Annotated in this window: 62 protein-coding genes and 1 riboswitch (2 of these 63 only partly in view); of the genes, 32 read left to right on the forward strand and 30 right to left on the reverse strand. The window is 73.6% G+C overall.

From position 1 onward, the window contains the following. The 3 genes from I598_RS11435 to I598_RS11445 all read left to right on the forward strand — a co-directional run. Positions 1-424: the 3' portion of a fasciclin domain-containing protein gene (locus tag I598_RS11435; protein ID WP_157557218.1), read on the forward strand. It extends 233 nt beyond the left edge of the window; only the last 424 of its 657 coding nucleotides appear in the window; the start codon falls outside the window, past its left edge; its stop codon occupies positions 422-424. Between the two features lie 127 nt (positions 425-551). After that, positions 552-1,517, forward strand: a complete 966-nt coding sequence (locus tag I598_RS11440; protein ID WP_068203068.1) for an ATP-binding cassette domain-containing protein — start codon at positions 552-554, stop codon at positions 1,515-1,517. Continuing rightward, a complete protein-coding gene (locus I598_RS11445) occupies positions 1,514-2,326 on the forward strand; it encodes an ABC transporter permease (protein WP_068203069.1) in 813 nt (270 codons plus the stop codon). The genes I598_RS11440 and I598_RS11445 overlap by 4 nt, the downstream gene beginning before the upstream one ends. A 12-nt stretch (positions 2,327-2,338) precedes the next feature. On the opposite strand, the gene I598_RS11450 is transcribed toward I598_RS11445, so the two are convergent. Further along, a complete protein-coding gene (locus I598_RS11450; protein ID WP_068203070.1) occupies positions 2,339-4,027 on the reverse strand; it encodes an NAD(P)/FAD-dependent oxidoreductase in 1,689 nt (562 codons plus the stop codon). A gap of 114 nt (positions 4,028-4,141) precedes the next feature. Here I598_RS11450 and I598_RS11455 point away from each other — a divergent pair, with 114 nt between their 5' ends. The 6 genes from I598_RS11455 to I598_RS11475 all read left to right on the forward strand — a co-directional run bounded on the left by I598_RS11455 (position 4,142) and on the right by I598_RS11475 (position 7,431). After that, entirely contained in the window at positions 4,142-4,432 is a 291-nt protein-coding gene (locus I598_RS11455; RefSeq protein ID WP_068205234.1) for a UBP-type zinc finger domain-containing protein, read from the forward strand. Positions 4,433-4,517: 85 nt separating this feature from the next. Further along, positions 4,518-6,206: an FAD-dependent oxidoreductase gene (locus I598_RS11460; protein ID WP_068203071.1), complete on the forward strand. Its 1,689-nt coding sequence runs from the start codon at positions 4,518-4,520 to the stop codon at positions 6,204-6,206. A gap of 23 nt (positions 6,207-6,229) precedes the next feature. Then, on the forward strand, positions 6,230-6,508 hold the full coding sequence (locus I598_RS11465) for a metal-sensitive transcriptional regulator (RefSeq protein ID WP_068203072.1): 279 nt from the start codon (positions 6,230-6,232) through the stop codon (positions 6,506-6,508). Positions 6,509-6,534: 26 nt separating this feature from the next. Further along, the gene (locus I598_RS17885; protein WP_198155686.1) at positions 6,535-6,699 is read left to right on the forward strand and encodes a hypothetical protein; all 165 of its coding nucleotides are present in this window, start codon (positions 6,535-6,537) and stop codon (positions 6,697-6,699) included. Positions 6,700-6,822: 123 nt separating this feature from the next. After that, positions 6,823-7,140 (forward strand): hypothetical protein, encoded by a 318-nt coding sequence (locus I598_RS11470; protein ID WP_157557219.1) that lies wholly within the window; start codon positions 6,823-6,825, stop codon positions 7,138-7,140. Between the two features lie 60 nt (positions 7,141-7,200). Continuing rightward, positions 7,201-7,431: a hypothetical protein gene (locus tag I598_RS11475; RefSeq protein ID WP_068203074.1), complete on the forward strand. Its 231-nt coding sequence runs from the start codon at positions 7,201-7,203 to the stop codon at positions 7,429-7,431. Positions 7,432-7,467: 36 nt separating this feature from the next. Here I598_RS11475 and I598_RS11480 read toward each other — a convergent pair whose 3' ends face one another. The 5 genes from I598_RS11480 to I598_RS11500 form a co-directional block, all read right to left on the reverse strand. Next, positions 7,468-7,791, reverse strand: coding sequence for a DUF5808 domain-containing protein (locus I598_RS11480; protein WP_232314138.1), 324 nt, complete (start codon positions 7,789-7,791; stop codon positions 7,468-7,470). A 195-nt stretch (positions 7,792-7,986) separates the two neighbouring features. After that, a complete protein-coding gene (locus tag I598_RS11485) occupies positions 7,987-8,997 on the reverse strand; it encodes an adenosine deaminase (RefSeq protein ID WP_068203075.1) in 1,011 nt (336 codons plus the stop codon). Further along, positions 8,994-10,259, reverse strand: a complete 1,266-nt coding sequence (locus I598_RS11490) for an MFS transporter (RefSeq protein WP_068203076.1) — start codon at positions 10,257-10,259, stop codon at positions 8,994-8,996. The genes I598_RS11485 and I598_RS11490 overlap by 4 nt, the downstream gene beginning before the upstream one ends. 22 nt (positions 10,260-10,281) lie before the next feature. Then, on the reverse strand, positions 10,282-10,824 hold the full coding sequence (locus I598_RS11495) for a TetR/AcrR family transcriptional regulator (RefSeq protein ID WP_068203077.1): 543 nt from the start codon (positions 10,822-10,824) through the stop codon (positions 10,282-10,284). Next, on the reverse strand, positions 10,821-11,438 hold the full coding sequence (locus I598_RS11500) for a sugar O-acetyltransferase (RefSeq protein ID WP_068205236.1): 618 nt from the start codon (positions 11,436-11,438) through the stop codon (positions 10,821-10,823). The genes I598_RS11495 and I598_RS11500 overlap by 4 nt, the downstream gene beginning before the upstream one ends. Positions 11,439-11,649: 211 nt before the next feature. On the opposite strand from I598_RS11500, the gene I598_RS11505 reads away from it, so the two are divergent. The 4 genes from I598_RS11505 (at position 11,650) to I598_RS11520 (ending at position 14,739) form a co-directional block, all read left to right on the forward strand. Continuing rightward, positions 11,650-12,054, forward strand: a complete 405-nt coding sequence (locus tag I598_RS11505; protein WP_068203078.1) for a TOBE domain-containing protein — start codon at positions 11,650-11,652, stop codon at positions 12,052-12,054. Beyond that, entirely contained in the window at positions 12,051-12,848 is a 798-nt protein-coding gene (modA, locus tag I598_RS11510; RefSeq protein ID WP_232314139.1) for a molybdate ABC transporter substrate-binding protein, read from the forward strand. The genes I598_RS11505 and modA overlap by 4 nt, the downstream gene beginning before the upstream one ends. Positions 12,849-12,925: 77 nt before the next feature. Continuing rightward, positions 12,926-13,690, forward strand: a complete 765-nt coding sequence (locus I598_RS11515; protein ID WP_068205238.1) for an ABC transporter permease — start codon at positions 12,926-12,928, stop codon at positions 13,688-13,690. Continuing rightward, entirely contained in the window at positions 13,687-14,739 is a 1,053-nt protein-coding gene (locus tag I598_RS11520) for a sulfate/molybdate ABC transporter ATP-binding protein (RefSeq protein ID WP_068205239.1), read from the forward strand. Before I598_RS11515 ends, I598_RS11520 begins: the two co-directional genes overlap by 4 nt. Here the strand turns inward: I598_RS11520 and I598_RS11525 are convergent. Then, positions 14,727-16,214, reverse strand: a complete 1,488-nt coding sequence (locus I598_RS11525; RefSeq protein ID WP_157557220.1) for an ATP-binding protein — start codon at positions 16,212-16,214, stop codon at positions 14,727-14,729. The two genes, I598_RS11520 and I598_RS11525, sit on opposite strands and share 13 nt — an antisense overlap. Positions 16,215-16,261: 47 nt before the next feature. Beyond that, positions 16,262-16,849, reverse strand: a complete 588-nt coding sequence (locus I598_RS11530) for a TetR/AcrR family transcriptional regulator (protein WP_068203080.1) — start codon at positions 16,847-16,849, stop codon at positions 16,262-16,264. Positions 16,850-16,948: 99 nt separating this feature from the next. Here I598_RS11530 and I598_RS11535 point away from each other — a divergent pair, with 99 nt between their 5' ends. The 7 genes from I598_RS11535 (at position 16,949) to I598_RS11565 (ending at position 24,097) form a co-directional block, all read left to right on the forward strand. Next, positions 16,949-17,332 carry a DUF1304 domain-containing protein gene (locus I598_RS11535; RefSeq protein ID WP_068203081.1) on the forward strand — a complete coding sequence of 128 codons (384 nt, stop codon included), beginning with the start codon at positions 16,949-16,951 and terminating at the stop codon, positions 17,330-17,332. Between the two features lie 23 nt (positions 17,333-17,355). Further along, positions 17,356-18,378, forward strand: a complete 1,023-nt coding sequence (locus tag I598_RS11540) for an NADP-dependent oxidoreductase (protein WP_068203082.1) — start codon at positions 17,356-17,358, stop codon at positions 18,376-18,378. Between the two features lie 66 nt (positions 18,379-18,444). Continuing rightward, positions 18,445-18,891, forward strand: a complete 447-nt coding sequence (gene arfB / locus I598_RS11545; RefSeq protein ID WP_068203083.1) for an alternative ribosome rescue aminoacyl-tRNA hydrolase ArfB — start codon at positions 18,445-18,447, stop codon at positions 18,889-18,891. Positions 18,892-19,058: 167 nt separating this feature from the next. Further along, positions 19,059-19,967, forward strand: a complete 909-nt coding sequence (locus I598_RS11550; protein ID WP_068203084.1) for an ABC transporter permease — start codon at positions 19,059-19,061, stop codon at positions 19,965-19,967. Further along, entirely contained in the window at positions 19,940-20,707 is a 768-nt protein-coding gene (locus tag I598_RS11555; protein WP_083973214.1) for an ABC transporter ATP-binding protein, read from the forward strand. The genes I598_RS11550 and I598_RS11555 overlap by 28 nt, the downstream gene beginning before the upstream one ends. Before the next feature lie 43 nt (positions 20,708-20,750). Beyond that, entirely contained in the window at positions 20,751-21,782 is a 1,032-nt protein-coding gene (locus tag I598_RS11560; RefSeq protein WP_068203085.1) for an ABC transporter substrate-binding protein, read from the forward strand. Further along, on the forward strand, positions 21,779-24,097 hold the full coding sequence (locus I598_RS11565) for an arylsulfatase (RefSeq protein ID WP_068203086.1): 2,319 nt from the start codon (positions 21,779-21,781) through the stop codon (positions 24,095-24,097). The genes I598_RS11560 and I598_RS11565 overlap by 4 nt, the downstream gene beginning before the upstream one ends. A gap of 85 nt (positions 24,098-24,182) precedes the next feature. Here the strand turns inward: I598_RS11565 and I598_RS11570 are convergent, their stop codons facing one another. Further along, positions 24,183-24,590, reverse strand: coding sequence for a VOC family protein (locus I598_RS11570; protein WP_068203087.1), 408 nt, complete (start codon positions 24,588-24,590; stop codon positions 24,183-24,185). 78 nt (positions 24,591-24,668) lie between these two features. Between I598_RS11570 and I598_RS11575 the strand changes: the two genes are divergently transcribed. Then, entirely contained in the window at positions 24,669-26,924 is a 2,256-nt protein-coding gene (locus I598_RS11575) for a SpoIIE family protein phosphatase (RefSeq protein WP_068203088.1), read from the forward strand. A gap of 23 nt (positions 26,925-26,947) precedes the next feature. Here I598_RS11575 and I598_RS11580 read toward each other — a convergent pair whose 3' ends face one another. The 9 genes from I598_RS11580 to I598_RS11620 all read right to left on the reverse strand — a co-directional run bounded on the left by I598_RS11580 (position 26,948) and on the right by I598_RS11620 (position 33,502). Further along, complete coding sequence (locus I598_RS11580) at positions 26,948-27,397, reverse strand: ATP-binding protein (RefSeq protein ID WP_068205241.1); 450 nt, start codon at positions 27,395-27,397, stop codon at positions 26,948-26,950. 16 nt (positions 27,398-27,413) lie between these two features. Beyond that, the gene (locus tag I598_RS11585; RefSeq protein WP_068203089.1) at positions 27,414-27,764 is read right to left on the reverse strand and encodes an STAS domain-containing protein; all 351 of its coding nucleotides are present in this window, start codon (positions 27,762-27,764) and stop codon (positions 27,414-27,416) included. Between the two features lie 30 nt (positions 27,765-27,794). Continuing rightward, positions 27,795-28,280 (reverse strand): PNPOx family protein, encoded by a 486-nt coding sequence (locus I598_RS11590; protein ID WP_068203090.1) that lies wholly within the window; start codon positions 28,278-28,280, stop codon positions 27,795-27,797. Between the two features lie 114 nt (positions 28,281-28,394). Then, positions 28,395-30,014: an Ig-like domain-containing protein gene (locus I598_RS11595; RefSeq protein WP_068203091.1), complete on the reverse strand. Its 1,620-nt coding sequence runs from the start codon at positions 30,012-30,014 to the stop codon at positions 28,395-28,397. 112 nt (positions 30,015-30,126) lie between these two features. Next, the gene (locus I598_RS11600; RefSeq protein WP_068203092.1) at positions 30,127-31,569 is read right to left on the reverse strand and encodes an MDR family MFS transporter; all 1,443 of its coding nucleotides are present in this window, start codon (positions 31,567-31,569) and stop codon (positions 30,127-30,129) included. 49 nt (positions 31,570-31,618) lie between these two features. Further along, positions 31,619-31,939, reverse strand: coding sequence for a DUF4235 domain-containing protein (locus I598_RS11605; protein ID WP_232314140.1), 321 nt, complete (start codon positions 31,937-31,939; stop codon positions 31,619-31,621). A 77-nt stretch (positions 31,940-32,016) separates the two neighbouring features. After that, positions 32,017-32,376 carry a DMT family transporter gene (locus I598_RS11610; protein WP_068203093.1) on the reverse strand — a complete coding sequence of 120 codons (360 nt, stop codon included), beginning with the start codon at positions 32,374-32,376 and terminating at the stop codon, positions 32,017-32,019. A gap of 2 nt (positions 32,377-32,378) precedes the next feature. Then, positions 32,379-32,693, reverse strand: a complete 315-nt coding sequence (locus I598_RS11615; RefSeq protein ID WP_068203094.1) for a DMT family transporter — start codon at positions 32,691-32,693, stop codon at positions 32,379-32,381. A 16-nt stretch (positions 32,694-32,709) separates the two neighbouring features. Beyond that, positions 32,710-32,775: riboswitch (guanidine-III (ykkC-III) riboswitch) on the reverse strand. Positions 32,776-32,842: 67 nt separating this feature from the next. Then, the gene (locus I598_RS11620; RefSeq protein ID WP_068203095.1) at positions 32,843-33,502 is read right to left on the reverse strand and encodes a GyrI-like domain-containing protein; all 660 of its coding nucleotides are present in this window, start codon (positions 33,500-33,502) and stop codon (positions 32,843-32,845) included. 103 nt (positions 33,503-33,605) lie between these two features. Here I598_RS11620 and I598_RS11625 point away from each other — a divergent pair, with 103 nt between their 5' ends. The 4 genes from I598_RS11625 (at position 33,606) to I598_RS11640 (ending at position 35,245) form a co-directional block, all read left to right on the forward strand. Further along, positions 33,606-34,292 (forward strand): DedA family protein, encoded by a 687-nt coding sequence (locus I598_RS11625; protein ID WP_068203096.1) that lies wholly within the window; start codon positions 33,606-33,608, stop codon positions 34,290-34,292. 67 nt (positions 34,293-34,359) lie between these two features. Next, on the forward strand, positions 34,360-34,623 hold the full coding sequence (locus I598_RS11630; RefSeq protein ID WP_068203097.1) for a type II toxin-antitoxin system prevent-host-death family antitoxin: 264 nt from the start codon (positions 34,360-34,362) through the stop codon (positions 34,621-34,623). Next, entirely contained in the window at positions 34,620-34,895 is a 276-nt protein-coding gene (locus I598_RS11635) for a type II toxin-antitoxin system RelE family toxin (RefSeq protein ID WP_068203098.1), read from the forward strand. Before I598_RS11630 ends, I598_RS11635 begins: the two co-directional genes overlap by 4 nt. Before the next feature lie 134 nt (positions 34,896-35,029). Beyond that, positions 35,030-35,245 (forward strand): PspC domain-containing protein, encoded by a 216-nt coding sequence (locus I598_RS11640; protein ID WP_068203099.1) that lies wholly within the window; start codon positions 35,030-35,032, stop codon positions 35,243-35,245. 58 nt (positions 35,246-35,303) lie between these two features. Here the strand turns inward: I598_RS11640 and I598_RS11645 are convergent, their stop codons facing one another. From I598_RS11645 to I598_RS11690, 10 genes are all read right to left on the reverse strand, one after another. Continuing rightward, a complete protein-coding gene (locus I598_RS11645; protein WP_083973218.1) occupies positions 35,304-36,893 on the reverse strand; it encodes a catalase in 1,590 nt (529 codons plus the stop codon). A 99-nt stretch (positions 36,894-36,992) separates the two neighbouring features. Continuing rightward, on the reverse strand, positions 36,993-37,709 hold the full coding sequence (locus tag I598_RS11650) for a phosphatase PAP2 family protein (RefSeq protein WP_068203100.1): 717 nt from the start codon (positions 37,707-37,709) through the stop codon (positions 36,993-36,995). After that, a complete protein-coding gene (locus I598_RS11655) occupies positions 37,710-38,342 on the reverse strand; it encodes a phosphatase PAP2 family protein (RefSeq protein WP_232314141.1) in 633 nt (210 codons plus the stop codon). It abuts the gene before it with no gap. A gap of 112 nt (positions 38,343-38,454) precedes the next feature. Next, positions 38,455-39,636, reverse strand: coding sequence for an RDD family protein (locus I598_RS11660; protein ID WP_157557221.1), 1,182 nt, complete (start codon positions 39,634-39,636; stop codon positions 38,455-38,457). A 91-nt stretch (positions 39,637-39,727) separates the two neighbouring features. Then, positions 39,728-41,293: a high affinity choline transporter 1 gene (locus I598_RS11665; RefSeq protein ID WP_068203103.1), complete on the reverse strand. Its 1,566-nt coding sequence runs from the start codon at positions 41,291-41,293 to the stop codon at positions 39,728-39,730. Between the two features lie 159 nt (positions 41,294-41,452). After that, complete coding sequence (locus I598_RS11670; protein ID WP_068203104.1) at positions 41,453-42,115, reverse strand: TetR/AcrR family transcriptional regulator; 663 nt, start codon at positions 42,113-42,115, stop codon at positions 41,453-41,455. Positions 42,116-42,196: 81 nt separating this feature from the next. Next, complete coding sequence (locus I598_RS11675) at positions 42,197-43,522, reverse strand: enolase C-terminal domain-like protein (RefSeq protein ID WP_068203105.1); 1,326 nt, start codon at positions 43,520-43,522, stop codon at positions 42,197-42,199. Beyond that, complete coding sequence (locus I598_RS11680; protein WP_068203106.1) at positions 43,519-45,123, reverse strand: aldehyde dehydrogenase (NADP(+)); 1,605 nt, start codon at positions 45,121-45,123, stop codon at positions 43,519-43,521. Before I598_RS11680 ends, I598_RS11675 begins: the two co-directional genes overlap by 4 nt. A gap of 23 nt (positions 45,124-45,146) precedes the next feature. Then, positions 45,147-46,091 carry a 5-dehydro-4-deoxyglucarate dehydratase gene (kdgD, locus tag I598_RS11685; protein WP_068203107.1) on the reverse strand — a complete coding sequence of 315 codons (945 nt, stop codon included), beginning with the start codon at positions 46,089-46,091 and terminating at the stop codon, positions 45,147-45,149. Between the two features lie 132 nt (positions 46,092-46,223). Next, positions 46,224-47,105, reverse strand: a complete 882-nt coding sequence (locus I598_RS11690) for a LysR family transcriptional regulator (RefSeq protein ID WP_068203108.1) — start codon at positions 47,103-47,105, stop codon at positions 46,224-46,226. 138 nt (positions 47,106-47,243) lie between these two features. On the opposite strand from I598_RS11690, the gene I598_RS11695 reads away from it, so the two are divergent. From I598_RS11695 to I598_RS11710, 4 genes are read left to right on the forward strand one after another with little or no spacing between them, the layout of a single operon-like run. Further along, a complete protein-coding gene (locus tag I598_RS11695) occupies positions 47,244-48,242 on the forward strand; it encodes a tripartite tricarboxylate transporter substrate binding protein (RefSeq protein ID WP_068203109.1) in 999 nt (332 codons plus the stop codon). A gap of 29 nt (positions 48,243-48,271) precedes the next feature. Next, positions 48,272-48,868 (forward strand): tripartite tricarboxylate transporter TctB family protein, encoded by a 597-nt coding sequence (locus I598_RS11700; RefSeq protein WP_068205244.1) that lies wholly within the window; start codon positions 48,272-48,274, stop codon positions 48,866-48,868. 21 nt (positions 48,869-48,889) lie between these two features. After that, on the forward strand, positions 48,890-50,413 hold the full coding sequence (locus I598_RS11705) for a tripartite tricarboxylate transporter permease (RefSeq protein ID WP_068203110.1): 1,524 nt from the start codon (positions 48,890-48,892) through the stop codon (positions 50,411-50,413). Continuing rightward, positions 50,410-50,805, forward strand: coding sequence for a universal stress protein (locus I598_RS11710; RefSeq protein ID WP_068203111.1), 396 nt, complete (start codon positions 50,410-50,412; stop codon positions 50,803-50,805). Before I598_RS11705 ends, I598_RS11710 begins: the two co-directional genes overlap by 4 nt. 21 nt (positions 50,806-50,826) lie before the next feature. On the opposite strand, the gene I598_RS11715 is transcribed toward I598_RS11710, so the two are convergent. Both I598_RS11715 and I598_RS11720 read right to left on the reverse strand, forming a co-directional pair. Then, entirely contained in the window at positions 50,827-51,510 is a 684-nt protein-coding gene (locus I598_RS11715) for a FadR/GntR family transcriptional regulator (RefSeq protein ID WP_068203112.1), read from the reverse strand. Positions 51,511-51,580: 70 nt separating this feature from the next. Beyond that, positions 51,581-52,714 (reverse strand): L-talarate/galactarate dehydratase, encoded by a 1,134-nt coding sequence (locus I598_RS11720; protein WP_068203113.1) that lies wholly within the window; start codon positions 52,712-52,714, stop codon positions 51,581-51,583. Positions 52,715-52,922: 208 nt separating this feature from the next. On the opposite strand from I598_RS11720, the gene I598_RS11725 reads away from it, so the two are divergent. The 3 genes in view from I598_RS11725 to uca are tightly spaced (each overlapping or abutting the next) and all read left to right on the forward strand, a layout consistent with a single transcriptional unit that may run on beyond the window. Continuing rightward, positions 52,923-53,777 (forward strand): urea amidolyase associated protein UAAP1, encoded by an 855-nt coding sequence (locus I598_RS11725; protein ID WP_068203114.1) that lies wholly within the window; start codon positions 52,923-52,925, stop codon positions 53,775-53,777. Next, positions 53,774-54,400 (forward strand): urea amidolyase associated protein UAAP2, encoded by a 627-nt coding sequence (locus I598_RS11730; RefSeq protein ID WP_068203115.1) that lies wholly within the window; start codon positions 53,774-53,776, stop codon positions 54,398-54,400. Before I598_RS11725 ends, I598_RS11730 begins: the two co-directional genes overlap by 4 nt. Then, on the forward strand, positions 54,393-54,634 hold the beginning of the coding sequence (gene uca / locus I598_RS11735; protein ID WP_068203116.1) for an urea carboxylase. Its footprint extends 3,370 nt past the window's final position; 242 of the gene's 3,612 nt are visible here — the first part of the coding sequence; its start codon is at positions 54,393-54,395; its stop codon lies off the right edge, out of view. Before I598_RS11730 ends, uca begins: the two co-directional genes overlap by 8 nt.

Below are 54,634 nucleotides of genomic sequence, written 5' to 3' on the forward strand. Positions count from 1 at the left end.
GGTCGCGGTGCTGGCGGACGGCACCGTCCCGGTGACGGCGTTCCTGCCGAACGACCGGGCGTTCCAGCTGCTCGCCCACGACCTCACCCACCGGTGGGAGCGCACCGAGCAGGGGGTGCTGAACCGGATCGCGGGCGCCGTCGGCATCGACGCCGTCGAGCAGGTGCTGCTGTACCACGTGGTCCCCGGGGCGACCATCACGTCGCGTCAGGCGCTGCGGTCCGACGACGCCGTCCTGACCACCGCGCAGGGCGCGACGTTCCGCGTGGACGTCCTCAGCCGCTCGTGGGGGCTGGTGCGGCTCGTCGACCAGGACCGCAACGACCTCAACCCGTTCCTCGTGCGGAGCAAGCTCGACCTGAACAAGGGCAACGTGCAGATCGCGCACGGCATCAGCGCCGTCCTGCGGCCGCTCGACCTCTGACCGCGCCGTCGGCGGTGACGAGGGTCCTCGGCCGCGCGCCGAGGACCCTCGCCCGCCCCACCCCGCCGTTCGCGGCGCGCGGAGCCGGATCTCTGGGGAGACTGGGCAGCGAGGCGAGGAGGACCGCATGGCACAGGCCGCGATCGTCACGCACGGCGTCGGGCGCACGTTCGGCGACAAGGTCGCCGTCGACGACGTCGACCTCACCGTCGAGACCGGCGAGGTGTACGGGTTCCTCGGACCGAACGGCGCCGGGAAGTCGACACTGACCCGGATGCTGTGCACGTTGCTCGCCCCGACCAGCGGCCGGGCGACGGTGGCCGGGCACGACGTCGTGCGCCGACCCACCGACGTCCGGCTCGACATCGGCGTCGCCCTCCAGGACGCCGCGCTCGACGAGAAGCAGACCGGTGTGGAGATGCTCCGCCTGCAGGGACGCTTCTACGGGCTGACCGCGCGGGAGACGGACCGTCGGCTGGCCGAGCTGCGGGAGCTCATCGACATCGGCGACGCGCTCGACCAGCGCGTTTCCACCTACTCGGGCGGCATGAAGCGGCGGCTGGACCTGGCGCTCGCCCTCGTGCACAACCCCCGGGTCCTGTTCCTCGACGAGCCGACCACGGGGCTCGACCCCCTCAGCCGGTCCGCCGTCTGGTCCGAGGTCCGGCGGCTCAACACCGAGCTGGGCATGACGGTCTTCCTCACCACCCAGTACCTGGAGGAGGCCGACGCGCTCGCCGACCGCGTCGGCATCATCAACCGGGGTGCGATCGTCGCCGAGGGCACCCCCGCCGACCTCAAGCGGTCGATCGGCACCGACGTGCTGGTCGTGGACGTCGGCGACCAGGTCGAGCAGGCGCGCTCGGCCCTCGCGCGGCTCGACGCCGCGGCGGGGATCGGCGGTGTCGAGACGGACGGCCGGACGATCATGGTGTCGGTCGAGCACGGGACCCGCGCCGTGAGCCCGATCGCCCTCGCCCTGGACCGGGAGGGCATCGCCGTGCGCGAGCTCGCGCTGCGCCGCCCGACCCTGGACGACGTGTTCTTCCGTGTGACGGGGCAACGGATCCAGGACGACGAGGGGCCGGCATGAGCGAGGACGTCACCGCCCGACACCAGGACGCACCCGTCACGGCGCGGCCCGCCGGGTTCCGGCGGGACCTGACGTCGGTCGCGCTGCGCGCTCTGCGGCAGATCCCCCGGGAACCCGAGGCGATCGTCCCCGCCCTGGTCATCCCGCTGTTCTTCTTCGTCGTCAACGTAGGAGCGCTCGGTGACGTCGCGACCCTCACCGGGGTCGAGGACTTCAAGGCGTTCCAGATCCCCGTGGCGATCATCTTCGCCGTCACGGGCGTCTCCCGGGCGAGCGCGCTCGTGACCGACATCACGGGCGGCTACTTCGACCGGCTGCTGGTCACCCCCGTGCACCGCACCGCCCTGCTGCTCGGCCTCATGGTCGCCGACCTCGCGCTCGTCGTGGCGCTCTCGGTGCCGGTGCTCGTCCTCGGCTTCGTGCTGGGGGTGCAGTTCGTGACGGGGGTCGCGGGCGTCCTCGTGTTCCTCCTCCTCGCCGGCCTGTGGGGGCTGGCCTTCACCGGCTTCCCCTACGCCATCGCCCTGCGCACCGGAAACCCCGCAGCGGTCAACTCGAGCTTCCTGCTCTTCTTCCCCTTCGCGTTCCTCACCACCACGTTCCTGCCCCTGGAGGCGATGACGGGGTGGCTCGCCACGATCGCGGAGCTCAACCCCGTCACCTACCTGCTCGCCGCGTTGCGCTCGCTCATCACGGACGGCTGGGACGTCACCGCGCTGTGGCAGGGCGTCGCCGCGATCCTCGTGGTGGGCACCCTCAGCTTCGTCCTCGCGTTCCGGGCGTTGCAGGGCCGGACGGCACGCAGCTGACCGACGCCGGGGTCAGGTCCCGTACTCCTGCTCGCGCAGCAGCGCGAGGTGGGCGTGCACGAGCGGCATGACGGACGCGCCCTCGCCGGACGCGGAGGCGACCCGCTTCATGGACCCGGCGCGCACGTCACCGACCGCGAAGACGCCGCGCAGGGTGGTCTCCAGGCTGGCGGGCGGCACGCCGTCCGGCCAGAGGTCGCGGGGGACGTCGCGGCCGGTGAGCACGAACCCGTGGTCGTCGAGGGCGAGCCCGTCGGGCAGCCACGCGCAGTCGGGTTCGGCACCCAGCAGGCAGAACAGCCCGTCGGCGTGGGTCTTGGTGCGCTCCCCGGTGTCCAGGTCCTGGGTCCACAGGTACTGGAGGCGGCCGTCGCCTCCGCCGTCGACGACCGCCGTGCGCGTGGACACGCTGATGGTGGGGGTCGCGGCGATCTCGCGGACCAGGTAGTCGGACATCGTCTCGGCCAGGCTCGCCCGGCGCACGAGCATCGTGACGGACCCGGCGAACTTCGCGAGGTGCACGGCCGCCTGCCCCGCCGAGTTCCCGCCGCCGACGACGTAGACGTCGAGGTCCGTCATCTCCCGCGCCATGGACGTCGCCGCACCGTAGTGGACGCCCGCGCCCACGAGGTCGTCGATGGCGGGCACGCCGAGGCGCCGGTAGGTGACGCCGGTGGCGAGGACGACGGTGCGGGCGCACATCTGCACGCCGTCGACGTGCACGTGGTGGTGCTCGGGCTCGTCGGCGGGGCCGGGCTCGATCCTCCGGGCGGGCCGGCCGGTGTAGAACCGGGCGCCGAACCGGCCGGCCTGGACGCGGGACCGCTGCGCGAGCCGCATCCCGGAGATGCCGCGCGGGAACCCCAGGTAGTTGCGGATCATCGAGCTGGACCCCGCCTGCCCGCCGATGGCCTCCCGTTCGAGCACCACGGTGGACAGCCCCTCGGACGCCGCGTAGACGGCGGCGGCGAGCCCGGCCGGCCCGGCGCCGACCACCACGACGTCCGCGATCTGGCCGGGCGGGATGGAGTCGTACCCGCCGTACATCGCCTCGGCGACGGCGGCGGGCGTCGCGGCGGCCAGCACCCGGCCGTTGAAGGCCCGCACGACGGGCAGCTCGGCGTCGGGGCCGACCGACTCCACGAGCGCCCGGCCCTCGTCGTCGCGGGGGTCGAGGGTGCGGTTCGGGATGCCGAGGCGGTCGAGGAGGTCGTGGATCGCGGTGGCCGTGCGGTCGCCGGGCAGCGCCACGACGTCGGTCGCCGTGACGGTGGGGCGCGCCACGGACCAGCCCCACTCGGACAGCAGCTCGATGAGCGCGACGTGGAACTCCTCGTCGCGGGCGCCGCGCGGGATGCCCACGAACGTGTCCATGTCGCGGCGCAGCAGCGCGGCCCGCATCTCGTCGAGGGCGTCGGCGTACTCCTCGCCGGGCACGAGGGCGACCCGCCGGGCGGTCGACGTCACCGCGGGCACCTGGTGCAGCAGCTCGACGGCGGGGGCGTCGGGCAGCCGCCGCTCGGCGGCGACCATGGCGACCTGGACGCCGTCGGCGACGTGGGTGCGCAGCCGGTCGAGCGCGGCGGCGCTGCCACCGACGAGCTCGATGCGGTAGTCGCGGTCGTACCGGGCACGGAACTCGCCCTCGACGAGGTCGGCGTGCTCGTGCGCGACGAGCAGGATCACGGGACGGTCACCCATGCGGGCCAGCGTAGGAGGACGGCCGGGGTTCGGCGCGTCCGCGCCGCGCCCGGGCCGCGCCCGGCCGCCGTGCCTACACTCGAGGCCACCTGGACCGAGCGGAGGGCGGAAGCCATGACCGTCGACTGTTCCCACCTGGCCGGGGTCGTCCCGGTCGCCCCGGAGGCGCAGGGCGTGTGCCCGGAGTGCGTGGCGGCGGGGGGCACCTGGGTGCACCTGCGGGCGTGCCTGGGGTGCGGCCACGTCGGCTGCTGCGACTCGTCGCCGAGCCGGCACGCCACGCAGCACTTCCGGACGACGGACCACCCGTTGGTCCGGTCGCTGGAGCCGGGCGAGCACTGGGGGTGGTGCTACGCGGACGAGGTGCTGGTCCCCGGCCGGGAGATGCCGCCCGAGGTGTCCTGAGCGGCACGCCGGGCCGACCTGCACGGACGTCCTGACCTGGCGGAGGCGTTTGGAGCGGATACCCCCTGGGGTATACAATCGAGGCATGAAGATCGTGATCGTGGGTGGGGTCGGCGGCGGCATGAGCGCCGCCGCGCGCGCCCGCCGCCTGTCCGAGGACGCCGAGATCGTCGTCCTCGACCGCGGCGAGCACGTGTCGTTCGCGGGCTGCGGCCTGCCGTACCACGTGGGCGGGGAGGTGCCCGAGGACGACCTGCTCGTCCAGACCCCGGCGTCGCTCCAGGCGTCGCTCGCCCTCGACGTCCGCCCCCGGCATGACGTCGTCGGCCTCGACCCGGCGACCCGCACCCTCACCGTCCGCACGGCGTCCGGCGAGGAGCGGATCGCCTACGACGCCCTGCTGCTGTCACCCGGCGCCCGGGCCGTCCGGCCGCCCGTCCCCGGCCTCGACTCGCCGCGCGTGCGCACCCTGCGCACCGTCGCCGACGCCACCGCCCTGCGGTCCGCCGTCGACGCCGGGGCCCGCCGCGCCGTCGTCCTCGGCGCCGGTTTCATCGGCCTGGAGGCCGCCGAGGCGCTCGCCTCCCAGGGCCTCGACGTCACGGTGGTCGAGACGGCCGGGCACCCGCTGCCCCCGCTGGAGCCCGAGCTCGGCGCCCTGGTCGCCGACGAGCTCCGCCGCCTCGGCGTCACCGTCCGCACCGGCGTCGCCGCGACCGCCGTCGCGCACGGCGCGGACCACGACGTCGTCGCCCTCGCCGACGGCACCCGCGTGGACGCCGACGTCGTCGTGCTCGCCGTCGGGGTCCGCCCCGACACCGACGTGGTCGCCGCCGCCGGGATCCGCGTCGAGCGCGGCGCCATCGTCGTGGACGAGCGCGGCCGCACCAGCGCCGAGGGCATCTGGGCCGTCGGTGACGCCACCGTCGCCACGGATGCGGTGACGGGCGAACGACGACCCGTCGCCCTCGCCGGGCCGGCGGCGCGCGCGGGCCGGCTCGTCGCCGACCAGATCCTGCGCCCCGCCACCGCCCGGCCGCTGCCGACCGCGCTCGCGACCGCCGTCGTGCGGGTCGGCGACCTCACCGCCGCGACCACCGGGGCGAACCGCGCCGCCCTCACCCGGGCCGGCGTCGACCACCGCACCGTGCACCTGCACCCCGCCCACCACGTCGGCTGGTTCCCGGGCGCCGAGCAGATCCACCTGGTCGTGCACGTCGCCGCCGCGGACGGTCGCGTCCTCGGCGCGCAGGCCGTCGGCCGGGCCGGGGTCGACAAGCGGATCGACGTGCTCGCCACGGCGATCCGGGCAGGCTTCACCGCCGACGACCTCGTCGACCTCGACCTCGCCTACGCCCCGCCGTTCGGCGCCGCGAAGGACCCGGTGAACCTCGCCGGGATGGTCGCCGCGAACGTCCTCGACGGCACCCTGCGCCTCTGGTACCCCGAGGACGTCGACGACGCCCTGGCGACCGCGCTCGTCCTCGACGTGCGCAGCGGGGCCGAGTTCGCCGCCGGGCACTTGCCGGGATCGCTGCTCGTGCCGCACACCGAGCTGCGCGATCGCCTCGACGAGGTGGTCGCCGCCGCCGCGGGCCGCCCCGTGCGCGTCCTGTGCGGGTCGGGCGTGCGCTCGCACATCGCCCACCGCGTGCTGGAGCAGGCGGGGCTGGACTCCGCGTCGCTGTCGGGCGGCATGCTGACCCTGCGGGCCGCGCTCGACGCCCGCGGCTCCGACCTGATCGTCACCGCCGAGCCGGCGCTCGCCCGCTGAGGCCCCACCGAGAGGAGACCCCCGTGGTCGTCAACGACCCCGACGCGCAGCGTCGCGTGCTCAACCGTCTCAAGCGTGCCCGCGGGCAGCTCGACGCCGTCATCGCGTCCGTCGAGTCCGGCGGCCGCTGCCGCGACGTCGTCACCCAGCTGTCCGCCGTGTCCAGCGCGCTGGACCGGGCGGGTTTCGCGATCATCGCGACCGCGATGAAGGACTGCGTCACCGACCCTGAGCAGGCCGCCGCCGACGAGGACGGCCTGACCACCGCCGAGCTCGAGAAGCTCTTCCTCAGCCTCGCCTGAGGCGAACCGACGAAGGAGAACCACCCATGTGCCAGCCCGTCACCTGCCGCACCTGCGGCAAGACCACCTGGACCGGCTGCGGGATGCACGTCGACGACGTCCGCCGCGCCGTCCCCGCCGCGCAGTGGTGCGACGGCCACGACGAGCCCGCCCGCGGCGGGTTTCTGTCGCGCCTGTTCGGCGGCCGCTGAGCCACCGGTAGCTGACGCCGGTCGAGGTGGAACCTGCCCGGCCGGGAGATGCTTCTCGGGTCGCGGCGTCCCAGCTGACGATCACGACGTGAATGTTCCGGCGGCACCCGGGACGATTGCCCGGTGCACACGAGACGGACCGGACGAAGAACCCCCGAGGGCGCGATCCGGACCGTCCGCTTCTGGCTTCCCGTCGTGGCGACCGTGTCCTTCCTCCTCGCCGGCGCGCTGCTCGTCGGACTGCTCACCGACGCGTGGGGCGACGAGCCCAAGAACGTCGCGCGGTGGTTCGGTGTCGTCATGACCACGGGTCTGGGCGTCACCGCGACGTGGGTGCGCGTGCTGGCCATGCGCGAGATCCGCAGCGGCCGGTACCCGCGTGCGCCCGGGCCGTCGGGCACCGGCCCGGACGCACGCCGGCAGGAGCCGATGACCCGATGACCGGTGCGCGGCGCGTACCGTCCATCCCGGTCGCCGCGGCCGGGCGGGTAGGTTGACCGCATGACACGCTCGACCCGCCGTCCTTGGCTCGCGCTCCTGGGGGCGCTGCTGTTCTGGGGCGGGACCGTCATGACGGTCCTGTTCGTCGCCGCGGCCGTGTGGCTGCTGGCTGACGACGGTCAGCCCGCCTGGGTGGTGCTGCTCGCGTCCGTCCTGGTCGCCGCACTCGGTGCAGGCGTCGTCCGGCTCAGCCGGGTGCCGTTCTCGGACGCGCTCAACGTCGGGTTCTAGGGCCGGCGGGGTTGCTCCCGGTCGACGACGCCCGCGTCAGTCGGTGACCTCGGCCGCGGAGCGCCCGTCGATCCAGCCCCGGACGACGGCGACGATGCGGCCGAGATTGACCGCCCAGCCGACGCCGAACACCTTGGGGCCGACGATCTTCGGGTTGTCCGGCGACCACCACCGCTCCTTGACCCGTTCCAGGGTGGGGAAGCGGAGCTCGTAGGGCACGAACCCGAGCTTTCCGTGCCACGTCCGGTCCTCGGGGTCCTGGCGGAGCTCCTTGACGACCGCCGCCGCGAGCAGGGCGAGGGTCACCACCCGCACCGCCGCGTTGAACCCGCTCTTCTTCTTCATGCCGCCGGCCGTCATCGGTGTCCTCCGTCGTCGTCGGGTGTCCCGCCACCCATCGTGCCCCCTGCGGGGCTCCACGGCCATGGCGTCGGTGCTGCGGATCCTCACGGATCGGCTCGCGATCCGTGAGGATCCGCAGCGTGGCGCCTGCCGACGCCGTGGACTCTCCGGCATCAGCGGGTCATGCGCCAGGAAGCGCGGCGCCGTCGACGGTCAGGAGGCAGCCGCGATCTCGGCCAGCAGCGCGTCCCGGCGGTCCGCGGGCAGGAACGACGACCGCACGGAGTTCGCCGCGAGCGTCGCCCGCTGCTCGGCGGTGAGACCGTGGGCGCCCTCCAGCGCGGCGAGGTTGTCGTCGAGGTGGCCGCCGAAGTAGGCAGGGTCGTCCGAGTGGACGGACACGTTGAGTCCGCGGTCCAGCATCTCCAGCAGCGGGTGCTCGTGGATCGAGCCGACGGCGCGCAGCGCCACGTTCGACAGCGGGCACACCGTCAGCGGCACCTGCTCGGCCACCAGGCGCTCGACGAGGGCGTCGTCGTCGAGGCAGCGGATGCCGTGGTCGATGCGCTCGGCGCCGAGCAGGTCCAGGGCGTCGGCGACGTACGACGCCGGGCCCTCCTCCCCCGCGTGCGCCACGCGCCGCAGCCCGGCCTCGCGGGCGCGGGCGTACAGCCGGACGAACTTCGACGGCGGGTTGCCGACCTCGGCGGAGTCGAGGCCGATGCCGACGATCGGCGCGTCCATCGCCAGCAGCCGCTCCAGGACGTCGAGCGCCTCGTCCTCGTCGCGGTCGCGCAGGAACGCGGCGATCAGCAGCGTCGAGACGCCGAACTCCTCCTCGCTGGTGGCCAGGACCGACGCGATGCCGTCCACGACCGTCTCCAGCGGCACCCCGCGCACCAGGTGGGCCTGCGGGTCGAACATGATCTCCGCGTGCCGCACCCCCGCGGCGGCGGCCCGGCGCAGGTAGGCGCGCGTCATGTCCGCGAAGTCCTCGGCCGTGCGCAGCACCGCCATGTTCGCGTAGTACAGGTCGAGGAACGACTGCAGGTCCGTGAAGTCGTAGGCGCTGCGCAGCGACTCGACGTCCGGGTACGGCAGCGTGACGCCGTGGCGCGCGGCGAGCTCCATGACCAGCTCGGGCTCCAGCGTGCCCTCGACGTGCAGGTGGAGCTCGGCGTGGGGCAGCGGGGCGGGCTCGGGGTGCGGGTGCGCGGTGGTCACGCCTCGATGGTGCCAGCCCGACGACGGCCCGGCAGCATCGCCCCGGCCACCACGACCGTGAGGCCCGCCACGGGCACCACGAGCAGCGCGACGCGCAGGGAGGTCGCGTCGGCGAGGATCCCGATGACGGGCGGCATGACCAGGAACCCGACCCGCAGCAGCAGGGACACGACGGCGAGCCCGGTGCCGGCCCGCAGGCCGGGCAGCTCGTCGGCGGCGTGCATCGCGGCGGGGATGACGGTGGCGACGCCGAACCCGGCGAGCGCGAACCCGAGGATCGTCGTCGGGACGGACGGGAACGCCAGCGCGAGGCCCATCGCGACGGCGACGAGCACGCCGCCCGCGCGGGCGACGGCGGCCTGGCCGAACCGGTCGACGAACCGGTCGCCGGTGGCGCGGCCGAGGAACTCCATCGCCATGAACGCGACGAACCCGGTCGCGGCGACGGCCCCGACGGCGTCGAGCGACCCGGACAGGTACAGGGTCGCCCACGAGTTCGCGCCGTCCTCGATGATGGCGCCCGCGATCGCGACGACGACGAACGCCGCCAGCAGGAGCCCGACCCGCCCCCGGCGGGACACCGGCGCCGCCGCCGGGCCGGACCCGACCTCGAGGGGTCCGGTGGCCCGGGCGGCCGCGGCCGCGTCGTCGGCGGCGCGCACGTCGGCGTCGTGGCCGGGCAGGCGGAACCGGAACGCGACGAGCGCGACCAGGACGAAGATCGCGCCGGAGATCGTCAGGTGCACGCCGAGCGGCAGGTCCAGCGCGATGGCGGCGGCCGCCATGCCGCCGCCGACCACGGCACCGGCGGACCACAGGGCGTGGAACGAGTTGAAGATCGAGCGGCCGTACCGGCGCTGGACGCGCAGGCCGTGCGCGTTCTGCCCGACGTCCGTCACGGCGTCGGCCGCGCCGCCCAGGAACAGCGCCACCGCGACCAGGGCCAGCGACGGCGCGAACCCGACGCCGACCATCGCGAGGGCCGTGAGGACGGTGCCGGCCACGGCGACGGCCGCCGAGCCGAAGCGTCGGATGATCGCCGCGGCGGCGAGGCCGGACAGCATCGCGCCCGCGGGGAACGCGACCACCATGAGCCCGTACACCGTGTTCGACAGGTCGAGCGCGTCCTTGATCTCCGGGTAGCGCGGCAGGAGGTTGGCGAACAGCGCGCCGTTGGTGAGGAACAGGGCGGACACCGCGGCACGTGCCCGGCGGTCGGCGCGGGTCGGGCCGGCGAGGGTCGGCTCGTCGCTGATGGTCATGCGCAGGACTTCCTTCGGTGGTTCACGGGACCAGGAGACGGCGGACACCCGCCCGGACGACGGCGTCGTCGGGCGGCTCCGTGTCCAGGGCACGGTGGATGGTGACGCCCTCGACGAACGCGTCGAGCATCCGGCAGGTCAGGGGGTCGAAGTGGCGGGCGAGCGCGGCGCGACTGCGCGCCATCCACTCGTTGGTCAGGGTGCGGAACGCGGGCTCGCGCGCCGCGAGGGTGTAGAGCTCGTGGGTGAGCACCAGGTCGCGCTGGGTGGCGAACACGTCCGTGGTGATGATCGCGACGACGGCGTCCGCCGCCGCCTCGGCACCGGTCGCCTCGCTCATGCGGCGCTCGAACGCCGCGGCCTGCTGCTCCGCGAACCGGCCGAACGCCTCCCGCAGCAGGTCGTCCATCCCGGCGAAGTGGTACGTCATCGACCCGAGCGGCACGTCCGCCACCGCGGCGACCCGGCGGTGCGACGTCCCGGCCACGCCGTGCTCGGCGACGACGTCGAGGCACGCGTCGACGATGCGGTCGCGGCGGTGCGGGTCGTGGCGGCGGGTGGTCACGGCGTGGGCTCCGGCGGCGTGGGCCGGTCGATGTTCTCCCGGATCACCCGGGCCGGGTTGCCGACGGCGACGACGTTCGCCGGGAGGTCCCGGGTGACGACGGCGCCCGCGCCGACGACGGTGTTGTCGCCGATGGTGACGCCTGGGCAGACGATCACCCCGCCGCCGAGCCAGACGTTGTCGCCGAGGGTGATCGGCCGTGCGGCCTCGAGCTTGTCGCGGCGCGGACCCGGGTCGATCGGGTGCGTCGGCGTGAGGAGCTGGACGTTCGGGCCGATCTGGCAGTCTGCGCCGAGGGTGATGGTCGCGACGTCGAGGGCGACGAGACCGACGTTGACGAACGTGCGCTCCCCGACGTGCAGGTTCTCGCCGTAGTCGACGGCCAGCGGCGGCCGGACGTGGGCGCCCTCACCGAGGGTGCCGAGCACGTCGGCGAGGATCTCGCGGGCTCCCGGCTCGCCGCGGACGACGGCGAGGCGGTAGTCCTCGAGGCGTGCGGTGGCCCGCTGCGCGATGCGGTGGCTCTCCGGGTCGTCGGCGACGTAGAGGTCGCCCGCCAGCATCCGCTCACGGTTGGTCCGCGGGTCGCCGGCGAAGTGGTCGGTCGTCGTCATGCGGACGATCGTACCCACGATGCGTACGAACGTACACATCTCCTGGCGATGTGCGTCGCGCCGTCGAACCTCACGCATGAGGTGGTGATGTCGGAGGAATCCCGACGCCGACCCGAGTCGCGCCGGGAAGCATCCGTCGACCCCGGGCCGTGTCGCACGCGCGGATCACTGGCCACGTTAGACACGCAGATGAGGTACTAGAGTCGTCGTCGTGCCGACGATGAGGGTGAGCGAGGCTGCCGTCTACCTGGGCGTCAGCGACGACACGGTCCGCCGCTGGATCGACCGCGGGCTGCTGACCGCGACCACGGACGACGCGGGCCGCAAGGTCGTGGACGGGTACGAGGTCGCGATGGTCGCGCGCGAGCACGCGACGCCGCCCGGCCTGCCGCCGGGGATGAGGAGCTCCGCGCGCAACCGGTTCGTCGGGCTCGTCACCGACCTCACGGTCGACACCGTGATGGCGCAGGTCGAGCTCCAGTGCGGACCGTTCCGCGTCGTCTCCCTCATGAGCGCGGAGGCCGTGCGCGACCTCGGGCTGGAGCGCGGGTCCGTCGCGGTGGCCGTCATCAAGTCCACGAACGTCGTCGTCGAGACGCCCGAAGGGTCCGCGTGATCCCCGTCGGCGGCCGGCGGCCCTCCCTCATCGCGGCGGTGGCCCTCGTCGTCGGCGCGACGGCGACGCTCACCGGATGCTCGCCGGACGGCGCGGCAGGTGCCGACGACGCGGGCACCACGACACTCACGGTCTTCGCGGCGGCGTCGCTCACCGAGGCGTTCGAGCAGGTCGCCGCCGACTTCGAGGCCACGCACGACGGCGTGGACGTGCAGCTGTCGTTCGCGGGGTCGTCGGACCTCGTCGCGCAGATCCAGCAGGGGGCGCCGGCCGACGTCATCGCGACGGCCGACACCGCGACCATGGACAGGCTGGTGGCCGACGACCTGGTCGACGACCCCCGCGACGTCGCCACGAACACGTTGACGATCGCCGTCCCGGCGGGCAACCCGGCCGGAGTGAGGGGCCTGGCGGACCTCGCCGACCCCGCCCGCACCGTGGTGCTGTGCGCCCCGGAGGTGCCGTGCGGCGCCGCCGCAGCGCGCGTCGCGGACGCGGCGGGTGTCGTCCTCGCCCCGGACAGCGAGGAGCAGAGCGTCACGGACGTGCTCGGCAAGGTCACCGCGGGCGAGGCGGACGCCGGGCTCGTCTACGTCACCGACGTCGTCCGCGGGGGCGACGCCGTCGAGGGCGTCGACGTCCCGGAGGCCGCGCGCGCCGTCAACACGTACCCGATCGCCACGGTCTCGGGCGCCGCGCAGGCGGACCTCGCCGCGCAGCTCGTCGACGCCGTCCTGTCGCCGGAGGGTCAGGCCGTGCTGGCGGACCTGGGCTTCGCGCCGCCGTCGTCGTGACCACGTCGACGACGGCAGGGCCCCGGGCGGAGCGCGGCGCCACGCCCCGCACGACGTCCGGCGAGGTCGCCGTCGGGCTGCCGCGGTGGGCGTACGTGCCCGCGGCGCTGGGCGGGCTGCTGATCCTGCTCCCGCTGGTGGCGATGACGACGCGTGTCGACTGGCGCGACTGGTGGTCGCTCGTGACGAGCGAGTCGGCGCGGGCGGCGCTGGTGCTGAGCCTGCAGACCGCGGGCGCGAGCACGGTGGCGTGCCTGGTGCTCGGCGTGCCGATGGCGCTGGTGCTGGCGCGTTCGGGGTCCCGGCTGCTGCGGCGGCTGCGTCCGCTGGTGCTGGTGCCGCTGGTGCTGCCGCCGGTGGTGGGCGGCATCGCGCTGCTCGCGACGTTCGGGCGGCGCGGGCTGCTGGGCGAGACGCTGGAGTTTGCAGGCGTCCAGGTCGCGTTCTCGACGGCGGCGGTGGTGATCGCGCAGACGTTCGTGGCGCTGCCGTTCCTCGTGGTGAGCCTGGAGGGGGCGCTGCGCACGGCGGGGTCGCGGTACGACGTCGTCGCGGCATCCCTGGGCGCCCGCCCGACGACGGTGCTGCGGCGCGTGACGCTGCCGCTGGTGTGGCCGGGGCTGGTGTCGGGGGCGGTGCTGTCGTTCGCGCGGGCGCTGGGCGAGTTCGGCGCGACGATCACGTTCGCGGGCAGCCTCCAGGGGACCACCCGCACGCTGCCGCTGGAGATCTACCTGGCGCGCGAGACGGACCCGGACGCGGCGGTGGCACTGTCGCTGCTGCTCGTCGTGGTGGCGGTCGCGGTCATCGCGCTGGCCCGCCCGCGCGGGGGTGCGTGGTGACGCTCGACCTCGACGTCCGGCTCGCCGCGCGCGGCCTCGACGTGGCGCTGGAGGTCGCCGACGGCGAGACCTTGGCGCTGCTGGGGCCGAACGGCGCGGGCAAGTCGACGACGCTGGGGGCCGTCGCGGGGACGTTGCGCCCGGACGACGGGCGGGTGGCCCTGGACGGCCGCACGCTCGCGCACGTCGAGAGCGGGCGCCTCCGGGCGTGGGTCGCACCGCACGACCGGCACGTCGCGCTGCTCGCGCAGGAGCCGCTGCTGTTCCCGCACCTGAGCGTGGCCGACAACGTGGCGTTCGGGCCGCGCGCGCAGGGGGCGGGCCGGCGGGAGGCCGCCGCGCGGGCGGCGGAGTGGCTGGACCGGGTGGGTGTCGCCGGCCTCGCCGCGCGGCGCCCGTCCACGCTGTCCGGCGGGCAGGCGCAGCGGGTCGCGGTGGCCCGTGCCCTGGCCGCGCGCCCGAGGCTGCTGCTGCTGGACGAGCCGATGGCGGCGCTCGACGTCGACGTCGCGCCCGCGCTGCGCCAGACGTTGCGTCACGTGCTGGCCGACCAGACCACGGTGATCACGACGCACGACGTGCTGGACGCGCTGCTGCTGGCCGACCGGGTCGCGGTGGTGGACGACGGCCGCGTCGTGGAGCAGGGCCCGACGGCGCAGGTCCTGGGCCGGCCGCGCAGCGCGTTCGCGGCGTCGCTGGCCGGGCTGAACCTGTGGACGGGGGTGTGGACGGGCGACGGGGTGCGCACCGACGCGGGCGCCGTGGTCCACGGTCACCACGACCCGCAGGTGCCCGCCGGCGCGGCGGCGGTGGCCGCATTCCGCCCGGCCGCCGTGGCGGTGTTCCTCGCCCCGGTGCCCGGGTCGCCCCGCAACCTGCTGCCCGGCACGGTCCGCACGGTGGAACCGCACGGCGACCTGCTGCGCGTCCGCGGGGACCGGGTCGCGGCCGACGTCACGCCGCAGGCCGTCGCCGAGCTCGGCCTGGCCCCCGGCGTCGACGTCTGGTTCTCCGTCAAGGCCGCCGAGGTGGACGTCTACCCGGCGTGATCCCCGTCGGCCGCTCGCCCGGGCGTCCAGGCCGCCAGGAGGTCGTCGGCACCCAGCACCAGGTCGATGCCGGGCGCCGGTTCCCCGCCGGGGGTGATCGCCGCGAGCACGGCGTCCTGGGCGCGAAGCACCCGCTCCCGGGCGGTGACCAGCGCCCGCACCTCGGCGGCGGTGAGGCCGCCCGAGGGCCGCCACTTCACGGACCCGACGACGGCGGACCGTTCTGCCGTGGTCGCGACGACGTCGACCTCGACCCGGCCGTCGCGGGTCCACCAGGGCAGCACCTGCTCGACCCCGGCGAGCCGCGGGTCCGTCCGGCCCAGGCGGGTGAGAGCCTCACGGACGACCGGTTCGACGGTCCGGCCGCGCCAGCTCGACCAGTCGCGGTCGAACGCCGCCACGGCGAGGTCGGCGCGACCCCGGGCGATCTGCTCGACACGGCGCTCGACGTAGCGGAACCAGAACCGCAGGTAGGGGTCGGTGACGCGGTAGCGCCGGAGCCGCCCGGACGGGGCAGCCCACGCGGGCGCCTCCCGCTCGACGAGCCGCTTCGTCTCCGTGAGGGTCTTGAGCGCGCGCGTCGTGGCGGTCTCCAGCGCCTTGCGCTCGGAGGCGTCCTGCACGGCGGAGAGCACGGCCGTGAAGCCGGGGTGCGCGGTGTCGTCGGCGCCGATCGCGGACAGCACCCGGTAGGCCGCCGGGGCGTCGGGGAACTCGGCGTCGAGCGTGAGCCGGGCCGTCGCGACGAGAGGGCTGTACGGGTCGGCGAGCGACGACCGCACATAGTCCTGGGCGCTGCCGCCGTGCGCGGCGAGGTCGGTCACGAGCCGCGGGTACCCACCCGTGACCAGGTAGGCGTCGAACACGTCGACGGCGCGGTGCCCCGGCAGCGCGGACGCGACCTCCGCCGGGTCGAGCGCCGGCACCACGCACGGGCGCAGCCGGCCGAACAGCGGGCGGTCGTGGCCTGCCAGGCGCTCCATCATCGTGACGTCCGACCCGATGAGGACCAGCAGCACGGGGAGCTTCTCCAGCGCGCGGTCCCACTGGACCTGGAGCTCGCCCTCGAGGGTCGGGTCGGCGGCGACCATCCAGGGGAACTCGTCGAGCACCGCGACGACGGGACCCGAGCGGGCCGCGACGGCGAGCCGGCCGAGCCACTCCCGCCAGGACGTCGCCGGGGAGGCGGTCAGGAGGTCGGCGTCGGGCAGCGGGGTCCGGGACTCCGCGATCGCGCGGGTCGCGTCGGCGAGCTGCCGGTGCAGCGGCGACCCGTAGACGCCGGGGACGAACACGCTGGGGACGCCCGCCTGCTCGACGAGCTGCTCGACGAGCGTGGACTTGCCGACCTGTCGGCGCCCCCGCAGCGCCACGATGCGACCCCTGCCCGCGCCGACGACAGCGGCGAGGTGCTCGCGGAGCGCCGCGGCCGCCGCGGGGCGGCGGACAAGACCTTCATCGTGAGCATCATTCACGGGTCGTAGCCTACAGACAGTGTATGTTCGGCGCCAGGGTCGCCAGGTCAGCGCTCGGCGGCACCCAGGAGCTCGAGCGCGCCGTCGAGCGCCCCGGTCGCACTGGCAGGGTCAACGCGCACGAGGGCGAAGGCGCTCACCACGAGCGCCGCGCACAGGTCGGCCAGCCGGGCCCGCTCGGCGGCGTCGCGGTCGGGGAACCGGGCGTCGACCCCGCGCCCGAGCGCGGCGCGCAGCTCGGCCCGGTAGTCGGCCACGACCTGGCGCACGGCGGCGTCGCGGGCGATGGGGGCGCCGGAGGCGTTGACGAGCAGGCAGCCGCTGTCGGCCTGGATCTCCCCGGTGGCGCCGAGCGCCGCGCGCAGCCCGGTGAAGTAGCGCACGACGGCGTCGGGGTCGACGGGGTCGGCGAGCAGCTCGCGCAGCCGGGGTCGGACGACGTCGTCGAGGTAGGTCTGGACGGCGGCGTCGAACAGGCCGCGCTTGGAGCCGAAGGCGTGGTAGATGCTGGAGCGGTTGAGGCCGGTGGCCTCCTCCAGGGCGGGGACGGAGGCGGCCTCGTAGCCGGAGCGCCAGAACACGCCGAGCGCGGCGCGTACGGCGCGGTGCGTGTCGAACGTCTGCGCTCTGCCCATCGTTGACCCCCAGTTGCTGAAACGCTCGTTCCACTATAGTTTGTGAAACGAGCGTTGCACAATCGCGACGCCGTCCGAGAGCAGCGCAGGGAGCACCCGATGATCGTCGCCGGACTCGTCCTGGCAGGCCTGGCCGCCGTGCTGCACGTCTACATCTTCTGGCTCGAGTCCGTCGTGTGGACCACGCGCGCCCGCGCCGTGTTCGGCACCACCGAGGCCGAGGCCGCCGCCACCCGCGAGATGGCCTTCAACCAGGGCTTCTACAACCTGTTCCTGGCGATCGTCACCGCGATCGGCATCGCGCTGCACGCCACCGGGTCCGACGCCGCCGGCGCCGCGCTCGTGCTCGCCGGCACCGGTTCGATGCTCGCCGCGGCCCTCGTGCTGCTGCTCTCCTCCCCCGACAAGCGGGGCGCCGCGATCAAGCAGGGCGCGCTGCCGCTGCTCGCCGTCGTCGCCCTCGCCGTCGGCCTCACGCTCTGACCGCACCACCGAAAGCAGGCCCCATGACCGACGTCGTCTCCACCCAGGTCCAGCTCGCCGCCCGCCCCACCGGCTGGCCGGACGCCGACACGTTCCGCACCGTCCACGTCACCTACGGCGACCTCGCCCCCGGCCAGGTGCGCGTCGTCAACGAGTTCGTGTCCGTCGACCCGTACATGCGCGGCCGCATGAACGACGTCCGCAGCTACACCCCGCCGTACGCGCTGGGCGAGACGATGACGGGCGGTGCCATCGGGCGCGTCGTGGAGTCGGCGTCCGACGACGTCCCCGTCGGCGCGGTCGTCCAGCACCAGTACGGCTGGCGCGACGTCGTCCAGGAGGACGCGAAGGGCTTCCAGGTCGTGCCGGAGATCCCCGGCGTGCCGCTGTCGCTGCGGCTCGGGATGCTCGGGATGACGGGCATGACCGCGTACGTGGGCCTCACCGCGATCGCCGGCCTGCGCGAGGGCGACACCGTGTTCGTCTCCGGGGCCGCGGGCGCCGTCGGGACCGCCGTCGGGCAGGTCGCCCGCCTCCTCGGGGCGTCGCGCGTCGTCGGGTCCGCCGGGTCGGCGGAGAAGGTCGAGCTCCTCACCTCCAAGTACGGCTACGACGCCGCCCTGAACTACAAGGACGCCCCCGTCCGCGAGCAGCTGCGCGACCTCACGCCGGACGGCATCGACGTGTTCTTCGACAACGTCGGCGGCGACCACCTCGAGGCGGCCCTCGACCGCATGAACGACGGCGGACGGCTCGCCCTGTGCGGCGCCATCGCGCAATACAACGACACCACGCGCACGCCCGGGCCCGACAACCTGGGCAACGTCGTGACCCGCGGCCTGACGATCCAGGGCTTCACCCTGCCGAGCTACCTGCACCTCGGGGCCGAGTTCCAGGCCCGCATGACCGAGTGGTTCACCGCCGGGAAGATCGCCTGGGACGAGACCGTCGTGGACGGCATCGAGAACGCCCCGCAGGCGTTCCTCGACATGATGCGCGGCGGGAACATCGGCAAGATGGTCGTCCGCGTCGGCGCTCCGGCCTGACCCTTCGGCAGAGCCCGCCCGTCAATCACCGTGACGGGCGGGCGCCGACGGCGGCACGATGGAGCCATGCCCTCGCACCTCCGCCCCGGACTCGCCGTCGGCCCCGCCCTGACGATCCCCCGCGCGGAGCTGACCGAGCGGTTCTCGCGGTCCTCCGGCCCGGGCGGTCAGGGCGTCAACACCACCGACTCGCGGGTCGAGCTGTCCTGGGACGTGGCCGGCTCCGCGGTGCTGAGCGACGTCCAGCGGGAACGGCTCGTCGCCCGTCTCGGGCACCGCCTGGTCGACGGCGTCCTCACCGTCACGGCGTCCGAGCACCGCGAGCAGCGCCGCAACCGGGACGCCGCCGCGCACCGCCTGGCGGCGCTCGTCGCCGACGCCGTCGCCCCGCCCGGCCCGGCCCGCCGCGCCACCCGCCGCACGCGCGGCTCCCAGGAACGCCGGCTGACCTCCAAGAAGCAGCGGTCCGCGACGAAGCAGATGCGCTCGTCCCGGCCCTCCCGGGACGACTGACCTCCCCGAGGGCGCGCAGGGTCGTCGACGCCGGCCGAGGCGTTCGCCAGGTTCGCGACACGCGGACAGGGATCTCGCGATACGGACGGACCTTGTTAGTGTTTAATTCCGATCGATACGGTCGGACTAATAGGGAACGACTCCAGAGCGTCGCGAGAGGCCCACCCATGACGGCACCACCCGGCACACCTGCCGGCACCCGCACCCCACCCACCCGGGCGTCCGTCCTGCGCACCGTGCCGCCCGACGAGTCCCTGCGCGTCGGCGTCGACGACCGCTTCACCAAGCCGCCGCGCCGGCCCGACCGCGGACGCCGCACCAAGGACCTCGCCGGGCGCGTCGCCGGCCCGCTGGCCGTCCTGCTGCTGTGGTGGCTCGCCACCGCGCTCGACTGGGTCTCCCCGCTCCTGCTGCCCTCGCCCGGCACCGTGCTCGCCACCGGCGTCGACCTCGTCACCTCCGGCGTCCTCGGCGAGAACCTCCTGGTCTCGCTCGGCCGCGCCGGCACCGGCCTCGTCATCGGCATCACCGTCGGCGTGCTGCTGGCCCTGCTGACCGGCCTCAGCCGCGTGGGCGAGCTGCTCATCGACTCGAACGTGCAGATGCTGCGCGCCATGCCGATCCTCGCGCTCCAGCCGCTCGTCATCGTCTGGTTCGGCATCGGGGAGCCCACCAAGATCCTGCTCGTCGCCCTCGCCGTGACGTTCCCCGTCTACATCAACACGCACGCCGCGATCCGCGCCGTCGACGTCCGCTTCGTCGAGCTCGCCCACACCGTCGACCTGTCGCGGTGGTCGCTCGTGCGCCGCGTCGTCCTGCCCGGCGCCCTGCCCGGGTTCCTCACCGGCCTGCGCTTCGCCACCGCGATCTCGTGGCTCGTGCTGGTCGTCGCCGAGCAGATCAACGCCACCGCCGGCATCGGGTTCCTCATGACCCAGGCCCGCACCGTGGCCCGCACCGACGTCATCATCGTCGGCCTCGTCGTCTACGCCCTGCTGGGCCTGCTCTCCGACATCCTCGTCCGCACCCTCGAGAGGAAGGCGCTCGTATGGGCACCCCGACTGCAGGCACGCTGAGCACCTCGGCCGCCTCCCCCCGCCGCGACGGCGAGAGCCCCGTCGTCGTCGACGCCCGCGGCGTCGCCCGCTCCTTCGACGGCCGCGGCGTGCTGCACGACATCACGCTGCAGATCCGGCGCGGCGAGTTCGTCGCCCTGCTGGGCCGGTCCGGCTCCGGCAAGTCGACGCTGCTGCGGATCCTCGCCCAGCTCGACACGGAGCACGACGGCGACCTGCGCGTCCCGGAACGACGCGCCGTCGCGTTCCAGGACTCCCGGCTCCTGCCCTGGGCCCGCGTGCTGCCCAACGTGCTGCTCGGGCTCAAGGACGCCCGGAGCAGGGCCCGCGGCGAGGCCCTGCTCGCCGAGGTCGGGCTGGCCGACCACGCCAGGGCCTGGCCGAAGACCCTGTCGGGCGGCGAGCAGCAGCGCGTCGCCCTGGCCCGGGCGCTCGCCCGCGACCCCGAGCTGCTCCTCATGGACGAGCCGTTCGGCGCGCTGGACGCCCTGACCCGGATCCGCATGCACCGCCTGCTGCGGGGCCTCGTCGCACGGCACTCGCCCGGCGTCCTGCTCGTCACCCACGACGTCGACGAGGCCGTGCTGCTCGCCGACCGCGTCATCGTCCTCACCGACGGCCACCTGTCGCTCGACGAGCCGATCGACCTCCCCGAGGTCGGGCGGCGCTCGCACCCCGGCTTCACCGCCCTGCGCTCCCGCCTGCTCACCGAGCTGGGCGTCGGCGACGACGACCACTGACCGACCGCACCCCCGACCCACCCGACAGAAGGGTTCCTCCGTCATGCCCAGAACACGCCCGTCCGGCCCCCTCACCCGCCGGACCGCACGGTCCGCCGCGGCCGCCGTCTCCGTCTCCGTCGTCGCGCTCGGCCTGGCCGCCTGCGGCGGTGACTCCGCCGCCACGGAGTCGGGCGAGGACGTCGTCCTGCGGGTCGGCGAGCTCGGCACCGCGATCACCCAGGAGACCCAGCTCGAGTCGGCGGGCGAGGGCGACGACCTCGGCTACGAGGTCGAGTACTCGCTGTTCGGCAACGGCCCGGCGTTCATGGAGGCGGTGCCGTCCGGCGCCGTCGACCTCGCGATCATGGCCGACACGCCGTCGATCTTCGCCCAGGTGGGGAACATCCCCGTGAAGGTCGTCGCCGTCCAGGACACGCTGAAGGACGGCGAGTCGTTCGTCGAGATCGTCACGAACCCGGGCTCGGGGATCGAGTCGGTGGCCGATCTGGCCGGCAAGAGGGTCGCCGTCCAGCCGGCGACGATCCTCCAGTACACGATCGTCCGCGCCCTGGAGGCCGAGGGCCTGAGCTACGACGACATCACCCCGGTCGAGCTGCCCCTGCCCGACGCCGCGGCCGCGCTGGCGAACGGCGACATCGACGCCGCGGCGTCCCTCGACCCCACGCTCCAGCAGCTCAAGGCGAACGGGGCCGTGACGATCGGGGACGGCGAGGGCTTCACCACCGGCTACTCGTACGTCGTCGCGACGGAGGCGGCGCTGGCCGACCCGGCGAAGGCGGACGCCATCGGCGACTACCTGACCCGCCTGGGCCGCGCCTACGAGTGGGCGGCGGCCAACCCGGCCCGGTGGGCGGCGACGAGCTCGCAGCTCACCGGGCTGCCGGAGCCCATCGCGCTGGCCTCCCAGGAGCGGCGCGGCGCCGGCTGGGTGCCCCTCGACGACGACGTGATCGCCAAGCAGCAGGAGCAGGCCGACGTCTACACGGCGCTCGGCCTGATCGCCGAGCCGCTCGACGTGTCCACGCAGTACGACGACCGCTACGACGACCTGCTGACCGGAGGCGACCAGTGAGCACCCAGCACCCCGACGTCCCCGCGGACGCCCGCGGCTACGAGCGGTTCCCCGGCCGGATCGGCGAGACGGTCGCCGACTCCACCCGGGCCTGGCCGCGCCCCCGCGGCGCCCGTCCCGGCGCCCCGAACGTCATCGTCGTCGTCCTCGACGACATGGGCTACTCCGACGTCGCCCCGTTCGGCTCGGAGATCGCCACGCCCACGCTGTCCGCGCTGGCGGACCGCGGCTACCGGCTGACGAACTATCACACGACGCCCGTCTGCTCCCCGGCGCGCGCCGCCCTGCTCACCGGGCTCAACCCCCACCGGGCCGGGTTCGCGTCCGTCGCGAACTCCGACCCCGGGTTCCCCAACCTGCGCCTCGAGATCGACCCGGACGTCGCGACGCTGCCGGAGTCGCTGCGGGCCGCCGGGTACGCGACCTACGCGTTCGGCAAGTGGCACCTGACGCGCGACGCGCTCATGCACGACGGCGCCGACAAGGCGTCCTGGCCGCTCCAGCGCGGGTTCGACCACTTCTACGGGACGCTCGAGGGCTGCAACTCGTTCTTCCACCCGAACCAGCTCGTGCGGGACAACACGCCCGTCGACCAGGACGACCGTCCGGACGACTACTACCTGACCGACGACCTCACGGACGACGCGATCGCCCAGCTCGCGACGCTGCGCGCCCAGGAGCCGGACAAGCCGTTCTTCCTGTACTTCGCGCACCACGCGATGCACGGGCCGCTCGGCGCGAAGCCCGCGGACATCGCGGACCAGCGCGGCCGGTACGACGCCGGCTGGGACGAGGTGCGGCGTGCCCGCCACGCCCGCCAGCTCGAGCTCGGGCTGTTCCCGCCGAGCACCCCGCTGCCGCCGTCGGCCTCCGAGCCGGGCTTCGACGTGCCCGCGTGGGACTCGCTGCCCGCCGACACCCGCGACCTGTACGCCCGGTACATGGAGGTGTACGCCGCGATGGTGGCGAACGTCGACGAGAACCTGGGGCGGCTGCTCCAGGTCGTCGACGACCTCGGCGAGCTCGACGACACGGTCGTCGTCTTCACCTCGGACAACGGCGGCACCGCCGAGGGTGGGCCCGAGGGCACCCGCTCGTACTTCTCGCGGTTCGTCCACATCGCGGGGCTCCCGCAGGACTGGGAGGCGGACGTCGAGCGTGAGCCGGACCTCATCGGTGGACCCCGCACGATGGTGCACTACCCGCGCGGCTGGGGGCAGGTGTCCAACACGCCGTTCCGGTTCTACAAGGGTCAGACCCACGCCGGTGGCGTGCGGGTGCCGTTCTTCGTGTCGTGGCCCGCCGGGATCCCGCGCGCCGCCGACGACGACGGGCTGCGCCACCAGTACCAGTACGTCACCGACCTCACGCCGACGATCCTCGACCTCGTCGGGGCGGAGCGGCTGACCGAGCGGCAGGGCCGCCCGACGCAGGAGATCGACGGGGTGTCGCTGCGCCCGGTCCTGGACGACGGCGGGGCCGCGTCCACCCACCCCGAGCAGTACGCCGAGTTCGGCGGGTCCCGCGGCTACTACCGCGACGGCTGGAAGCTCGTGTCCCTGCACACCCGCGGGCGTTCGCTCACGGAGCCGCAGTGGGAGCTCTACCACGTGGACGCCGACCCGAACGAGCTCGTGGACCTCGCCGAGAAGGAGCCCGACCGGGTGGCCGAGTTCGCCGAGGCCTGGCGGGCCGCGGCCTGGCGCAACACCGTGTTCCCGCTGGGCGCGTCGTTCACCCCGGGGCGTCGGCCCGCCGAGAAGGCGCTGGAGCGGCCCGTCCGGCTGCACCCCCGCACCCGCCGCCTGGAGCGGTACCGCTCCGCGAAGCTCACCTCGCTGCGGTCCTTCACCGTGGAGGCCGAGGTCACGGAGGCCGGCGACGGGTTCCTCGTCGCGCACGGCGACCAGGGCGGCGGCTACGCCCTGTACGTCGAGGACGGCGTGCTGCACCTCGCGTACAACGAGTACGGCCGCCTGCACGACGCACCGCTGGGCACGTTCGGCACGGGCACCGTGCATGCCGCGTTCTCCTGGCTGCCGGACTTCCGGTGGAACATCGAGGTGAGCGTCGACGGCGAGGCCCGGGGCGGGCTCGCCGACGTCACCATGCTGCTCGGCATGGCCCCGTTCAGCGGCATCGACGTGGGGGTGAACCGCGGCGGCCCCGTCCACTGGGACGTGTCGCAGCGGCACGGGTCGTTCCGGTTCTCCGGGCGGCTCCAGGGCGTCACCTACACGCCCGGCGAGCACGCCGCCTACGACCCGGAGCTCGTCGCCCAGGTCACCGAGGACGTCGCGGAGTTCTACGACTGACCGGTCGACGCAGGGGCGGCGCACGTCACCGTGCGCCGCCCCGTGGTGTGCGGGTGCCCGTCACGCGCCCCGACGTTGCGCCTGCTCAGTCGAGGCAGAACTCGTTGCCCTCGACGTCCTGCATGGTCAGGCACGACTCGTTCTCATCGTCCGCGAGCTGGATGTAGAGCCGCGTCGCGCCGAGCGCCACGAGCCGCGCGCCCTCGGCCTCCAGCACGGCGACCCGCTCGTCGCCCACGAGGCCGGTCCCGGCCCGCACGTCCAGGTGCACCCGGTTCTTGACGACCTTGCCCTCCGGCACCCGCTGGAAGTACAGGCGCGGCCCGGCACCGGTCGGGTCCTCGGCCACGGCCCACGCGCCGTCGTCGTCCGCCGGCAGCGTCGGCGCGTAGCCGAGCGCCTCGCACCAGAATCGGGCGACCAGCACGGGGTCCGCGCAGTCGAACGTGACCTGCACCTGCCGGACCTGCCTGACCTGCTCGCTCGTCGTCATCCCTCCACCGTAACGACGGGCACGACAAGGGGGCGAAACGTTATTCTTCAGCGACCGCAACCACGACGAGGAGGCTCGATGGCGGAGCAGGCGTTCCTCGCCCCCGGCGCGGCCGTCGACCTCGACAACTGCGCGAGGGAACCGATCCACATCCCGGGGCTCGTGCAGCCCCGGGGGGCGCTCCTCGCCCTGCGCACCGACGACGCCGTGGTCACCCAGTGCTCGGCCAACCTCGCCGACGTGCTCGGCATCAGCGCCGACGACGCCCTCGGGGCGCCGCTCGGCGACGTCCTGGGCGCCGACGCCGCCCGCACCGTCCTGGACCACGTCGCCGCCGGTGACCCGCGGCTGCGCAACCCGCTCGAGCTCGAGATCCCCGTGCAGGGGGTCGCGACGCGCTTCGAGGCGATGCTGCACCACGCTCCCTCGGCGAGCGGCCCCGGCCGCCCGCCCGTGCTCGTCGTCGAGCTCGAACCGTTCTCCGGGCACGCGTCCCTCACCTACACGACCACCTACGAGCCGGTCCGCGACGCCCTCACCGCGCTCGACCGCGCCACGTCGATGGCCGAGCTCTACGAGGTCGCCGTGACCCGGGTCCGGGAGCTCACCGGCTTCGACCGCGTGATGCTCTACCACTTCGACGCCGACTACAACGGCGAGGTCGTCGCGGAGGCGAAGCGCGAGGACCTCAACGCGTTCCGCGGGCTGCACTACCCGGCGTCCGACATCCCCCCGCAGGCCCGCGCGCTGTACGAGAAGAACTGGATCCGGCTCATCTCGGACATCGGCTACACGCCCGTGCCGATCGTGCCGACCGACGACCCCGTGACGGGGCAGCCGCTGGACCTCACCTACTCGACCCTGCGCAGCGTCTCCCCCATCCACGTCGAGTACCTGCAGAACATGGGCGTCGGGGCGTCCATGTCGATCTCCCTGCTGCGCGACGGCCGCCTGTGGGGGCTCATCGCGTGCCACCACTACTCCGGCGCGCACGCGCCCTCGTACGCGGCACGCACCGCCGCGGAGTTCCTCGGGTCGGTGCTGTCGGTGCGCCTCGTCACGCAGGCGGAGGACGACCGCGCGTCGGCGGCGCGCCGCTCCGCCGGTGTCCTCGCCCGCCTGGTCGCGCTCACCCGTGACGACGACGTGCCCCTGGTGTCGGCGCTCACCGGCGACCCCGGGCTGCTCGACCTCGTGCCGGCCGACGGCGTGTTCGTCGCCGCGGAGGGACGCACCGCCCGGCAGGGCGCCGCCCCGGACGACGACGTCTGCCTGCGGCTGGCGCACGCCGTCGCCGACCTGGGCGTCGAGGTGCTGGTCACCGACCGGCTCGCCGCGGAGCACCCCGACCTCGCCGCGATCGTGCCCGACGCGGCCGGGCTGCTCGCGATCCGCGTGCCCGGCGGCGCCGCGGCCCTGTGGCTGCGCACCGAGGTGCTGCAGACCGTCGACTGGGGCGGGGACCCGCACAACAAGGCGATCGCCCGGCGTGAGGGCGACACGGTGCGGCTCTCCCCGCGCAGGTCGTTCGACCGGTGGCGCGAGGTCGTGCGGGGCACCAGCGAGCCGTGGACGGAGGAGCAGGTGGACGTCGCCACGTCCCTGCGCTCGTACCTCGGGGAGGGGCTGCTGCTGCGCGGGCGCCGGGACATCCGCGCCGCCACCACCCTGCAGCGCAGCCTCCTGCCCACGTCCCTGCCCGAGGTGGACGGCTGGACCGTCGAGGCCCTGTACGCACCCTCCGGCGGCGGCCTCGCGGGTGGCGACTGGTACGACGCGCTGCCACTGGGGGACGGACGTGTCGTCCTCAGCGTCGGCGACGTGTCCGGGCACGGGCTCGGCGCCGCCGCCACCATGGGACAGCTGCGCAACGCCCTGCGTGCGCTGCTGCTCAGCGGGAGCGACCTCGTCCAGGCCGTCGCGCAGGTCGACCACCTGCTCCGGGCCACGCTGCCCGGCCAGGCGGCGACGCTCGTGCTGGCGGCGGTCGAACCCGGGTCGGACGACGTCACCTACGTGACCGCCGGCCACCCGCCACCCGTCGTGGTGGGACCCGACGGCGCGCACGTCGCGGACGTCCTGCGCGAGCCGCCGCTCGGCGTCGGTCGGCGCGCGGGCCGGTCCGGGTCGGTGCACGTCGGCCCCGGCGGGGCCGTCGTGCTGTTCAGCGACGGGCTCGTGGAGCGCCGCGACGAGTCGATCGTCGACTCCCTGGAGCGGCTCCGGGTCGCCGCGACGCAGACCCTCGACCCGGCCGGGCTGGTCGCCCGCGTCCGGGCGCCGTCGTCGGGCGACGACGCCACCGTCGTGGTCGTACGCCGCGCGACGACCTGACGCCCACCCCGCGGTGGGCGCCGTCAGACCACGGCGGGTGTTGCCGCGCGGACCCGGAACCGGGCCCACACGTGCTTGGCGCCGTCGGTGGTGAACCAGCCCACGGCGTCCGCGAGGCGCACGACGAGCTGCATGCCGAAGCCGCCGCCACCGCGGGTGCTGCCCTCGTCGATCCGGGGCGCCGTGGACGGCTTGCGGTCCTGCACCTCCAGCAGGAACCCGTCCGGGCGGGCGCTCAGGCGGACCAGCGCGGCGCCGTCACCGTGCTGCAGCGCGTTCGTCGCGAGCTCGCTGGCGACGAGCAGGACCGACTCGGGGATCTCCTCCAGGCTGGGCCGACCGCCCGGCGCCGGAGGCAGTGACGCGACCAGGTCGGCGCGCAGGACAGCCAGGTCGTCGAGCGTCCGCAAGGGCCAGGCGCGGACCTCGGTGAACCCGTCCGGCGCGGGCGAGGCGGCGAGTCGAGGTGCCATGATCATGTTCCTCTCGTCAGCTCTGCAGGACGAACAGCGTATCCACCCCGCTGAGCCGCAGCAGGTCGAGGACCTTCGGGGGCGTCCCCACCAGCACCGGAGGGGTCGGCTTCGCCGCGGCCGCGTCGTAGAGCAGCCGCAGCCCGCCCGAGTCGAGGAACGTGACCTCCGTCAGGTCGACCGTCAGGGCCTCGTCCGCCGTCTGGCGCAGGTGCGACGCGAGCTCCGGCGCCACCCGCGTCTGCACCGCGGCGTCCACCTCGCCCCACATGGTCCAGCGGGCGCGCCCCGGGTCCACGCGGACACCGCCGTGCGTCACCTTCTCGTCCACCGTCACTCCGTCCGGGCCTGCCAGCATCGCGACCATCACGACCCCTATATCTTGCCGGACGGTCGGTCACAAGGGTGAATCGGCAGGCCGGAGCAGCAGGAAGTCCGTCGCCCCGAAGAAGCGCGCGACCCGCAGCTCGCGCGCCGACAGCAGCGGCGCCGCCTCGTCCAGCCCGATGACGCGCGGCGACGTCACCTCCAGCGACTCCCCGTCGATCGTCAGCACCGCTCCGCCCGCCGCCAGCACGTTGCGCGCCCAGTCGGTGCCCGGCCCGTACGGCAGCGTCACCAGCAGCCCCGCCGGCGTGCGCTCGACCCCGATCGGCGTCGCGTACGACCGCCCGGACCGGCGCCCCGTGTGATGGACGACGACGTGCGCGTCCCCAGGACGGCCCGAGCGCGCCAGCTCCCCGGCACGGCTGCGCCTCTGCATCTGCCGCACGACCCGCAGACCCGGGTCCCACTTCGTCCGCAACGTCACGACCAGCGCGGCGAACGCCGCGAGCGCCAGCCCGACGATCGTGCCCACCACGCGCAGGATCCACCGGACCATGAGGTCCCCCCTCGTTCGGACTGTCCGTCAGCCTACGAGGGGTGCAAGTGACCGGCGAGCGGACCTCGACCGGCCGACCGTAGCCTGCGCGGGCTGCCGGCCGACGCGGCGCCGTTACCGGACCCGGAAGTAGCGGGTCGGTGACTCCCCGTACTTCGTCGTGGCGCTCCCCACGAGCACGACCTTGAGCCTGTGGTGCTCCTGGGACAACCGCGGCAGCGTGATCGTCATGCGGCCCTTGTGCTTCTTCTTCATGCGGACGGTCTTGACGGTCTTCTCGCCGTCGACCTTGACCTTGAGCATGCCGATGTCGGGGATCTTCGACGGCGACGACACCTTCACCTTGACCTTGACCCGCTGCGAGCCCTCGACGGTCTTGTCGACGAGAGTGGCGCGGACCGTCGTGGTGGCCTTCCGGACGCGGACCGAGGTGGTGGAGGTCGAGGCCGTGTTGCGGGCGTCGCCGGAGTAGACGATGCGGAGCCGCGAGGTGCCGACCGGCACGGACCGCCCGGCGAAGGTCACGTCGGCCGCGCCCTCACGGCCGAGGCGGGCCGAGCCGAGCCTGGTGCTGCCCCGATAGACGGTGGCGGTCCCCGTCACGTACCGACCGTCGTTCAACGAGTTGTCCCGTGCGGGAAACACTCGAACGCGCAGCGTGTGCCGCGTGCCCCAGACGAGGGGCTCCGGGGTCCAGGCGTCGGAGTCGCTCGCCACCTTCGCGACCTTCACGGTGACGGACGCCTTGGTGTCCTCGACGTAGGCCGATCCGGTCAGCCGGACGTCGAGCTCGTGCCGCCCCGGGAGGAGCTTGCCCGCCTCGAGCACGAAGACCTCCGTGCGGGGGTCCTCCTCCGCAGTGCGCCGCCCGAGCAGCCGGTCCCCGTCATAGAGGGACAGCGTCCCACCGACCTGGTCGGCGCCGGGGACGTCGACCGCGACCTTCCAGAACGGGTGCCCGATGTCCCACGTGCTGCCGCCGGGGATCCACACGTCCAGGGATGCGCGGGCCCGTACGACCCTCGTGGTCACCGTGGCGCGCGCCGAACGAACGTCGTCGACGCCGTGGAAGACGACCTCGAACGTGACGTCCCCGAGAGGGAGCTGGCGCACCGTCTCCTCGTCGACATGGAGCACGGCCGCGCCATCCACCAGGGACGCCATGGCGATCGCCCGACCGTTCGGCCCGCGGAGCTCGACCCGACCCTCGGGAGTCCCGCCGTCCGCCGTCACCGAGACGCGCACGTCGCCACCGTTGCCGCGGGTGAGGGCGTCAGGCGCCTGGGCGGAGATCGCGGACCGGATCGTCCCGTCCGACACCACGACGGTGCCGGTCCACTCCGTCGCGGCGTAGCCGTCCGGCGGGTAGTAGCGCACGATGGCGGGGTAGGTGCCGGGTGCGAGGTGGAGGCGGACGTTCATCCGGCCGCTGCTTGCCCACATCGTCCCCGCGTAGTCGATGCCGGCGACCTCGGCGATGAGGCGCCCGCCGGTCACGAACGCGCCGTCCGGCGTGGTGGTCCGGACCTCGAGCGGGTGGTCGACGGTGCCCGCCCACCACGTCTCCCTCTGCTCGACCGTCATCGTCGTCGGGATGAGGTCGTCGGCCGCCCGCGCGCCCGGCGCGACGAGCACCGTCAGCGCGAGGACGAGGGCCGTGGCGGCGGCGACGAGCCGCGCCCCGGCACCGGAGGGAAGAACGGAAGCACGGGGTACTGCGTCACCGCTGGTCATCGAGGGTCTTGCTCCTGTCGCGTCGTCGCTGCGCGCAACCTAGCGGAGCCGTGGAGCCGGCGTCCAGGCGTCCCTCGTGCGTCGTCCGGGACTGCTCGGGGTCGAGCCCCGGTCAGGCGGCGGTGGACTGCGCTGCGCGCCGGTCGCGGGCGGCCTGCCGGTCGACGGGCAGCAGCGCGGCGAGGACGGCGAGGACGGCGGCGGCCCCGACGACGAACCAGAAGACGAGGTGCATGGCGGACATGAGGCCGGAGCCGGTGGGGGCGCCGTCGGCCCCGGTGGTGGTGCTCGCGTTGACGATGACGCCGCACACGGCGACGCCGACGGCGGAGCCGAGGGAGCGGGCGAACGCGTTCATGCCGGTGACGGCGCCGCGGGTGCCGTGGGTGGCGGCGGACTGTGCGGCGATGAGGGGCGGGACGGCGGTCAGGCCCATGCCGAGCCCGACGACGAACGTCGTGGCGGCGACGGCGACCAGCGGTGTGGTCGCGCCCAGCAGCAGCATGAGCCCGGTGCCGACGAGCACGAGCACCGACCCGATCATGGCGGTGAGCCGGAACCCGATGCGCAGGTAGAGGTGGCCGGAGTTGGAGGCGGCGATCGGCCAGCCGACGGTCATCGCGGCGAGCGCGAAGCCGGCGAGCAGCGGCCCGTACCCGAGGACGCCCTGCGCGTAGATGGGGACGTAGCTGGACAGGCCGAGGACGATCATGCCGACGACGAGGGAGACGGCGGTGGCGACGCCGACGAGCCGGCCGCGCAGGAGCCGCAGGTCGAGGACGGGATGCTCCGCCCGCAGGGCGTGGAGCACGAAGAGGGCGGCGAGGACGACGGCGGACCCGAGCACGGCCAGGGACGGCGTCGACGTCCAGGCCCAGGTGGTGCCGCCCTCCAGGAGCCCGAGGAGCAGCAGCACGCTGCCGCCGCTGAGCAGCACCGCACCGAGGTAGTCGATGGGCTCACGCGGGCCGGTGCGGGGCGACTCGTGGTACCGGCGCACGATCATCCACCCCGCGACGAGGCACAGCGGCAGGTTGACCCAGAAGATCCACCGCCAGCCCAGGAACTCGGAGAACACGCCGCCCAATGTGGGGCCGAGCACGGAGGAGATCGCCCACACGGACGCGAGGTAGCCCTGCGTCTTCGCGCGCTCCTCGAGGGTGTAGATGTCCGCGGCGATGGTCTGGGAGACCGGCATGACGGCGCCCGCGCCGAGGCCCTGCAGGACGCGGCCGGCGATCATCGCCGTCATCGACCAGGCGGCGCCGCACAGGATCGAGCCGGCGAGGAACAGGCCGATCCCGGCGAGGATCAGCCGCTTGCGGCCCAGGATGTCGGACAGCCGCCCCGCGAGCGGCGTGCTCAGCGCCTGCGCGAGCAGGTACGACGTGAACAGCCAGGGGACCTGCTCGAACGCGCCCAGGCTGGTGGCGATCGTCGCCGAGGCGGTGGCGATGATCGTGGCGTCCAGGGCGACGAGCGCCGTGGCCAGCATGAGCGAGAGCAGGATGGGGCCGCGCTCGGAGCGCAGCCCGACGGAGGACGTCGTCGGCACGAACCTCACAAGCCTCGGGCAACCGTCGGGTATTCCCGACGGCGGCGCGTCAGTCGCCGGGCCAGTCCCCCGTCAGCTTCTCGAACGCCCGCGCCCCGCCGCGCTGCACGAGCGCCTTCGTCACCGAGAAGATCGCGCCCTGGATCAGGGAGGCCAGCAGGATCTCCCGCAGCCGGTACTCCGACTGCAGAGGCGTGGGCGCGTCGTCCGGGTGGCCGGGCGCGACCCGCTTGTAGACCTGCTTGAACACCTGGCCGGCCACGATGCCGCCGACGATCGAACCGACGATGCCGAACGGCTGGTACAGGATCTTCGCGGCCTTGCCCCCGGACTTCTGGACGCGACCGCCGCTCATCTCGTACTCGGTCATGTCCCGACGCTAGGCCGTCCCGCCGTGATCCGCGCCCTGAGCACGGGCTCGAGCACCGGCACCAGCGCCGGAAGGGATCAGTCGTGCGCGGCGCCGGAGTCCGTCTCGACGGCGGGCGCGTCGTGCGGGACCAGCTTGAGGCCGACGACGGCGCCCACGATCCCGACGAGGAACACGACCTTGGCGGCGGAGACCGCCTCCTCGCCGGTGGCCATCGCATAGGTCACGGTGAGGGCCGCGCCGACGCCCACCCACACGGCGTAGGCGGTGCCGAGCGGGATACGGCGCACGGCCCAGCCGAGGCCCGTCATGGACGCGGCCAGGGCGACGAAGAACACGATGCTGGGCCCGAGGCGGGAGAGACCCTCGGACTCCCCGAGCGCGGTGGCCCAGACGGCCTCGCAGACGGCGCTGAGCAGCAGGATCAGCCAAGCCATGGTCAGCTCACCACCTTGAGGCCGATGACGGAGCCGACGAGCAGCACGAGCAGCAGGACGCGCGCGCGGGTGGCGCGCTCCTGACCGGTGACGAACCCCCACACGACGGTGAGGGTGGCGCCGATCCCGACCCAGACCGCGTACGCGGTGCCGGTGGGGAGGTCGGTCATCGCCCAGGCGAGGCCGGCCATGCTCAGCGCCAGCGCGACGACGAACAGGAGGGTGGGGCGGGGCTTGCGGAAGCCCTCGGAGGCGGAGAGCGCGGCGGCCCACACGGCCTCCAGCACCCCGGAGACGATCAGGACGATCCATGCCATGACGAGACGTACCCCTTTCGCGGCAGTCTTGTCGTGGTGCGGGTACTGCTCCCTCGTCCGCGAACCCGCCGTCGGGTTCCGCGTCCCACGGTACCCAAGGGAGTCCCGGGAGTGAATGTCAGATGCCTCACCATCGCCGACGCCGCAGGTCAGAGGGGTCGCACGGGCTGCCGGAGCACGGTGCGCAGTCGCTCGGGCGCGGTGCGGCGCACGTCGCTCAGGTAGATCTCGTGGTGCGGCCCGGCGAACGTCAGCCCGTGGGTGGGCAGGTGGTCGTCGTGCAGGTCGGCGAGCACCGGCCCCTCGTCGTCGTACGACCCGACGTGCAGGGTCTGGACGCTGCGCCCCTCGGTGATCGTCCGCCGTTCCACGAGGTCGAGGGCGGGCAGGTCCTTGGCGGTACGGACCTGCGCGGTGACGTCGGTGACGAGGTCGGTGCCGACCCAGTCGGGCTGGAGCACGAGCATCGTCCACCGCCACGCGTCCTTCTCGCGGCGGACGAACGTGCCCGGGTCGTCGGCCGTCCACAGGCCCTCCAGCGGGGCGACGACGTAGTCCCGGCCGAGGCGTCGTCGGCTCGCGAACTTCAGGGCGTACGACAGGGCGAACAGCGCCTCGACGGCCGCCGCGTAGTCGGGTGCCGTGTTGGGGTCGCCCTCGCCGTCGACGGCGAGGTAGGTCAGGGGTGGCACGTCGACCTCGACGAACCTCCCGCGCGGCGGGGCGTACAGCTCGCCGTGGAGCTTCTTGAGGTCGATCTTGGGGTGCACGGGCGCGGTGACGTGCGGTGCGGGGGCGTCGTCGGCCATGCTCCCGACCGTAGCCCCGCGCGGCCGGACCGGCCCGCGACGTCGTCCGGCCGGGTCGCCCGCCGTGTGATGCTGGGACCCGACGCCGACCGGACGGAGAACGATGAGCCTGGCCAGCCTGCTGCCTGCCGAGACCCACCCCCAGGAGGGGTACGACGGGTTCATCGGCTGGGTGCTGAGCCTCATGGAGACCCTGGGTGAGGTGGGGGTCGGTATCGCCGTGCTGGTGGAGACGTTCGTGCCACCCATCCCGTCGGAGGCCGTCCTGCCGGCCGCCGGGTTCCTCGCCTACGAGGGCCGCATGAACGCGTGGTGGGCGATCGTCGCCGCGACGCTCGGCGCCGTGATCGGCGCCTGGGTGTGGTGGTATCTCGGACGCCTCCTCGGACGGGACCGCACGCGCGCGCTCGTCGAGGCCATCCCCCTGATGGAGGGCGAGGACTTCGACAAGGCGGAGGCGTTCTTCGCGAAGTGGGGCCGGGTCGCCGTGCTGCTGGGCCGCTGCGTCCCCCTGGTGCGCAGCTTCATCTCCATCCCGGCGGGCATCGAACGGATGCCGTTCTGGTCCTTCACGCTGTACACCGCGATCGGTTCCGGGGTGTGGAACGCGATCTGGGTGGGCCTCGGCTACGCGTTCGGTCCCGCCATCAGGCCGGTGCTGGAGCAGTGGAGCGGAATCCTGTCGAACGCCGTGCTCGTCGTGATCGCCCTGCTCCTGGTCTGGTTCGTCGTCGTGCGCCTGCTACGTCGTCGCCGCGACCGCCGCGCCGCCACGGAGCCGCGGGGCTGACGCCCTCCCCGGCCGACGCGCGTCGGAGTCGGCCTGCAGGGGTTGACAGAATGGCTACTGTGTACACATGGACACCCTCGATCGGCAGATCACCACGCGCGCTCTCCGCGACGGACTTTCCGACGTCGTCAGCCGCGTCGCGTTCGGCCACGAGCGAGTCGGTATCACCCGCAACGGCAAGCTCACCGCTGTCCTGGTCGACGTCGACGACTTCGCCACCCTCGAACGCCTCGAGGACGCCGCCGACGTCGCCGCGTACGACGAGGCCACGGCGGAGGACGACGGCACCCGGTACGAGCTGCGTGAGGTTGCAGCCGAGCTCGGCCTGTGACGGCACCCGACCCGGGTCGCCGCTACAGCGTCATCGTCACCAAGCGGGCCAAGAAGGACCTCGCGGCGCTCGACCGGAAGACGGCCCGCCGCGTCGTCGATGCGCTGTTGGCGCTCGAGACGACACCTCGTCCGCCCGGCTGCAAGAAGCTCACCGGCCGTGAGGCCTATCGCGTGCGCATCGGGGACTACCGAGCGATCTACACGGTCGAGGACGACCTCCTCGTGGTCGAGGTGATCCGCGTCGGCCATCGTCGCGACGTCTATCGGTAGAGACACGGGCCGAACGTGGCCGACCCCGGCGACGGGGTGGTTCACCCTCGAGGCCGCTCACCGGCCGGCCGTCAGGGTCGGACCCGGGTGATGCCGGATACCGGCTCCGCGCCCTCGCCCGTAGCGTCGTGGGCATGAGCAGCAACCCGCAGCAGCCCCGCAAGTTCTACCGCCCGACCCAGGGCCGCGTCCTCGGCGGCGTGTGCGCCGGGATCGCCGACTACTTCGGCTGGAGCCGCACCACGGTGCGGGTCCTCGCCGCGCTCTCCGTCCTGATCCCGGGACCCCAGGTCCTCGCCTATATCGTGTGCTGGATCCTGGTGCCGGACCAGCGCAAGGCGTTCGCCTGAGCCGGGAGCGACGGCGGGGCGGCGGGACGTCCGTCCCACCGCCCCGCGCCGCGCACCGTCAGCCGGCGTGCGTGTCCCGCTCGACGAGCGGGTCGGAGGCCTCCTGCCGTGCCTCGCCCGGCTGCGCGCCCGGCGCGCCGAGGTCCGCGCCGGACCGGACCAGGTCCTCGATCTGCTTGCCCGTGCTCGGGTCGACGGCCTTCCAGTAGGCGAACGCGCGCTCCAGGACGTCGCCCTTCACTCCGCCCAGGAGGTGGCCGGCGACGGTCTTGACGAACGCCGCGCGCTGGGCGTCGTCCCACACGTCGCGCACCAGGGTGCCGGCCTGGGAGAAGTCGTCGTCCCGTTCCCGCAGCGTGTACGCCTGGCGCACCATCTCGCCGTCGGACTCCCAGGACGTGTCGACGACGCCGACCTCGTCGGCGTAGCCGCGACCGAACGAGTTGGGCGCGTACACCGGGTCGTCCCCGCGGTGGTCGTACGCCATCGGTCCGTCCTGCGTGTAGGAGTTGACGTCGACGTGCGGCCGGTTCACGGGGAGCTGGAGGTAGTTCGCCCCGATGCGGTGGCGGTGCGTGTCCGCGTAGGCGAACGCCCGCCCCAGCAGCATCTTGTCCGGGCTGAACCCGATCCCCGGCACCAGCGCCGACGGCTCGAACGCCGCCTGCTCGATCTGTGCGAAGAAGTTGTCCGGGTTCTTGTTCAGCGTCATCGTGCCGACCTCGATCAGCGGGTAGTCGCTGTGCGGCCAGATCTTCGTCAGGTCGAACGGGTTGGTGTGGTAGGTCTTCGCGTCCTCGTACGGCATGACCTGCACCGACAGCGTCCACGACGGGAACTCGCCGCGGTCGATCGCCTCCGACAGGTCGCGCCGGTGGAAGTCGGCGTCCTGCCCCGCGATGCGGGTGGCGTCGTCGTCGGTGAGCCCCTCCACCCCCTGGTTCGAGTGGAAGTGGTACTTGACCCAGTGCTTCTCGCCCGCCGCGTTCACCCACAGGTAGGTGTGCGAGCCGTACCCGTTCATGTGCCGGTACGTCCTCGGGATGCCGCGGTCGCCCATGAGGTAAGTGACCTGGTGCGCCGACTCGGGGTTGAGGCTCCAGAAGTCCCACTGCATGTTGTTGTCGCGCAGGCCGTTGCCGCCGCGCCGCTTCTGGCTGCGGATGAAGTGCGGGAACTTCATCGTGTCGCGGATGAAGAAGATCGGCGTGTTGTTGCCCACGAGGTCGTAGTTGCCCTCGTCGGTGTAGAACTTCAGGGCGAACCCGCGCGGGTCGCGCCACGTGTCGGGGGAGCCCTGCTCGCCCGCGACGGTGGAGAAGCGGGCGAGCATCTCGGTGCGGACCCCGGGCTGGAACAGCCCGGCCTTCGTGTAGGCCGAGACGTCCCCGGTGGTCTCGAAGACGCCGAACGCGCCGGAGCCCTTCGCGTGGACGTTCCGCTCCGGGACGCGCTCCCGGTTGAAGTGCGCCATCTGGTTGAGGAAGTGCACGTCGTGCAGGACGATCGGGCCGTCCGGTCCGACCGTCAGGCTGTTGCGGTCGCTCTGCGCCGGCGCGCCGGTGTCGGTCGTGGAGCCGAGCTGCGCCTCGGGCGACGGGCCGGTCTGCACGGACGTGCCGTCGTCGGGCTGGGGGATGTCGGTCATCGTTCTCGTCCTCCTCGTGGTTCGGGCCGCTGCGGGCGGGTGAGAACGTTCCCCAGTCTGCGACGCCCGACCCGTTCGGGCGACCTGGGCAACCGTCGGTCAGTCCTGCCGCCCGGCCCCCGCAGCCCCACGGCGGGTGTCCCGGCGCAGGTATCCCCAGGCCAGCACGACGCACACGGCACCGTTGAGCAGGCCCGCGGCGACGTCCGCCGGGCCGTGCATGCCCCGGTAGAGCCGCGAGACGCCGACGGCGAACGGCACGATCATGCACAGGACCGTCACGACCCACCGCAGCACACGGTTCTCGATGCGCTGCGCCAGGAGCGCGAGCGTGAACCACAGGGCGGCCGACGCCCCGGTGTGACCGCTGGGGAAGCTGGACGTCGGCGGCGCGTCGTCGAGCTTCTCCACGTCCGGGCGCTCGCGGCCGACCACGAGCGACGACGTGAGGAAGATGAGCGCCTGCAGGGAGACGGCGAGCGCGGGGACCACGGCGAACCACCACTGCCGGGTGCGCCACCACAGGTAGATCGCGGTGAGCGCGGTGGCGGCGATGACGAACTGCGTCATCCCCAGGTGGCCGACCCACTCGGTGACGGTGTTCAGCACGGGGGTGCGCCGCTCGGCGAACCAGCCCTCGATGCCGTCACCGGCGGGCAGGTCGCCGAGCGGCTCGACGATGAGGAACCCGATCCCGACGATCAGGCACCACAGCCCGACGGCGGGGGCGAGCGCCCGCACGGCGAGGTCGCGCGCAGCCTGCTTGCCGCTCGGGCGGCTCGTGTCGAGCTCGTAGCGATGGACGAACGTGCTCATTCAGGCCTCCGGTGCGGTGCGGCCACGGGTGGGGTTCCACCCGCGATAGCCGAGGTAGGACGAGGTCGACACGACGGCGCCGAGCAGCACGCCCGCGACGACGTCGGTCGGGTAGTGCACGCCGAGGAAGATCCTGTCGGCGCAGGTGAGCAGGGTGAGCAGGGTCGCGACGACGGGCACGACGACCCGTGCGCGCGGGCCGAGGAGCGGCCACACCAGGAGGGTGAGCGTGACGGCGGCCGTGGCGGCGGCGGTCGCGTGCCCGGACGGGAAGCTGTAGCCGGGGGCGTCCACGAAGGTCCCGTCGACCAGCGGGCGGACACGGCCCACGGACTCCTTGGCGAGCTGGACGAGCCCCCAGGACACGAGGAGCGTGACCACCGCCCACGCCGCCCGGGAGGCCAGGCCGTGGCGTCGCCACACCCACAGGGCGAGCAGCGCACCGGCCGCGTTGACGAGGCCCGGCTGGGTGATCGCCGACCACGCCACGAGCGCCGTCTCGAGGGCGGGGTGCGCGGCGGTGACGGCGGTCGCGGCGTCCACGACGGCCTGGTCGAGGTCGTGCAGGGCGCCGTTCGTGCGGACCAGCCACGTGAGCACGAGGAACGGGACGAACCCGACCAGGCCCCACACGACCGCCCGGGTCAGGGCTCGGGCTCGGGGTGCGGGTCGGTCGGCTCGGCATTCCCGGGACGCTAGTGCCAGGTTCGCCCCGGCGCGCGGCGAGATGTCGGCAATGTGGCGCTCACCACGGGCCGAGCACGGGCGCGGGGACAGGGACGGGGACGACGCAGTCGGCGAGGAGCGTCCCGTCGGCGCTGGTGAGGACGGCGTGAGCCGTCCAGCCGGCGATGTCGTACGGCGTCTCGACCCCGACCTCGGGCCCGACCGGCTCGGGGAGCGACGCCTCGAGGTACACCGCGCCGTCGGACGGGAAGTCCCCGGTGACCGCGCCTCCGCCGTCGGCGGTCGAGCTCAGGTTCAGCCCGTCGGGGGACCGCAGCGAGAGCGCCGCGACGGTGTCCTCGCCCATGGCGCTGTCGCCGTCGTCGTTCAGGACGGCGTGAGCCGTCCAGCCGGCGACGACCACCGTCGTCGGCTCCTCGACCCGACGGATCCCGAGCCGTGACGACCACCGCTGGGCCGTCGTCGACTCGACGAACGCCGTCGCGGCGAGCGGTCCGTCGCTGCGGCAGGACGTCGTCTCCGCCGCGCCCGTCGAGGTGCCGCCGCCCGTCACGAGGCACGCCGCGGCGGCGAGCGCGCACACCACGAGCGCCGCGACGCTGGTGGTCCACGACGGCCAGGTCAGCCGGGGTGCGACGCGGCGCAGCCACATCACCCAGGGGTGCGGGCGCGGGCGCGTCGACCGGACGACGACGGTGCCGAGCAGCGAGTCCGCGAACGTGCGGCCCTCCCGGTGCCAGGCGGCGCGCAGGTAGCCGATCATGAGGAACGCGTCGAGGAAGTGGGCCAGCCAGCGCAGGATCGTGCCCGCCAGCCCGATCGGGCGGCCCGACCCGGCGTCGACGACGGCGATCCCGGCGGCCCGCTTGCCCGGCGTCATCCCGGTGTACGCCTGGAGGACCGCCAGGGCGAGCAGCGTGCCGCCGGTCCACCACCCGGTACCGGCCGGCAGCGGGTCCTCGTCGCCGCCCCACAGCGGCAGCGTCGCCAGACCCACGGACGCCCCCGTGGCGAACCAGACGATCGTCGCCACCACGGCCGAGTCGAGCAGCACCGCGATCGCCCGCACCCCCCACGACGCCTTCGGCCGCTCGGGCGTGAACGGACCGTCGACCGCCGGGCGGCGGCGAGAGCCGGGCGGCGTCGACGCGGGCCGCGGGCCCGACCAGGGCGGGACGAGATACGGCCCGGCGCCCGTCGGTGCGGCGGTGGGCGGGCCCTCGGCACCGACGGTCGTCATGCCCGGATGCTCCCAGCCGTCCCGGCCGGTGTCCACCCTCGTCCGAGGGGTGTGGCACGGGCACCGGCCGGGGCCGCCGGGAGCAGAGCGGTCAGGCCTCGAGCGGCTCGGCGGACCGCAGGGCGACCGGCACCTCGGCGGAGGTGCCGGCGGGTGCCGGCGCGGCGGTCACCGGGACCGGTGCGTCGGTCGCGGTGCGGTCGACGTGCCGCAGGTCGATCTCCTCCTCCGCGCGGGGCCGCGTGAGCAGTGCGGTGACGACGAACGCCGTCACCCCGGCCGCGGCGGCGACCAGCGTGGCCCAGCCGTCGAAGTCCGCGGTGACCAGGTCGTTGTCGACGTACAGCAGGGTGTTCGGCACGCCGTAGAGCGTCGGCGTGAGCGCGAGGAAGGTGACCCGGACGACGAACCCGACGCCCGCGCCGACGAGCGCCGCCGTCGACGTGGACCGCCGCCAGAACAGACCGAGCAGGAACGGCGCGATGAGGCAGGCGAGCATGAGGTCGAACGCGAGGGTGAGCAGGATGCCGGTCTGGGAGACCCGCACGGCGAGGAAGATGCCGACGAGGACGACGGGCAGCATGGCGATGCGGGTCCAGCGCAGCAGCGGGTCGTGGTGGCCGGGCGCGACCTCACGGCGCACGCCGGCGATGTTGCGGACGGCGACGGCCGAGGTCGCGAGGATCGCGCCGGACGCCGTCGAGAAGGACGCCGCGACGATGCCGGACAGCACGAGGATGGCGAGCAGCGCGGGCGCGAAGTCGTCGAGGAGCTGGTAGATGATCGGGGCGTCGGCCGCCGACAGCCCGAGCTCGGCGACGGTGGTCAGCGCGATGAGGGACCACAGGACGCCGACGACGGCGGTCGCGCCGGCCCCGATGAAGCACGCCTTCTGGGCGCCCTCCGGGGTCTTCGCCCCGAAGATGCGCTGCATGAAGTCGATGGCGACGAGGTCGCCGATGCCGAGGGAGACGAGGGTGGCCCAGTTGATGGCGGCGCCCTGGGCGGGGTCGGTGAGCTGGCCGAGGTCGAACGGGCCCATGCCCTCCGGGATCGTGATGCCCCAGGTGGAGGCGACCCACACGAACAGCGCGACGGTGGCGACGCCGGTGATGACGGCCTGGATGACGGCGGTGTAGGCGTCGGAGAACAGGCCGCCGCCGATCGTGTAGGCGAGCACCAGGCACACGGCGAGGACGACGCCGACGATGTACGGCATGCCGGTGAAGTACTCGACGAGGAACCCCATCGCGACGAGGTTCCCGGCGAGCAGGATGGTGAACGCGAAGACCATGAGCAGGGAGGCGACGAGCTCGACGGGACGGTTGTAGCGGCGCGCGAAGAAGTCGCCGAGGGTCAGCAGGCCCATACGGTTCATCGGCTTGGCGAGGAAGAGTCCCGCGAGCAGCAGGCAGATCGCCAGCCCGAGGGCGAGGGAGGCCCCGGCCCAGAACCCGTACCCGGAGCTCATGTCCGTGTTGCCCACGGTGGCGTTGGAGTCGACGGCGGCGGTGGTGAGGGCGACGGCGACGAGCGGGATGCCGAGCTGGCGCCCGGCGACGAGGTAGTTGGCGCTGTCACCGTCGACCTTGCGCGCGACGGCGATGCCGACGACGAGGACGAGGAGGACGGTCAGCGCGACACCGGTGATGATCATGCGTGCTCCTGGCAGTGGTCGCGGCGCCGAGCAACTTTCGATCACTCGACAGATAGTGACCACGATTCAGCCGCACCCATGTTTCGGGCGTACTACCTTCCCGGGAACATTCACGTGACATGTGCCGCGCGCCACACCCGCGACAGGCAGGTGGGCTGGTCAGCCGGCGAGCTCGGCCGCGAGCGCCGCGGCCTGGGTGCGCACGGTGCGCAGCCGGGCCTCGCGGACGCCGAGGAGGCGCTGGGCGGCGTCGGCCAGCAGCGGGGCCACGTCGGCGGCGTCGAGGTCCGGCTCGGTGCGGCGGCGCAGGATGACGGACTCCACCAGCCCGAACACCAGGCTGGCCTGCGGATGGGCGGCGTCCTCGTCCGTGCCGAGGACGTCGGAGACCAGGCTGCGGTAGACGCCGTAGAGCTGCTGCCGGTCGGCGTGGAACGGCGCGAACCGGTCGTCGCCCAGCTCGGGGAGCAGGTACAGCGAGCCGGTGTTGTCCTCTCCGGACAGCAGCAGGCCGACGTCGTAGGCGCACAGGGCCCACAGGCGGACGTCGGCGGGCTCGTCGCGGCCCGCGAGCGTGGTGGCGTACTCGACCGACGGCTCGACGGTGGCGCGCAGCAGGGCGAGGAGGATCGCGTGCTTGCCCGTGAAGTAGTGGTACATGCTCGCCTGCGAGATCCCGGCGCCCTGCGCGATGGCGTAGGTGGAGGTGCTGCCGAACCCCGTCTCGCAGAACAGGCGTGCCGCGGCGACGAGGATGTCCTGCTCGGTCGTGAGGCCCGAGGTGGAGGGGCCCTGGGCACGGGGACGACCGAGGCGAGGCATGCCGCGACGCTAGCAGGGCGGACCGGGTCGGACGGCGCCCGGACGGCTGCCGGACGAGCACCCGGCCGGCAGCCGCCGGGGTCAGCGCACCAGGCAGGGCCGCTTCGGGTCGAACTCCCAGTCCGCCACGAGGTACTGCATGGCGACGGCGTCGTCGCGCGACCCGAGCCCGTGCTCCCGGTACAGCTCGTGGGCGGCGGCGAGACGGTCGGGGTCGACCTGCACCCCGAGCCCCGGTGCGGTCGGCACGCGGATCTGCCCGTCGCGGATCAGCAGCGGGTCCGTCGTCAGGCCCTGCCCGTCCTGCCAGATCCAGTGCGTGTCCAGCGCGGTGATCTCGCCCGGCGCCGCGGCTCCGACGTGCGTGAACATCGCGAGCGAGATGTCGAAGTGGTTGTTGGAGTGCGACCCCCAGGTCAGACCGAACTCGTGGCACAGGTGCGCCACGCGGACCGAGCCCGCCATCGTCCAGAAGTGCGGGTCCGCCAGCGGGATGTCGACGGCGTGCTCCCGCACGGCGTGCGCCATCTCCCGCCAGTCCGTCGCGATCATGTTCGTGGCGGTCGGCAGGCCCGTGGCGCGCCGGAACTCCGCCATGACCTCGCGGCCGGAGAACCGGCCCTCGGCGCCGCACGGGTCCTCGGCGTACGCGACGACGCCGCGCATCCGCCGGCCCAGCCGGACCGCCTCGTCGAGCAGCCAGCCGCCGTTCGGGTCGAGCGTGATCCGCGCGTCGGGGAACCGCTCCTTGAGCGCGACGACGGCGTCGACCTCCAGGTCGCCCGCCTGCACCCCGCCCTTGAGCTTGAAGTCGGTGAACCCGTAGCGCTCCTGGGCGGCCTCGGCGAGGCGCACGACGGCGTCGGGCGTCAGCGCCGCCTCGCGTCGCAGCCGCGACCAGGCGTCCGGCCCGTCGGGCTCGCGCAGGTACGGCAGGTCGGTGGCGTCGGGGTCGCCGACGTAGAACAGGTAGCCGAGCATGGGCACGGCGTCGCGCTGCTGGCCCTCGCCGAGCAGCTCCGCCACCGGCACCCCGAGAGCCTGCCCGTGCAGGTCGAGCAGAGCGGACTCCAGCCCGGTGACGGCGTGCACGGTGGTGCGCAGGTCGAACGTCTGGTTGCCGCGCCCGGCGGCGTCGCGCGCGGCGAACGTCGTCGCGACCTGGCGCAGCAGCGACCGGAAGCGGGCGACGGCCTGCCCGACGACCAGCGCGCCGGCGTCCTCGATCGTGGTGCGGATCTTCTCCCCGCCCGGCACCTCGCCGAGCCCGGTGCGCCCCTCGGAGTCCTCGACGAGCACGACGTTGCGCGTGAAGAACGGCCCGTGGGCGCCGGACAGGTTGAGCAGCATCGAGTCGTGCCCGGCGACGGGCACCACCTGGACCCGCGCGACGGTGGGCGCGCTCATGCCGCGCCCCCGCCGAGCTCGACGCGGCCGTCGACCAGGCGGTCGAGGTGCCACGGGTTGTCCGTGCGCAGGGGTGCGGGCAGCAGCTCCTCGGGCAGGTTCTGGTAGGCGACGGGACGCAGGAAGCGCTCGATCGCCAACGTCCCGACGGAGGTGGAGCGCCCGTCGGACGTCGCGGGGAACGGTCCGCCGTGCACCATCGCGTGCCCCACCTCGACGCCGGTCGGCCAGCCGTTGACGAGGATCCGCCCGACCTTGCGCTCCAGCACGGGCAGCAGCCGGCGCGCGGAGGCGGTGTCGGCGGCGGTCAGGTGGAGCGTCGCGGTGAGCTGGCCCTCCAGGCGGCCGACGGCGGCGAGCAGCTCGTCGTCGTCGGCGTACCGCACGACCAGCGAGGCGGCGCCGAAGATCTCCTGCTCCAGCACCGGGTTGGCGAGGAACGTCGCGACGTCCGCGATGAAGACCTGCGGAGCCGGGGCGTTCTCCCCGGCTCCCGGCGTCCCCGCGCCGACGCGCTCCACGCCGTCCTGCCCGGCCAGCTCGTCGACGCCCTGGTGCCAGGCCGCGGCGATGCCGGCGGTGAGCATGGTCTGCCCGGTGGTGGCCGCCGCGGCACGGCCGACGGCGTCGACGAACGCGTCGCCGTCGTCGCCGCGCGGCACCAGCACCACGCCGGGGGCGGTGCAGAGCTGGCCCGACGACCCGGTGACCGACGTCAGGTACGCCTGGGCGAGGCCGTCGACGTCGTCCTTCACCGCGCCCGGCAGCACGACGACGGGGTTGACCGAGCTCATCTCGGCGTAGACGGGGATCGGCACCGGCCGGGACGCGGCCGCGGCCACGAGCGCCAGGCCGCCGCTGCGCGAGCCGGTGAACCCGACGGCCTGGATCACCGGGTCGGTGACCAGGGCGCGGCCCACCGCGGTACCGGGCCCGTGCACGAGGGAGAAGACGCCCGGGTGCAGGCCCGACTCCTCGACGGCGTCCGCGACGGCGCGGCCGACGAGCTCGCCGGTGCCGAGGTGTGCGGAGTGCGCCTTGACGACGACGGGGCAGCCCGCCGCGAGCGCCGAGGCGGTGTCGCCCCCGGCGGTGGAGAACGCGAGCGGGAAGTTGCTGGCGCCGAACACGGCGACGGGCCCGACGGGGATCTTGCGCTGCCGGATGTCGACGCGGGGCAGCGGGGTGCGGTCGGGCTGCGCGGGGTCGATGCGCACGCCGTGGTGGCCGCCCTGGCGCACCACGGCGGCGAACAGGCGGAGCTGGCCGGTGGTGCGGGCCAGCTCGCCGCGCAGCCGCGCCTCGGGCAGGCCGGTCTCCCGCATCGCGCGGTCGACGACGGCGTCCCCGACGGCCTCGACGTTGTCGGCGACGCGCTCCAGGAACTGTGCGTGCGGCTCCGGCGCGAGGGTGGAGAACGAGTCGAAGGCCTCCAGCGCGGCGGCCGTGGCGACCGTGACCTGGTCGGGGTCGAGCAGGGAGTAGGCGGGGGCGAGCTCCTCGCCGGTGGCGGGGTCGCGGCCGACGACGGTGCCGGCGGTCCCCTCCAGCGGGGCGCCCGCGACGATCGAGTGGCCGGTGAGCACGGCGGTGGGGGTCATGACTTCCTTCCTTCGCGGTGTCGTCAGCGGGTGAGGGCGGACTCGGTGGGGCGGACGCCCGCGGCGTCGACGAGCGCCCGCAGGTCGTCGACGTCGGCGGCCGTGAGGTCCTGCAGGGGCGGGCGGACGCCGCCCAGGTCGCGGCCGACGGCGCGCAGGCCGCCCTTGACGATCGACACCCCGTAGCCCTTCGCACGGTCCCGGATGTCGAGGTACGGCAGCACGAACCTGTTGAGCTTCTCGGTGACGGCGTCGCGGTCCTGCGCACGGACGTCGCGGTAGAACGCGAGGGCGAACTCGGGCACGAAGTTGTACATCGCCGAGGAGTAGGTGCTCATGCCGAGCTGGAGCAGCGGCAGGGCGTAGGTCTCCGCGGTGGGCAGGCCGCCGAGGTAGAAGAGCCGGTCGCCGTTGCGGGCGTAGACCCGGGTGAGGTGCTCGATGTCGCCGACGGCGTCCTTGAAGCCGATGAAGTTGGGGTGCCGGTCGGCGAGCCGTGCGACGGTCTCGGCGGAGTAGATCGCGTTGGCCCGGTTGTAGACGATGACGCCGGTGCCGGTGGCGGCGCAGACCGCGGAGGCGTGCTCGAGCAGGCCCTGCTGGTCGCACTCGGTGAGGTAGGGCGGCAGGAGCAGCACGCCCTCGGCCCCGGCGGCCTCGGCGGCGCGGGCGTTCTCGACGGCCTGCGCGGTGTTGCCGCCGGCGCTGCCGAGCACGGGGGTGCGGCCCTGGGCGGACTCCACGGCCAGCCGGAACACACGGGCGGCCTCAGTCGGCGTGAGGCTGAAGCCCTCGCCCGTCCCGCCCGCGGCGAACAGCCCGCCGACGTCGAAGCTGGTCTGCCAGTCGATGTGCTCGCGGTACCGCGCCTCGTCCACGTCGCCGTCGGCGGTGAACGGGGTGACGGGGAACGACAGCAGGCCGTCCTTGAGCGTTCGGGCAAGGTCCGCGGGTGAGTACGTGGCCACGTGGCCCCTCCTGTGACAGACGTCGACGTCGGCGAATGGTTCTGTCGGTCAACCTACGAAGCCATCACGATGCCTGTCCAAGCCCGAGTCGGCATCGATTCATGCCGGGCGAGCATCGCTGCCGGGTGCGCTCTAGTCCTGGTCGGAGCGCAGGTGGTGCAGCAGCTGGTGCAGCGCAGGGTTCTTCGACGTCCGGTCCCAGATGGCGTGCAGCTCCACCACGCCGTGCGGCACGTCCGCCAGCTCGAGGAACCGCACCCCGGGAAGGCCGAGCAGCCGCGCCGACTCGGGCACGAACGCCACCCCACGGCCCGCCCCGACCAGCGAGCACATCGTGAGGATCTGGCTCACGACGTGCACGACGTCCGCGTGCGACAGGTCCACGTACCGCACGACCATGTCGTAGAAGTAGCGCGCCTTCGTCGGGTGGTGGCCGATGATCGGCAGGTCGCGCAGGTCCGCGGCGCGCACCGCGTACGACGTGGCGAGCGGGTGCGACTCCGGCACGACGAGCACGAGGTCCTCGGACAGCAGCAGCCGGGAGTCGAACAGCTCGTCGTCGAAGGGTGGCCGCCCGAGCGCGAGGTCGAGCTCGCCGCGCCGGATCGCCTCGATCTGCTCGATCGTGACGAGCTCCTGGAGGTCGAGGTCGACGGCGGGCATGACCTCGGAGATGGTCTGCATCAGCGTGCCGAGCAGGCTGAACCCGGTGGCGGCGGTGAAGCCGAGCCGCAGGACGCCCGCACGGCCGGCCGCGATCCGGCGGGCGAGGGCCGGTGCGGCGTCCGCGGCGGTGAGCAGCCGACGCGCCTCGGCGAGGAACACCGTGCCGGCGCTGGTGAGCTCGACGTGCCGGTTGTCGCGGTCGAGGAGCGCGACGCCGACGGCACGCTCCAGCTTCTGCACCTGCCGGCTCAGCGGCGGCTGCGTCATGCTCAGGCGTTCCGCCGCGCGCCCGAAGTGCAGCTCCTCCGCGACCGCCACGAAGCAGCGGACCTGGTCGAGGGTGTACATGCGCCTCCTTGATGCCTTCCTTGGATCAAGTCATGCCGTTTCTGGCTTAGACAGGCATCGTACGACCGCCCTACTGTCGAGAAGCCCCAGCACTGCGGTGCCCGCACCGCACCGGACGTCTCAACGAGGAGAACCCTGATGACACCCGCACGCCGGACCCTCACCGGGGCCGCCGCCGCCGCCACCGTCCTCGCCCTCGCCGCCTGCGGCGGCAACGTCGGGGGCGGCTCCGACGCCGGGTCGTCGGCCGCCTATCCGTCCGGCCCCGTCACCCTCACCGTCGGTCAGGACGCCGGCGGCTCCACCGACCTCATCGCACGCGCCGTCGCCGACGGCATGGCGGACGACCTCGGTGTCGCGGTCCCCGTCGTCAACCGCGCCGGGGCCAACGGCGCCGTCGCCACCCAGGAGGTCGCGGCCAAGCCCGCGAACGGGCAGGACCTCGTCCTGCTCAACGCCTCCCTCATCACCATCACGCCTCTGGCCGTCTCCGAGGACGAGGCCGTCAGCCTCGACGAGCTCGACGTCATCAAGGGCCTGTCGCAGGACGACTACGTGCTGGTCGCCAGCAAGGAGTCCGGGTTCCAGACCCTCGACGACCTCGAGGCGGCCTCCGGCGACCTCACCTACGGCACCACCGGCGTCGGCACCGGCTCCCAGCTCGCCCAGGCGCTGCTGTTCGCGCAGGCGGAGATCGAGGGCCAGGACATCCCGTTCGACTCCGGCTCGCCCGCCCTCACCGCCGTCGTCGGCGACCAGGTCCAGGTCGCGACCATCCAGCTCGGCGAGGCCAAGCCGCAGATCGACGCCGGCAACGTCGTGCCGCTCCTCGCGTTCTCCCAGGAGCGCAACCAGTTCCTGCCCGACGTCCCGACCGCCGCGGAGGAGGGCTACGACGTCCCCGTCGCGCAGTACCGCGCCCTCGCCGCACCGAAGGGTCTGCCCGACGACGTCAAGGCCCGGCTCGTGGAGTCCGTGGACGCGGCGATCGCCACCGACACCTACCAGCAGTTCAACGAGAACCAGCTGCTGACCCCCCACGAGATCTCCGGCGACGAGGTGGTCACCGAATGGACCGAGCTGGCCGACAGGTACGAGGAGCTGACCGAGGAGTACGGCATCTCCCTCACGGAGTGACCAGCCGACGACGCCCGAGGAGCAGCATGATGACGACCCAGCACCCCGAGACCCCGACGCCGCGCGAGCCCGCGCCGACGCCCCCGGCCGACGACGCTGCGTCGCCCGCGGACGCACCGACGCTGCGCGAGGTGGTCACCGGGGCCACCGCCGAGAGCGAGTCCGAGGCCGACGAGCAGCTCCCGCCGCCCGCCGGTGGCGTCGCGAACCTCGCCGCCGCCCTGGTCACCCTCGGGCTCGGGGTGCTGGGCGTCGTCGTCTCCGTCGCGCTGGGGATCGGCACCCCCGCCCAGCCGGGATCAGGCATGTGGCCGCTCGCGGTCAGCGTCGCGCTCGTCGTGCTGTCCCTCGCGCAGCTCGTCGTCGGCCGTGCGGGCGGCGACGGGGAGAAGTTCACACGGCACTCCTGGTACCCGGTCGTCGGGCTGGTCACGCTGCTCGGCATGGTGGCCCTGCTGCCCGTCGTCGGGTTCGAGATCCCGTCCCTGCTGCTCTGCCTCGTGTGGACGAAGTTCCTCGGCGGGGAGACCTGGCGGTCCGCCGTCCTCACGTCCGTCGTCACGACCGGGGCGCTCTACGCGATCTTCGTCGGGGCGCTCGGCACCAACGTCCCCCACCTGTTCTGACCCGCGCGAAGGAGACGCCACGTGGACAACCTGCAGAACGTCGTCGCCGGGTTCGAGGTCGTGCTCGAGCCGACCAACCTCCTGTACTGCCTCCTCGGGGTCGTCATCGGGATGCTGGTCGGCGTGCTGCCCGGCCTCGGACCGGCGGCCACGATCGCCATCCTGCTGCCCCTCACCTACGGCATCGAGCCGGTCACCGCCATCATCATGCTCGCCGGGATCTTCTACGGCGCCCAGTACGGCGGCACCATCACGTCCGTGCTGCTCCGGCTGCCCGGTGAGGCCAGCTCGGTCGTCACCGTGCTCGACGGCCACGCCCTGGCACGTCAGGGCAAGGCCGGGACCGCGCTCGGCATCGCCGCGATCGGCTCGTTCGTCGGCGGCACCATCGCCATCGTCGGCCTGACCTTCCTCGCGCCGCTCGTCGCCGGCTTCGCCCTCGACTTCGGCCCGCCCGAGTACGCGGCGCTCGCCCTGCTCGGCATCCTGCTGGTGGCGACCATCGCCTCCGGCGCCCGTGTCAAGGCGCTCATCGCCGCCGTCGTCGGGCTGCTCCTGGCCACCGTCGGGCGCGACGCCTTCACCGGCGTCGAGCGGTTCACGTTCGGCAACCTCGACCTGGCCGACGGCATCGACTTCGTCCCCGTCGCGATGGGCCTGTTCGGGCTCGGCGAGATCCTCTACAACCTGGAGGAGCGCCACCGCGCCGTGCACGCGCCCCGCAAGGTGACGAACGTGTGGCCGTCACGTCAGGACCTGCGCCAGTCGTCCGGCGCCGTGGGCCGCGGCTCCGTCCTCGGGTTCTTCCTCGGCGTCCTGCCCGGAGGTGGCGCCACGATCGCGTCGATGGCCGCCTACGCGACGGAGAAGCGCCGCGCCAAGGACCCGTCCCGGTTCGGCAAGGGCGCGATCGAGGGCGTCGCCGGGCCGGAGACCGCGAACAACGCCGCCGCGACCAGCTCGTTCATCCCGCTGCTGACGCTCGGCATCCCCGCCAACGCCACCATGGCCCTCATGTTCGGCGCGCTGCTCATCCAGGGCGTCACCCCCGGCCCGCAGCTCGTCGACCAGGACCCGGAGCTCTTCTGGGGCGTCGTCAACTCGATGTACATCGGGAACGTGCTGCTCCTGATCATGTCGATCCCGCTGGTGGGGATCTTCGTGCGGATCCTGCGGGTGCGGCCCGCGATCCTCGCGCCCGTCACGGCCCTCATCACGCTGCTCGGCGCGTACACGATCAACAACTCCGTGTTCGACGTCCTGCTGGTCGTCCTGTTCGGCGCCGTCGGCTACCTCATGAAGAAGTTCGGCTTCGAGCCCGGACCCCTCGTCCTGGCCTTCGTCCTGGGCTCCCTGCTCGAGGAGAGCGTGCGCCGCTCGCTGCTGCTGTTCGGCGGCGACCCCACCGGGTTCCTGACCCGCCCGATCTCGGCCGTCCTGCTGGCGCTGTTCGTCGTCGTCGCCGTCTGGCCGATCATCCGTTCCACCCGCCGGCGCCGCAGCGCCGCGCAGGACACCATCGACCGCGAAGGAGCATCCGTATGAGCATCGTCGTGGGGTACGTCCCGACAGCCGTGGGCGAGGCGGCGACCACGGCGGCCATCGCCGAGGCCCGCCTGCGCGGCGAGGAGCTCCTGGTCCTCAACTCGGCGCGGGAGGGCTCGCTCGTCGAGTCGACCGTCGCCAGCGACGACGACCTCTCCCGCGTCCTGGCCGACGCCGCGGCCGCGGGCGTCGTCGCGCGGGTCGTGCGCGGCACGCACCGCGACGACTTCAGCGAGGAGATCCTCGAGCTGGCCGCCGCGCACGACGCCAGCCTGATCGTCATCGGGCTGCGTCGGCGCAGCCCGGTCGGCAAGTTCATCATGGGGTCTGTCGCGCAGCGGATCCTGCTCCAGGCCGAGCACCCCGTGCTGGCGGTCAAGCCACGCGCCTGACCGTTCCGCCGGGCGGGCGCGTCAGCGCGCCTGCCCGGTCTCCGCGAGGAGACGCCGCCGCGAGGCGGCCAGGTGGACCCGCATCGCCGCCGCGGCGGCGAGCGGGTCCTGGCCCGTCAGGGCGTCCAGCACCGCGCGGTGCTCCTGCACGACCGTGACGAAGCGGTCGCCCTCGGGAGGATCGAGCCGGCCGCGCGGCATGGCGATCATCTGCGGACCGAGCCGGTCGACGGCGTCCAGCAGGTACCGGTTGTGCGAGGCCTCCGCGACGAGCCGGTGGAACCCGAAGTCGTGCTGCATGGCGGTGGAGGGGTGGTCGTACGCCGTGCGCAGGTCGTCGAGGCGGGCCGTCAGCGCGGCGAGCTGCGCCGGGGTGCGACGCTCCGCCGCGAGTGCTGCCGTCTGCGTCTCGAGGCCCAGGCGGTAGTCGAGGAGCGCGAGGCGGTCCTCGACGGTGCGGGCGAGAGGGGCGGCACCGGCGTCGTCGGCCGGCGGCGTCAGCGCGTACGAGCCGCTGCCCCGCCGGGTGTGGACGAGACCCTCGTTGTTGAGGCGGGCGACGGCCTCGCGCACGACCGTGCGGCTCACGCCGTGCTCGGCGGCGAGGCGCGGCTCGCTGGGCAGCTTCTCGCCCGGAGCGATCACCCCGTCGACGATCTGCGCGCGGAGCGTGGCGACCAGGGCGCTGCTCAGGGTCGGTGGCATGGCCCCATGCTTCCATCCCGTCCGCGGCCGGCGGCGGGGCCCCGGAGGGCTCGCCCGCCGCCGACCGGGTTCATCGCGTGCCGACGAGCACGCTGTCCGTGGTCCAGGCCCGCGCCTGGTCGGTGAGGGTGACGCCGAGCCCAGGGCGGTCCGGGACGAGCATCCGGCCGTCCTTCGTCTCCAGGCGCTCCTCGAAGAGCGGGTCGAGCCAGTCGAAGTGCTCGACCCACGGCTCGCGGGGGTAGGTGGCCGCGAGGTGCAGGTGAATCTCCATGGCGAAGTGCGGTGCCAGGTCGAGGCCCGCCTGGTCGGCGAGGGTCAGGAGCCGCAGGAACTGGGTGATCCCGCCGACGCGGGGGGCGTCGGGCTGGATGATGTCGCACGCCCGGGTCGCGATGAGGCGCTCGTGCTCGGCCACGGACGCGAGCATCTCGCCCGTCGCGATCGGCGTGTCCAGGGCCGCGGCGAGCGCGGCGTGACCCTCGGCGTCGTAGGCGTCGAGCGGCTCCTCGATCCACACCAGGTCGTACGGCTCCAGGCGGCGGCCCATGCGCAGGGCGGTGGTGCGGTCCCACTGCTGGTTCGCGTCGACCATGAGGGGGACGTCGGGCCCGATGTGCTCTCGTACGGCCTCGACGCGCGCGAGATCGGTGCGGTTGTCGGGCAGGCCGACCTTGATCTTGATGCCACCGATGCCCTCCTCGATCGAGCGGGTGGCGCGGTCCTTGACCTCGCCGATGCTCGCGTTGAGGAACCCGCCGGACGTGTTGTAGGTGCGCACGGAGTCGCGGTGGGCACCGAGCAGCTTGGCCAGCGGCAGGTCCGCCCGCTTGGCCTTGAGGTCGTACAGCGCGATGTCGATCGCCGCGAGCGCCTGGGTGGCGACGCCGGACCGGCCGACGGAGGCTCCCGCCCAGAGCAGCCTGGTGTAGAGCTTCGCGATGTCGTTCGGGTCCTCGCCGATCGCGGCGGAGGCGACCTCCTGGGCGTGCGCGTACTGGGCGGGCCCGCCCGCCCGCTTGGAGTACGAGAAGCCGAGGCCGGTGTGACCCTGCTCGGTGGTGATCTCGGCGACGAGGAACACCACCTCGGTCATCGGCTTCTGGCGGCCGGTGAAGACCTTCGCGTCGGAGATCGCCGTGGCCAGCGGGAGGGTGAGGGTGGAGAGCTCCACGCTCCGGACGGCATCGGGTCGGTACGGCATCGTGCTCCTTCGCGGTCTGCCGGGCCTGGGCGGCCCTCGCGGGACGGCCCCCGCTCGTGGTGAGCATACAAGTTTCTCACTTGTCTGACCAGAGTGACCGCCCCCTCGCCCTGACAAGTCGTTACGCACCGTTAACACGGCCGGCACGCCGGGAACATCGTCGACCTCTTGACTTTCAATCACTCGAAAGAAAGTAGGAGGCGAGACCATGACGCAGCAGGCCGAAGCCCCGGTCGGCACCGGCACCACCGCCGGCGCCCGGGCGCACGCCAGGGCGCAGGAGGGGACCGTCGTCGCGGACGCCCCCGCCGTCCCCGCCACCACCTGGCCCCGGCCGCCCGCCCACGTCGACCCCGGCCGCCTCGTCTGGGCCGAGCGCGTCGCGGGCGGCGGCTACGCGCACCGCGTGCTGGCCCGCGGCACCACCGTGCGGCTCACCGACGTCGCCGGCGACGCCTGCGCGCACGTCCTGCTCTTCCACGCCGACGCCCCGTGGGAGCGGCTCAACGTCGCCGACACCGTCAAGGTGCAGTGGCAGGTGTACTCGGGCGCCGGCCGGCTCCTGCTCAGCGACCAGGCCCGCGTGCTCGCGTCCGTCGTCGAGGACACCTCCGGCCACCACGACACCCTGTACGGGACCTCGACCCAGGCCCGCAACGAGCAGCGGTACGGCGACGGCTCCCCCGAGGGCCCCTCGCCCGCCGGTCGCGAGCTGTTCGTGCTGGGTGCCGCGAAGCACGGGCTCGGGCGGCGCGACGTCCCGCCGTCGGTGTCGTTCTTCCAGGGCGTGCGCGTCGACGACGCGGGCCGCCCCCGCTTCGAGGGCTCCGCCGGACCCGGCGCGTCGGTCACGCTGCGCACCGAGATGCCGGTCGTGCTGCTGATCGCCAACGCGGCGCACCCCCTCGACCCGCGCGAGACGTACACCTCGACGCCGCTGGAGATCGTCGCCTGGCGCGACCGCCCCACCGCGCCCGAGGACGACCTGTGGACGGCGACCCCCGAGGGCCGCCGCGCGTTCGAGAACACCCACGACCACCTGAAGGGACGGGGTCTGGCATGAGCATCCTGGACGGACGGACCGAGATCTACCGCGCGATCGTCGCGCCCCGCGCCCCGTGGTCGCGGGTGCTGCGCGCGGGCGAGGTGCTGACCGTCGTCGACCTCGACGGCAACCAGGCGGTGGACTTCCTCGCCTACGACGCCCACGACACCTCCCGTGCCTACTCGGCGCAGGCGACCCTCCAGGGCCAGGACTCGATCTTCCTGACGACCGGCAGCGTGCTGCGCGACAACGAGTACGCGCCGCTGCTCACCGTGGTCGCGGACGACGTCGGCCGCCACGACACGCTCGGCGGGGCGTGCTCGAAGGAGTCGAACATGCTGCGCTACGGCCACCACACGTGGGGCCAGCACGCCTGCGCGGAGAACTTCCTGCGGGAGCTGAGCCGTCACGGCCTCGGCAAGCGCGACCACGTGCCGAACGTCAACTGGTTCATGAACGTGCCGGTGGACCCCGACGGCGCCCTCGGCATCGTCGACGGCATCTCCTCCCCCGGGCTCTCGGTGAGCCTGCGCGCCGAGAAGGACACCCTCGTCGTCGTCTCGAACTGCCCCCAGGTGAACAACCCGTGCAACGGGTTCGACCCGACCCGCGCCGAGATGGTGGTGACGATCGATGCCTGAGCCCCGCACCGTCCTGGTGGCCAACCGCGGCGAGATCGCGTGCCGCGTCGTCCGGTCCGCCCGCGACCTCGGCCTGCGCACCGTCGCCGTGTTCTCCGAGGCCGACCGCGGCGCCGCCCACGTGCACCTCGCCGACACCGCCGTCCTGCTCGGCCCCACGCCCCCGGCGGAGAGCTATCTGTCGGTGGACGCGCTGCTGCGCGCCGCCGCGGAGACCGGCGCCGACGCGATCCA

The organism is Isoptericola dokdonensis DS-3 (assembly GCF_001636295.1).
GTDB classification, from domain to species: domain Bacteria; phylum Actinomycetota; class Actinomycetes; order Actinomycetales; family Cellulomonadaceae; genus Isoptericola; species Isoptericola dokdonensis.

Bases quoted from the DNA above. Each gene is read 5' to 3' on its own strand.
- I598_RS11440 (WP_068203068.1), top strand. From the start codon at position 552: ATGGCACAGGCCGCGATCGTCACGCACGGCGTCGGGCGCACGTTCGGC.
- I598_RS11445 (WP_068203069.1), top strand. From the start codon at position 1,514: ATGAGCGAGGACGTCACCGCCCGACACCAGGACGCACCCGTCACGGCG.
- I598_RS11450 (WP_068203070.1), bottom strand. From the start codon at position 4,027: ATGGGTGACCGTCCCGTGATCCTGCTCGTCGCGCACGAGCACGCCGAC.
- I598_RS11455 (WP_068205234.1), top strand. From the start codon at position 4,142: ATGACCGTCGACTGTTCCCACCTGGCCGGGGTCGTCCCGGTCGCCCCG.
- I598_RS11460 (WP_068203071.1), top strand. From the start codon at position 4,518: ATGAAGATCGTGATCGTGGGTGGGGTCGGCGGCGGCATGAGCGCCGCC.
- I598_RS17885 (WP_198155686.1), top strand. From the start codon at position 6,535: ATGTGCCAGCCCGTCACCTGCCGCACCTGCGGCAAGACCACCTGGACC.
- I598_RS11475 (WP_068203074.1), top strand. From the start codon at position 7,201: ATGACACGCTCGACCCGCCGTCCTTGGCTCGCGCTCCTGGGGGCGCTG.
- I598_RS11480 (WP_232314138.1), bottom strand. From the start codon at position 7,791: ATGACGGCCGGCGGCATGAAGAAGAAGAGCGGGTTCAACGCGGCGGTG.
- I598_RS11490 (WP_068203076.1), bottom strand. From the start codon at position 10,259: ATGACCATCAGCGACGAGCCGACCCTCGCCGGCCCGACCCGCGCCGAC.
- I598_RS11500 (WP_068205236.1), bottom strand. From the start codon at position 11,438: ATGACGACGACCGACCACTTCGCCGGCGACCCGCGGACCAACCGTGAG.
- I598_RS11530 (WP_068203080.1), bottom strand. From the start codon at position 16,849: ATGGGCAGAGCGCAGACGTTCGACACGCACCGCGCCGTACGCGCCGCG.
- I598_RS11535 (WP_068203081.1), top strand. From the start codon at position 16,949: ATGATCGTCGCCGGACTCGTCCTGGCAGGCCTGGCCGCCGTGCTGCAC.
- I598_RS11540 (WP_068203082.1), top strand. From the start codon at position 17,356: ATGACCGACGTCGTCTCCACCCAGGTCCAGCTCGCCGCCCGCCCCACC.
- arfB (WP_068203083.1), top strand. From the start codon at position 18,445: ATGCCCTCGCACCTCCGCCCCGGACTCGCCGTCGGCCCCGCCCTGACG.
- I598_RS11550 (WP_068203084.1), top strand. From the start codon at position 19,059: ATGACGGCACCACCCGGCACACCTGCCGGCACCCGCACCCCACCCACC.
- I598_RS11555 (WP_083973214.1), top strand. From the start codon at position 19,940: ATGGGCACCCCGACTGCAGGCACGCTGAGCACCTCGGCCGCCTCCCCC.
- I598_RS11560 (WP_068203085.1), top strand. From the start codon at position 20,751: ATGCCCAGAACACGCCCGTCCGGCCCCCTCACCCGCCGGACCGCACGG.
- I598_RS11570 (WP_068203087.1), bottom strand. From the start codon at position 24,590: ATGACGACGAGCGAGCAGGTCAGGCAGGTCCGGCAGGTGCAGGTCACG.
- I598_RS11575 (WP_068203088.1), top strand. From the start codon at position 24,669: ATGGCGGAGCAGGCGTTCCTCGCCCCCGGCGCGGCCGTCGACCTCGAC.
- I598_RS11580 (WP_068205241.1), bottom strand. From the start codon at position 27,397: ATGGCACCTCGACTCGCCGCCTCGCCCGCGCCGGACGGGTTCACCGAG.
- I598_RS11585 (WP_068203089.1), bottom strand. From the start codon at position 27,764: ATGGTCGCGATGCTGGCAGGCCCGGACGGAGTGACGGTGGACGAGAAG.
- I598_RS11590 (WP_068203090.1), bottom strand. From the start codon at position 28,280: ATGGTCCGGTGGATCCTGCGCGTGGTGGGCACGATCGTCGGGCTGGCG.
- I598_RS11595 (WP_068203091.1), bottom strand. From the start codon at position 30,014: ATGACCAGCGGTGACGCAGTACCCCGTGCTTCCGTTCTTCCCTCCGGT.
- I598_RS11605 (WP_232314140.1), bottom strand. From the start codon at position 31,939: ATGACCGAGTACGAGATGAGCGGCGGTCGCGTCCAGAAGTCCGGGGGC.
- I598_RS11610 (WP_068203093.1), bottom strand. From the start codon at position 32,376: ATGGCTTGGCTGATCCTGCTGCTCAGCGCCGTCTGCGAGGCCGTCTGG.
- I598_RS11615 (WP_068203094.1), bottom strand. From the start codon at position 32,693: ATGGCATGGATCGTCCTGATCGTCTCCGGGGTGCTGGAGGCCGTGTGG.
- I598_RS11620 (WP_068203095.1), bottom strand. From the start codon at position 33,502: ATGGCCGACGACGCCCCCGCACCGCACGTCACCGCGCCCGTGCACCCC.
- I598_RS11625 (WP_068203096.1), top strand. From the start codon at position 33,606: ATGAGCCTGGCCAGCCTGCTGCCTGCCGAGACCCACCCCCAGGAGGGG.
- I598_RS11630 (WP_068203097.1), top strand. From the start codon at position 34,360: ATGGACACCCTCGATCGGCAGATCACCACGCGCGCTCTCCGCGACGGA.
- I598_RS11640 (WP_068203099.1), top strand. From the start codon at position 35,030: ATGAGCAGCAACCCGCAGCAGCCCCGCAAGTTCTACCGCCCGACCCAG.
- I598_RS11645 (WP_083973218.1), bottom strand. From the start codon at position 36,893: ATGACCGACATCCCCCAGCCCGACGACGGCACGTCCGTGCAGACCGGC.
- I598_RS11650 (WP_068203100.1), bottom strand. From the start codon at position 37,709: ATGAGCACGTTCGTCCATCGCTACGAGCTCGACACGAGCCGCCCGAGC.
- I598_RS11660 (WP_157557221.1), bottom strand. From the start codon at position 39,636: ATGACGACCGTCGGTGCCGAGGGCCCGCCCACCGCCGCACCGACGGGC.
- I598_RS11665 (WP_068203103.1), bottom strand. From the start codon at position 41,293: ATGATCATCACCGGTGTCGCGCTGACCGTCCTCCTCGTCCTCGTCGTC.
- I598_RS11670 (WP_068203104.1), bottom strand. From the start codon at position 42,115: ATGCCTCGCCTCGGTCGTCCCCGTGCCCAGGGCCCCTCCACCTCGGGC.
- I598_RS11675 (WP_068203105.1), bottom strand. From the start codon at position 43,522: ATGAGCGCGCCCACCGTCGCGCGGGTCCAGGTGGTGCCCGTCGCCGGG.
- I598_RS11680 (WP_068203106.1), bottom strand. From the start codon at position 45,123: ATGACCCCCACCGCCGTGCTCACCGGCCACTCGATCGTCGCGGGCGCC.
- I598_RS11690 (WP_068203108.1), bottom strand. From the start codon at position 47,105: ATGTACACCCTCGACCAGGTCCGCTGCTTCGTGGCGGTCGCGGAGGAG.
- I598_RS11695 (WP_068203109.1), top strand. From the start codon at position 47,244: ATGACACCCGCACGCCGGACCCTCACCGGGGCCGCCGCCGCCGCCACC.
- I598_RS11700 (WP_068205244.1), top strand. From the start codon at position 48,272: ATGACGACCCAGCACCCCGAGACCCCGACGCCGCGCGAGCCCGCGCCG.
- I598_RS11710 (WP_068203111.1), top strand. From the start codon at position 50,410: ATGAGCATCGTCGTGGGGTACGTCCCGACAGCCGTGGGCGAGGCGGCG.
- I598_RS11715 (WP_068203112.1), bottom strand. From the start codon at position 51,510: ATGCCACCGACCCTGAGCAGCGCCCTGGTCGCCACGCTCCGCGCGCAG.
- I598_RS11720 (WP_068203113.1), bottom strand. From the start codon at position 52,714: ATGCCGTACCGACCCGATGCCGTCCGGAGCGTGGAGCTCTCCACCCTC.
- I598_RS11725 (WP_068203114.1), top strand. From the start codon at position 52,923: ATGACGCAGCAGGCCGAAGCCCCGGTCGGCACCGGCACCACCGCCGGC.
- I598_RS11730 (WP_068203115.1), top strand. From the start codon at position 53,774: ATGAGCATCCTGGACGGACGGACCGAGATCTACCGCGCGATCGTCGCG.